At 71.0% G+C, this 57,671-nt stretch carries 47 protein-coding genes, 2 tRNA genes and 1 pseudogene (2 of these 50 cut by a window edge); 32 read left to right on the top strand and 18 right to left on the bottom strand.

Going from position 1 to position 57,671, the window contains the following annotated elements:
- A protein-coding gene (locus IPM43_04665; protein ID QQS25667.1) for an L-aspartate oxidase crosses the window boundary here: on the top strand, window positions 1–1,048 show its 3' portion. Its footprint begins 653 nt before the window's first position; only the last 1,048 of its 1,701 coding nucleotides appear in the window; the start codon falls outside the window, past its left edge; its stop codon occupies window positions 1,046–1,048.
- 1 nt (window position 1,049) lies between these two features.
- Window positions 1,050–1,961 carry a carboxylating nicotinate-nucleotide diphosphorylase gene (locus tag IPM43_04660; protein QQS25666.1) on the top strand — a complete coding sequence of 304 codons (912 nt, stop codon included), beginning with the start codon at window positions 1,050–1,052 and terminating at the stop codon, window positions 1,959–1,961.
- An 11-nt stretch (window positions 1,962–1,972) separates the two neighbouring features.
- Here the strand turns inward: IPM43_04660 and IPM43_04655 are convergent, their stop codons facing one another.
- The 3 genes from IPM43_04655 to IPM43_04645 are packed head-to-tail and all read right to left on the bottom strand — an operon-like array spanning window position 1,973 to window position 4,318.
- Window positions 1,973–2,902, bottom strand: coding sequence for an FKBP-type peptidyl-prolyl cis-trans isomerase (locus IPM43_04655; GenBank protein QQS25665.1), 930 nt, complete (start codon window positions 2,900–2,902; stop codon window positions 1,973–1,975).
- Between the two features lie 11 nt (window positions 2,903–2,913).
- The gene (locus IPM43_04650) at window positions 2,914–3,834 is read right to left on the bottom strand and encodes an alpha/beta fold hydrolase (protein QQS25664.1); all 921 of its coding nucleotides are present in this window, start codon (window positions 3,832–3,834) and stop codon (window positions 2,914–2,916) included.
- Window positions 3,835–3,838: 4 nt separating this feature from the next.
- Window positions 3,839–4,318, bottom strand: a complete 480-nt coding sequence (locus IPM43_04645; GenBank protein QQS25663.1) for a transcription elongation factor GreA — start codon at window positions 4,316–4,318, stop codon at window positions 3,839–3,841.
- Between the two features lie 96 nt (window positions 4,319–4,414).
- On the opposite strand from IPM43_04645, the gene IPM43_04640 reads away from it, so the two are divergent.
- On the top strand, window positions 4,415–5,407 hold the full coding sequence (locus IPM43_04640; protein ID QQS25662.1) for a 3-isopropylmalate dehydrogenase: 993 nt from the start codon (window positions 4,415–4,417) through the stop codon (window positions 5,405–5,407).
- Window positions 5,408–5,455: 48 nt separating this feature from the next.
- Window positions 5,456–6,373, top strand: coding sequence for a branched-chain amino acid transaminase (locus IPM43_04635; GenBank protein ID QQS25661.1), 918 nt, complete (start codon window positions 5,456–5,458; stop codon window positions 6,371–6,373).
- A gap of 32 nt (window positions 6,374–6,405) precedes the next feature.
- Here IPM43_04635 and speB read toward each other — a convergent pair whose 3' ends face one another.
- Window positions 6,406–7,458 carry an agmatinase gene (gene speB / locus IPM43_04630; protein QQS25660.1) on the bottom strand — a complete coding sequence of 351 codons (1,053 nt, stop codon included), beginning with the start codon at window positions 7,456–7,458 and terminating at the stop codon, window positions 6,406–6,408.
- A 1,256-nt stretch (window positions 7,459–8,714) separates the two neighbouring features.
- Here speB and IPM43_04625 point away from each other — a divergent pair.
- From IPM43_04625 to IPM43_04585, 9 genes are all read left to right on the top strand, one after another.
- A complete protein-coding gene (locus IPM43_04625; protein QQS25659.1) occupies window positions 8,715–10,361 on the top strand; it encodes a citramalate synthase in 1,647 nt (548 codons plus the stop codon).
- A gap of 12 nt (window positions 10,362–10,373) precedes the next feature.
- The gene (locus IPM43_04620; protein ID QQS25658.1) at window positions 10,374–10,898 is read left to right on the top strand and encodes a hypothetical protein; all 525 of its coding nucleotides are present in this window, start codon (window positions 10,374–10,376) and stop codon (window positions 10,896–10,898) included.
- Window positions 10,899–10,962: 64 nt separating this feature from the next.
- A complete protein-coding gene (locus tag IPM43_04615) occupies window positions 10,963–11,862 on the top strand; it encodes a DNA-3-methyladenine glycosylase 2 family protein (protein QQS25657.1) in 900 nt (299 codons plus the stop codon).
- A gap of 125 nt (window positions 11,863–11,987) precedes the next feature.
- Window positions 11,988–13,817 carry an acetate--CoA ligase gene (gene acsA / locus IPM43_04610; GenBank protein QQS25656.1) on the top strand — a complete coding sequence of 610 codons (1,830 nt, stop codon included), beginning with the start codon at window positions 11,988–11,990 and terminating at the stop codon, window positions 13,815–13,817.
- On the top strand, window positions 13,814–14,890 hold the full coding sequence (pdhA, locus tag IPM43_04605; protein ID QQS25655.1) for a pyruvate dehydrogenase (acetyl-transferring) E1 component subunit alpha: 1,077 nt from the start codon (window positions 13,814–13,816) through the stop codon (window positions 14,888–14,890). Before acsA ends, pdhA begins: the two co-directional genes overlap by 4 nt.
- Window positions 14,887–15,903 (top strand): alpha-ketoacid dehydrogenase subunit beta, encoded by a 1,017-nt coding sequence (locus tag IPM43_04600; protein QQS25654.1) that lies wholly within the window; start codon window positions 14,887–14,889, stop codon window positions 15,901–15,903. Before pdhA ends, IPM43_04600 begins: the two co-directional genes overlap by 4 nt.
- Window positions 15,896–17,245, top strand: a complete 1,350-nt coding sequence (locus tag IPM43_04595; GenBank protein ID QQS25653.1) for a 2-oxo acid dehydrogenase subunit E2 — start codon at window positions 15,896–15,898, stop codon at window positions 17,243–17,245. Before IPM43_04600 ends, IPM43_04595 begins: the two co-directional genes overlap by 8 nt.
- Window positions 17,242–17,502, top strand: coding sequence for an acyl carrier protein (locus tag IPM43_04590; GenBank protein QQS25652.1), 261 nt, complete (start codon window positions 17,242–17,244; stop codon window positions 17,500–17,502). Before IPM43_04595 ends, IPM43_04590 begins: the two co-directional genes overlap by 4 nt.
- 43 nt (window positions 17,503–17,545) lie before the next feature.
- Window positions 17,546–19,336: an acyl-CoA dehydrogenase gene (locus IPM43_04585; GenBank protein ID QQS25651.1), complete on the top strand. Its 1,791-nt coding sequence runs from the start codon at window positions 17,546–17,548 to the stop codon at window positions 19,334–19,336.
- A 30-nt stretch (window positions 19,337–19,366) separates the two neighbouring features.
- Here IPM43_04585 and IPM43_04580 read toward each other — a convergent pair whose 3' ends face one another.
- Window positions 19,367–20,053, bottom strand: coding sequence for a hypothetical protein (locus IPM43_04580; GenBank protein ID QQS25650.1), 687 nt, complete (start codon window positions 20,051–20,053; stop codon window positions 19,367–19,369).
- The gene (locus IPM43_04575) at window positions 20,050–20,850 is read right to left on the bottom strand and encodes a crotonase/enoyl-CoA hydratase family protein (protein QQS25649.1); all 801 of its coding nucleotides are present in this window, start codon (window positions 20,848–20,850) and stop codon (window positions 20,050–20,052) included. Before IPM43_04575 ends, IPM43_04580 begins: the two co-directional genes overlap by 4 nt.
- A 116-nt stretch (window positions 20,851–20,966) precedes the next feature.
- Here IPM43_04575 and IPM43_04570 point away from each other — a divergent pair, with 116 nt between their 5' ends.
- From IPM43_04570 to IPM43_04550, 5 genes are all read left to right on the top strand, one after another.
- On the top strand, window positions 20,967–25,745 hold the full coding sequence (locus IPM43_04570) for an NAD-glutamate dehydrogenase (GenBank protein QQS25648.1): 4,779 nt from the start codon (window positions 20,967–20,969) through the stop codon (window positions 25,743–25,745).
- A gap of 82 nt (window positions 25,746–25,827) precedes the next feature.
- Window positions 25,828–27,264 (top strand): glutamate--tRNA ligase, encoded by a 1,437-nt coding sequence (locus IPM43_04565; GenBank protein QQS25647.1) that lies wholly within the window; start codon window positions 25,828–25,830, stop codon window positions 27,262–27,264.
- A 19-nt stretch (window positions 27,265–27,283) separates the two neighbouring features.
- Window positions 27,284–28,105 (top strand): YdcF family protein, encoded by an 822-nt coding sequence (locus IPM43_04560; protein QQS25646.1) that lies wholly within the window; start codon window positions 27,284–27,286, stop codon window positions 28,103–28,105.
- A gap of 50 nt (window positions 28,106–28,155) precedes the next feature.
- A tRNA-Gln gene (locus IPM43_04555) sits at window positions 28,156–28,227 on the top strand.
- Window positions 28,228–28,259: 32 nt separating this feature from the next.
- A tRNA-Glu gene (locus tag IPM43_04550) sits at window positions 28,260–28,335 on the top strand.
- 98 nt (window positions 28,336–28,433) lie between these two features.
- On the opposite strand, the gene IPM43_04545 is transcribed toward IPM43_04550, so the two are convergent.
- Together IPM43_04545 and IPM43_04540 are read right to left on the bottom strand one after the other, a co-directional pair.
- Window positions 28,434–29,513, bottom strand: coding sequence for a hypothetical protein (locus tag IPM43_04545; GenBank protein QQS25645.1), 1,080 nt, complete (start codon window positions 29,511–29,513; stop codon window positions 28,434–28,436).
- A 122-nt stretch (window positions 29,514–29,635) separates the two neighbouring features.
- Window positions 29,636–30,220, bottom strand: a complete 585-nt coding sequence (locus tag IPM43_04540; GenBank protein QQS25644.1) for a helix-turn-helix transcriptional regulator — start codon at window positions 30,218–30,220, stop codon at window positions 29,636–29,638.
- A 126-nt stretch (window positions 30,221–30,346) separates the two neighbouring features.
- On the opposite strand from IPM43_04540, the gene IPM43_04535 reads away from it, so the two are divergent.
- Genes IPM43_04535 through IPM43_04525 form a run of 3 tightly spaced genes read left to right on the top strand, consistent with a single transcriptional unit; the run spans window position 30,347 to window position 35,141 of the window.
- Window positions 30,347–31,891, top strand: a complete 1,545-nt coding sequence (locus tag IPM43_04535) for a methylcrotonoyl-CoA carboxylase (protein QQS26331.1) — start codon at window positions 30,347–30,349, stop codon at window positions 31,889–31,891.
- 44 nt (window positions 31,892–31,935) lie between these two features.
- A complete protein-coding gene (locus IPM43_04530; GenBank protein QQS26330.1) occupies window positions 31,936–34,002 on the top strand; it encodes an acetyl/propionyl-CoA carboxylase subunit alpha in 2,067 nt (688 codons plus the stop codon).
- Window positions 33,999–35,141, top strand: a complete 1,143-nt coding sequence (locus IPM43_04525; protein QQS25643.1) for an acyl-CoA dehydrogenase family protein — start codon at window positions 33,999–34,001, stop codon at window positions 35,139–35,141. The genes IPM43_04530 and IPM43_04525 overlap by 4 nt, the downstream gene beginning before the upstream one ends.
- 113 nt (window positions 35,142–35,254) lie before the next feature.
- On the opposite strand, the gene IPM43_04520 is transcribed toward IPM43_04525, so the two are convergent.
- Window positions 35,255–36,589, bottom strand: coding sequence for a class I SAM-dependent methyltransferase (locus tag IPM43_04520; GenBank protein ID QQS25642.1), 1,335 nt, complete (start codon window positions 36,587–36,589; stop codon window positions 35,255–35,257).
- A 192-nt stretch (window positions 36,590–36,781) separates the two neighbouring features.
- Here IPM43_04520 and IPM43_04515 point away from each other — a divergent pair, with 192 nt between their 5' ends.
- From IPM43_04515 to IPM43_04500, 4 genes are read left to right on the top strand one after another with little or no spacing between them, the layout of a single operon-like run.
- Window positions 36,782–37,126: a TraR/DksA C4-type zinc finger protein gene (locus IPM43_04515; GenBank protein ID QQS25641.1), complete on the top strand. Its 345-nt coding sequence runs from the start codon at window positions 36,782–36,784 to the stop codon at window positions 37,124–37,126.
- A 19-nt stretch (window positions 37,127–37,145) separates the two neighbouring features.
- A complete protein-coding gene (locus IPM43_04510; protein ID QQS25640.1) occupies window positions 37,146–38,264 on the top strand; it encodes a hypothetical protein in 1,119 nt (372 codons plus the stop codon).
- 2 nt (window positions 38,265–38,266) lie between these two features.
- Window positions 38,267–39,850, top strand: a complete 1,584-nt coding sequence (locus tag IPM43_04505; GenBank protein QQS25639.1) for an acyl-CoA synthetase — start codon at window positions 38,267–38,269, stop codon at window positions 39,848–39,850.
- Between the two features lie 60 nt (window positions 39,851–39,910).
- A complete protein-coding gene (locus IPM43_04500) occupies window positions 39,911–41,236 on the top strand; it encodes a DUF222 domain-containing protein (GenBank protein ID QQS25638.1) in 1,326 nt (441 codons plus the stop codon).
- Here IPM43_04500 and IPM43_04495 read toward each other — a convergent pair.
- The 4 genes from IPM43_04495 to IPM43_04480 form a co-directional block, all read right to left on the bottom strand.
- Complete coding sequence (locus tag IPM43_04495; protein QQS25637.1) at window positions 41,233–41,898, bottom strand: DUF2889 domain-containing protein; 666 nt, start codon at window positions 41,896–41,898, stop codon at window positions 41,233–41,235. The two genes, IPM43_04500 and IPM43_04495, sit on opposite strands and share 4 nt — an antisense overlap.
- Before the next feature lie 4 nt (window positions 41,899–41,902).
- Window positions 41,903–42,958: an acyl-CoA/acyl-ACP dehydrogenase gene (locus tag IPM43_04490; GenBank protein QQS25636.1), complete on the bottom strand. Its 1,056-nt coding sequence runs from the start codon at window positions 42,956–42,958 to the stop codon at window positions 41,903–41,905.
- Entirely contained in the window at window positions 42,958–44,133 is a 1,176-nt protein-coding gene (locus tag IPM43_04485; protein ID QQS25635.1) for an acyl-CoA dehydrogenase family protein, read from the bottom strand. Before IPM43_04485 ends, IPM43_04490 begins: the two co-directional genes overlap by 1 nt.
- 93 nt (window positions 44,134–44,226) lie before the next feature.
- The gene (locus tag IPM43_04480) at window positions 44,227–44,682 is read right to left on the bottom strand and encodes a GNAT family N-acetyltransferase (protein QQS25634.1); all 456 of its coding nucleotides are present in this window, start codon (window positions 44,680–44,682) and stop codon (window positions 44,227–44,229) included.
- A gap of 98 nt (window positions 44,683–44,780) precedes the next feature.
- Between IPM43_04480 and IPM43_04475 the strand changes: the two genes are divergently transcribed.
- From IPM43_04475 to IPM43_04460, 4 genes are read left to right on the top strand one after another with little or no spacing between them, the layout of a single operon-like run.
- On the top strand, window positions 44,781–46,220 hold the full coding sequence (locus IPM43_04475; protein QQS25633.1) for an aspartate aminotransferase family protein: 1,440 nt from the start codon (window positions 44,781–44,783) through the stop codon (window positions 46,218–46,220).
- Window positions 46,217–46,987 (top strand): SDR family oxidoreductase, encoded by a 771-nt coding sequence (locus IPM43_04470; GenBank protein QQS25632.1) that lies wholly within the window; start codon window positions 46,217–46,219, stop codon window positions 46,985–46,987. Before IPM43_04475 ends, IPM43_04470 begins: the two co-directional genes overlap by 4 nt.
- Window positions 46,984–48,030, top strand: coding sequence for an LLM class F420-dependent oxidoreductase (locus IPM43_04465; GenBank protein ID QQS25631.1), 1,047 nt, complete (start codon window positions 46,984–46,986; stop codon window positions 48,028–48,030). The genes IPM43_04470 and IPM43_04465 overlap by 4 nt, the downstream gene beginning before the upstream one ends.
- A 32-nt stretch (window positions 48,031–48,062) precedes the next feature.
- Window positions 48,063–48,989 carry a cyclase family protein gene (locus IPM43_04460; protein QQS25630.1) on the top strand — a complete coding sequence of 309 codons (927 nt, stop codon included), beginning with the start codon at window positions 48,063–48,065 and terminating at the stop codon, window positions 48,987–48,989.
- Between the two features lie 6 nt (window positions 48,990–48,995).
- On the opposite strand, the gene IPM43_04455 is transcribed toward IPM43_04460, so the two are convergent.
- The 5 genes from IPM43_04455 to IPM43_04435 all read right to left on the bottom strand — a co-directional run bounded on the left by IPM43_04455 (window position 48,996) and on the right by IPM43_04435 (window position 54,745).
- Complete coding sequence (locus IPM43_04455) at window positions 48,996–49,379, bottom strand: hypothetical protein (protein QQS25629.1); 384 nt, start codon at window positions 49,377–49,379, stop codon at window positions 48,996–48,998.
- Window positions 49,369–50,097, bottom strand: coding sequence for an ABC transporter ATP-binding protein (locus tag IPM43_04450; protein ID QQS25628.1), 729 nt, complete (start codon window positions 50,095–50,097; stop codon window positions 49,369–49,371). The genes IPM43_04455 and IPM43_04450 overlap by 11 nt, the downstream gene beginning before the upstream one ends.
- On the bottom strand, window positions 50,094–50,801 hold the full coding sequence (locus IPM43_04445) for an ABC transporter ATP-binding protein (GenBank protein QQS25627.1): 708 nt from the start codon (window positions 50,799–50,801) through the stop codon (window positions 50,094–50,096). Before IPM43_04445 ends, IPM43_04450 begins: the two co-directional genes overlap by 4 nt.
- Window positions 50,801–53,071 carry an ABC transporter permease gene (locus tag IPM43_04440; protein ID QQS25626.1) on the bottom strand — a complete coding sequence of 757 codons (2,271 nt, stop codon included), beginning with the start codon at window positions 53,069–53,071 and terminating at the stop codon, window positions 50,801–50,803. The genes IPM43_04445 and IPM43_04440 overlap by 1 nt, the downstream gene beginning before the upstream one ends.
- A 93-nt stretch (window positions 53,072–53,164) precedes the next feature.
- Window positions 53,165–54,745: an ABC transporter substrate-binding protein gene (locus IPM43_04435; protein ID QQS25625.1), complete on the bottom strand. Its 1,581-nt coding sequence runs from the start codon at window positions 54,743–54,745 to the stop codon at window positions 53,165–53,167.
- Window positions 54,746–54,821: 76 nt separating this feature from the next.
- Between IPM43_04435 and IPM43_04430 the strand changes: the two are divergent.
- The 3 genes and pseudogenes from IPM43_04430 to IPM43_04420 form a co-directional block, all read left to right on the top strand.
- Window positions 54,822–55,789, top strand: a pseudogene (locus IPM43_04430) (OB-fold domain-containing protein).
- On the top strand, window positions 55,789–56,853 hold the full coding sequence (locus tag IPM43_04425) for a thiolase domain-containing protein (GenBank protein QQS26329.1): 1,065 nt from the start codon (window positions 55,789–55,791) through the stop codon (window positions 56,851–56,853). Before IPM43_04430 ends, IPM43_04425 begins: the two are co-directional and overlap by 1 nt.
- Window positions 56,846–57,671 carry the 5' portion of a thiolase domain-containing protein gene (locus tag IPM43_04420; protein ID QQS25624.1) on the top strand. It continues 332 nt past the right edge of the window, so the window shows 826 of its 1,158 coding nt (coding positions 1–826); it begins with the start codon at window positions 56,846–56,848; the stop codon falls past the right edge of the window. The genes IPM43_04425 and IPM43_04420 overlap by 8 nt, the downstream gene beginning before the upstream one ends.

Below are 57,671 nucleotides of genomic sequence, written 5' to 3'. Positions count from 1 at the left end.
CGGCCAGGTCTTCGCTTCCACCTCGAACCCGCCGGCGCTCACCGGCGACGGGCTGGCACTCGCCCTGCGCGCCGGGCTCGCGGCGCGCGACGTCGAGTTCGTGCAGTTCCATCCGACGGTGCTCTACAGCGGTCCCGACGCGGTCGGTCAACAGGCGCTGGTCAGCGAGGCGGTGCGGGGGGAGGGGGCGCTGCTCTACGACGCCGCCGGCCACAGGGTGATGGCCGGCATCCATCCGCAGGAAGACCTCGCTCCGCGCGACGTCGTGGCATCGGCGATCAGTCGCCGCATGGCCGAGGGTGCCGCCGGCGTCGACGACCACGTCTACCTCGACGCCACCCATCTCGGCGAGCGGTTCTACGAGCGCTTCCCGACGATCACCGCCGCTTGCCGGGCGGCCGGCATCGACCCCGCCCGAGAGCGCATCCCGGTCGCTCCCGCCGCGCACTACGCCTGCGGCGGTGTGCGGGCGAGCCTGGACGGCGTCACCGAGATGGCCGGGCTGTACGCCGTCGGCGAGGTCGCGTGCACCGGGCTCCACGGGGCCAACCGTCTCGCGTCCAACTCGCTCACCGAGGGCGTAGTCGCCGGCACGCGCGTGGGGCGTGAGCTCGCTTGGGAGCTGCCGCCGCGCGTAGATCCCGACGAAAGCGCCGGGGGGAGATCCACGGCAGAGGGTGCCGCCGCCGATGCAGCCGACGCCGGTCTCGCCGATCCGTCGAGCCGCTTCGCGGTGCGTGCCGGGATGTCGCGCCACGTCGGTGTGCTGCGCAACGACGTCGGTCTCGCGTCGGTGATCGCCTCGCTCGAACAGATCGCCGCGGCCGCCGGCCCCGACGTCGCGGCGTCGCGACGGTCTTGGGAAGCGACGAACCTGCTCACCGTCGCGGCGGCGGTCGCCCTCGCCGCGCGCGCCCGCACCGAGAGCCGCGGCTGCCACCGCCGGCTGGACCACGACGCGCCCCGCGACGAATGGCTGACCCATCTCGACGTGCGCCTCGACGCAGCCGGCTCACCCGTCGTCCAGGGCGTTCCAGGAGGAACCTGACGTGTTCACCTTCCAGCCGCTCTCCGAGCACACCCGCGCCCTGCTCGCGCTCGACGGCCTCGACCCCGACGCCGTCGCCGCGCTCGTCCGGATGGCGATCGCCGAAGACCTGGCCGGAGGCACCGACGTCACCTCCGAGGCGACGGTGCCCGCAGGGCAGCGCAGCAGGGCCACGTTCGGCGCCCGCCGCGCCGGCGTCGTCGCCGGCCTGCCCGTCGCGGCCGCGGTCGTCGAGGCGGTGTGCGGCGACGAGATGAGCGACGTCGAGTACCTGGTGCGCGACGGCGACCGCGTCGAAGCCGGCCAGGCCGTGGCGCGCGTAGAGGCTCCCACCCGCCTGCTGCTCACCGCCGAACGCTCGGCGCTCAACCTGCTCTGCCACATGTCGGGCGTGGCCACGCTCACCCGCAGCTGGGCCGACGCGCTGGAGGGCACGAACGCGCAGGTGCGCGACACCCGCAAGACCCTGCCCGGGCTCCGCGCGCTGCAGAAGTACGCCGTCCGCTGTGGGGGCGGGGTCAACCACCGCATGGCCTTGTCCGACGCCGCGCTCGTGAAGGACAACCACGTGCTCGCTGCCGGTGGTGTGGCGGCGGCGTTCGCGCTCGTGCGCTCGCTCGCCACCGAGCTACCGGTGGAGATCGAGGTCGACGGTCTCGACGGACTGCGCGAGGCGCTCGACGCCGGCGCCGACGTGGTGCTGCTCGACAACTTCACCGTCGATCAACTCGTCGCGGCCGTCGCCGTGAGGGACGCGCAGCGCCCCGGGACGCTGCTGGAGGCGAGCGGAGGGCTCACGCTGGAGCGCGCCCGCGCCGTCGGAGAGACCGGCGTCGACTACGTCGCCGTCGGCGAGCTGACCCACTCCGCCCGCGTGCTCGACATCGGCCTCGACGTCGAAGACGTCGTCTGAGGTGTCGCGGCCTACCAGGCCGCGAACAGGTCGATCACGAGCACCAGGTCGGTGGAGGCGGGCAGGCCGATGGCCTCGTTGCCGTCGGCTCCCCATGCCTGCTCGAAGGGGATGCGCATCATCCGTCGCCCGCCGGGCTGCATCCCGGCGATGCCTTCCACGAGCCCGCTCAGGGTCGAATCCCCTTGAAGCAGGATCGTGATCGGCTGACCACCCTCCCAGCTGTTGTCGAGCACCGCACCGTCGGCGCCGTTGTAGGCGACGAGGTGGATCGCCACCGTGTCACCCTCTGCGGCCGCGGTGCCTTCCCCCGTGACCAGGTCCTCGGTCTCCAGCGCATCGACCGGATCGGCTCCCTCGACGGTGACGTCGGGCGCTTCGGCGCCCGCGGGCACGAGAGCGCGCACGTCGACGACGAACGTCAACGAGTCGCCGGGGCGGATCAGCTCGCCCGAGCCTTCTTCGCCGTAGGCGAGATCGGCGGGGATGTCGAGCTGGTAGCGCCCACCGGCGCGCACCCCGACCAGGCCCTGGTCCCACCCCGGGATCACCTGGCCGGCGCCGATCTTCATCGCGAACGGGGTGCCGGGGTCGTACGAGTTGTCGAACTCGACCCCGTCGACGGCTCGGACGCCGACGTAGTCGACGACGATCGTGTCGCCCTCGACCGCCTCGGCGCCGGTGCCGGCCTCGAGCTCGGTCACCGTCAGCTCGGTCGGGTCCGCGCCGGGGAATTCGACCTCGGGCTTGTCGCTCGGCGCGGCGGTCGTGGTGGGTGACGTGTCGCCGGTCGTGGCGTCTGTCGTGTCGTTCGTCGTGTCGTCGGTGGTCGCGTCGGTCGTGTCGTCGGTCGAGGCGTCGTCGCCGCCACAAGCGGCGAGAGCGACCAGCGCGACGAGCGCGGGCGCGGCGAGGGAACGGCGCAGGCGGCGGGAAGGCATGACCGGCGACGCTACCGGGCGTCGGGCGTGACCGGACCGCGGGTGTCGAGCACCCGGTGGGTGGCCTCGACGATCGCCGTCACCGTGTGCTCGGCCCGGGCGATGATGGCGTCGTGTTCGCCGTCGATGCGGTGCACGCTCACCGCGGAGACCGACTCGGCGAGGCGGATCTGGCGCTCGACGGGGATCACCGCGTCGCGCATCGTGAGCACCACCGACGTCGGCACGTCGATCTCGGCGAGCCACGACGCCGCCGAGAACGAGCCGATCGCCCGGCCGGCTTCGAGGACCATCCTCCAGTCGTGGCGCATCGCCTCTTGGACTGCCCAAGGGTCCCACTGCTCGGCCTTGCGCTTCAGGTACACCTGGTGCGTCAGCCAGACGCGCGCCTGCGTCGGGGTGAGACGGGCGAGCGCGCCGAGCCCGGTGAGGCCGAGGAAGTTCACCCGTTCGGCCCGAGTGTGCGAGAACTGCCCCGCCGTGGCGCAGAGCACCAGGCCCCTCACCACCGCCGGGTGCCGGCGCCACACGAGCATCGCGATGGGCCCACCCATCGAGTAGCCGATCGGCACGAAGGGCCCCGTGCCCAGCTCGGCGGCGAGGGCCACCGCGTCGTCGGCGCAGTCGGCGAGCTTGAACGTCCGCCGGCTGCGGATGCCGCGGCCATGGCCGCGGTGGTCGAGGGCGACGACGCGAAAGTGCGCCCCGAGCGCTTCGTAGGCGGAGAAGAAGTTGAGGTCTGCCGTCGCCGTCCACCCGTGGAGCAGCATCACCACCGGCGCCCCCGGGTACGGCCCGGGCAGCTCACGCACGAAGGTGGTGCCGCGCCCGGGCAGGTGCAGCTCGCGCCCGGGGGGCAGCGGCGGGACGCGCATCGTCACCTCGTCGCCGTCGGGCTCTTCCCCCGCCTCGCGAGCCGCGGTGCCCGACATCGGCCTAGGGCAGCTCGACGCTGACGACCTCGACCTCGAGCGTTGCACCCGTCGGCGTGGTGTAGGTGACGGTGTCGCCGGCCCGCGAGCCGAGCAGTGCCTGGCCGAGCGGCGACTGCGGGCTCATCGACTCGTAGCCCTCGTGGCGCTCCTCGATCGAACCGATGAGGTAGCTCTCCGCGGCATCCTCGGCGTCGCCGGCGTAGAGGAAGGTGACCAGGCTGCCGGGCTTCACCGTGCCGTCGTCGACGACGTCGACGATCTCGCAGTGCCCGAGGATCGCCTCGAGGTGCCGGATGCGGCCCTCCATGTGGCCCTGCTCGTCCTTCGCCGCGTGGTAGTCGCCGTTCTCGGACAGGTCGCCGAGCTCCCGGGCACGTTCGATCTTCTGCGCGATCTCGATCCGCCCGCGCGTGGTGAGGTCCTCCAGCTCGGCCTGCAGCCGGGAATGGGCCGAGGGGGAGAGGTGGTGGATCTGGGACATGTCGGCGAAGGGTACCGACTCCGGACCTGGTGAGGTCGCGCGCGAGGAGGCCGCGATGGGCGCCGGGAAGGCGCGGGGGCGTAGATTGCTCCGCCGATGACTCACCGAATCGCGGTTATCGGCGGAGACGGCATCGGTCCGGAGGTGACCGCCGAGGCGCTGAAGGTGGTGCAGGCGTGCGGCGTCGGGATCGAGACGACCGAGTTCGACCTGGGCGGGGCCCGCTACCTGCGTGACGGCGAGATCCTCTCCGACGCCACGCTCGACGAGCTGCGCGGCTTCGACGCGATCCTCCTCGGGGCCGTGGGCGCGCCCGACGTGCCGCCAGGGGTGATCGAGCGCGGGGTGCTGCTGAAGATGCGCTTCGAGCTCGACCTCTACGTGAACGTGCGCCCCTTCGTCGGCACAGCTCCGGGCCACACCGAACCCCACGACTTCGTCGTCATCCGCGAGAACACCGAGGGGCCGTACGTGGGCGAGGGCGGCGTGCTGCGCCGGGGCACCCCGTACGAGGTGGCCACGCAGGGCAGCGTGAACACGCGCCACGGCGTCGAGCGCTGCATCAGATTCGCGTTCGAGCTCGCCGATGCGCGCGCTCGGCGGCACGTGACCCTCGTGCATAAGACGAACGTGCTCACCTTTGCCGGGAACCTGTGGGAGCGTGCCTTCAACGACGTCGCCGCCGACTTCCCAGGCATCGGCACCGCCTACAACCACGTCGACGCGGCCTGCATCTACTTCGTGCAGGATCCGCAGCGGTACGACGTCGTCGTCACCGACAACCTCTTCGGCGACATCCTCACCGACCTCGGCGGGGCGGTGTCGGGAGGCATCGGCCTCGCTTCGTCGGCCAACCTCAACCCCGCCCGTACCGGCCCGAGCCTGTTCGAGCCGGTGCACGGCTCGGCGCCCGACATCGTCGGCACCGGCAAGGCCAACCCGACCGCGGCGGTGCTGTCGGCGGCGATGATGCTCGACTTCCTCGGCGAGACCGCGGCGGCCGAGCGGGTGCGCGCCGCCTGCGCCGAACCTGTCAGCGGTACCACCACCCAGATCGGTGACGCGCTCGCCGCCCGAGTGGCAGGCTGAGACCGGCGACGGTCGAACCGAACGAACCTACGAGGGGGAGCACCTGCGATGCCCATCCAACCGACACCGAAGATCTGGATGAACGGCGAGCTCGTCGACTGGGACAAGGCCCAGATCCACGTGCTCACCCACACCCTGCACTACGGCACGGGTGTGTTCGAGGGCATCCGTGCGTACGAGACGGCGAGCGGGCCTGCCGTCTTCCGCCTCACCGACCACATCGTGCGCATGCACCACTCGGCGAAGATCGTCGGGATGGAGATCCCGTACTCCGTCGAGGAGCTCATCGACGCGACGAAGGCGACGGTCGCGTCGACCGGCCTGCCGTCGTGCTACGTGCGTCCGATCGCCTACTACGGCTACGGCGAGATGGGGCTGAACACCCTGCCCTGCTCGGTCGACGTCGCCATCGCCTGCTGGCCATGGGGCGCCTACCTCGGCGACGACGCGGTCGAAAAGGGGGTGCGGATGAAGATCTCGTCGTGGACCCGCCACGACCACAACATCATGCCGCCGGCCTCGAAGACGACGGGCAACTACGTGAACTCGTCGCTCGCGAAGGTCGAGGCCCTCCGTGCCGGCTACGACGAGGCGATCATGCTCGCCCCGAACGGGCTCGTCGCCGAGTGCACCGGCGAGAACATCTTCGCCGCCCGCAACGGGGTCTTCCTCACGCCGCCGCTGTCGGCCGGAGCGCTCGAGGGCATCACGCAGAACTCGGTGATGCGCATCGCCGCCGACCTCGGCATCGACGTGCGCGTCGACAACATCGCCCGCAGCGACCTGTACATCGCCGACGAGATCTTCGTCTGCGGCACGGCCGCCGAGGTCAGCTCGGTCAACTCCGTCGACGAGCGGACGATCCCGTGTCCTGGCCCGATGACGAAGGCCATCGCCGAGGTCTACGGGCGGGCGGTGCGTGGCCAGGAGGACCGCTACAAGGACTGGTGCGAGCTCGCCGTCTGACCGGGGCCGCCGCGGCGGGGGCGCTGCCTGCTTCAGCTCGGCGCGCCGGGAGCGGGTAGTCCGGGGGGTGCACCGGCGGCGTCGCGCTTTCGGGCAGCGAGCCCGGCGAGGGCCTCGAACGCGATCCGGTGGGCGAGGTTCACGGTGAGCTCGCTCACGTCGTAAGCGGGCGCCACCTCGACGATGTCGATGCCCACCACGTGGTGGGCGTGGGCCAGCCGGCGCACCATCCGCAAGATGTCGGCGGCCTGGATCCCGCCTGGCTCGGGGGTTCCGGTGCCGGGAGCCTGCGACGGGTCGATGCTGTCGACGTCGACGGAGATGTACAGCAGATCGGTGGTGGCGAGCGCCTCGGCGACGGCGTCGGCCATCACCGCGGCGAAGCCGCGCTCCCAGATCTCCTGCATCGTGTGCCACCGCATGCCCTGCGCCTTCATCCACTCGAAGGTGTCCTGCGGCGGCCAGTAGCCGCGCAGGCCCACCTGCACGAAGCGGTCGCCGGGCACGGCACCGGACTCGATCAGGCGTCGCATCGGCGTCCCGTGGCTGGCCAGGTTGCCGTCGATCACGTCGGCGGTGTCGGCGTGGGCGTCGAAGTGGACCATGCCGACGTTGCCGAACCCGTGGACGTCGGCCACTGCCGTCGCCGCCGGCCACGTGATCGAGTGGTCGCCGCCGAAGACGAGCGGGACGATCCCGCGCCGGGCGATCTCGTGCACGCGGGCGCGGATGTTCGCGTGGCTGCGCTCGGTCTGGCCGTGGGGGCAGTGGACATCGCCGAAGTCGACCACCTCCAGCCAGTCGAAGATCTCCAGGCCGAGGTCGAGGTGGTATGAGCCCGCCTCGTACACCTGCGAGCGGATCGCCCGTGGCCCGAACCGGGCTCCGGGACGGTTCGTCGTCCCGAGATCGAACGGCGCGCCGACGACGGCCACGTCGGGCTTCCAGGCGTCGAGCTGCTCGGGCTCGGTCAGCAAGGGCCGCTGGCCGAAGGTGGTGACGCTGCCGAAGTTGAAGCCCAGGGCGTACTGCTCGGCGAGCCCCGGCGCGAGCTCACGCCTCACCGCGTCGTCCGGCTCGTCCATCGCCCCCCCGACGCTACCCGCAGCTACCGCGCCAATCTGTCAACCAACCTGCTCCCAGCGCGGCTTCGTTGACAGATTGGCGCGAAAGCTGCGGTTCTTTGGGGGAAAACGGTGAGCGCCCCGGTGGCGCAGCGGGTCCGAAGACCTGCGCGCCGCCCGGGGCAGCCCGAGGTGGGACGATCCACCACTGATCGAACGTCTGTTGTTACCCTTCAGCTCGATCAGTTCACTCGCCCGTCGGAAGTTGCCCTCCGGCGGGCGAGCCGCGTTTTCCGGCCCTTGTCGGTACCGGTCGCCCGGTTCGACGATCACGCCGCCCCGGTTGCCCCGATCGACTCCTCCACGCCCCGGCTGGGCCGGGTCGTGACCTCCGTCGCGGTTGCCCGCAGCGGAGCGGTCCTTCGCCGATCGCTCGGCATCGGGACCGGGCAGGCCTCCCCGGTTGCCCGGTTCGGCCCAACGGCCGGAACCCCAAGGGACCCGGCTCCGCCTGGTCGCGCAGGCGGTCGTTGTCCCATGGGTCGGGCTGCACCGGTCGTGCTCGGGTCGCCCCGTTCACTACCGATACCTCCCACGCCGTCACCTGCCCGGCCCGGTTGCCCGGTCCGGCCAACTGCCGGCGCCGTCTGGGTCACCCGCCTCGCCGGTCGCCCGGTTCGGCATCGGACCCCGTCGGCCCCCGATGGCACCCCTTGCCGATCGATGGTCTCCCATCGGTCGGGTCGTTGGCCCCGAGGATCGACACCGGATACCTGTGGTGGTGGCACCACCGGCACCCGGCCCACTTCGCTTCTGGGCCAGGCCCAGCAGCTACGTGGAGACGGATCGTCCCCACCGAGCAGTCGTTTCGCGGTGGCTGGCCCGGGTTTGGCGAGAGGTGGTGGACCCCTGCTTCCCCCGGTGAGCCGGCCGCGTCGTGCCGTCCGGTGTGAGGACACTCTCGCGAACGCGTTTGGCCAGGTCAAGAGGTATTTTCGAACTCACAGGGTTATCCACTGAGATTCTTCGTATTCCCCAGAATCTCGCACTCTGTCCACTGTTCGTACACAGCTTCACCCACAGCCGCGACGGCCGGTGCGCGTTGACGCGGGCCGAACGAGGCGGTTGAATGCTCCCGTGACGCGGACGCCGGTCCCCTCCACCTGCCACCCGAGCAGCATCGTCATTCCCTAGCGCGCGTGGTTCGTCCCACGTGCGCCGCCACGCCGCCCAGCCGGGCGGCGTTTTTCGTTCCCCGACCCGACAGGAGCCCCTCGATGGCCACCGATCCGACGAGACCAGCCGACCACCAGGGCTCCCCGGCCGAGGTGGTCGAGGTGTTCGACACCACGTTGCGCGACGGCCTGCAGGTGGAAGGGGTCTCCGCGACGGTGGAGGACAAGCTGCGCATCGCCGAGCAACTTGACTACCTCGGGGTCCACTTCGTGGAAGGTGGTTGGCCGGGGGCGAACCCGAAAGACGTCGAGTTCTTCGCTCGCGCGCAGACGGAGCTGCGCCTCGATTGCTCGACGCTCGTCGCGTTCGGCTCCACTCGGCGCCCGTTGGGCAAGGTCGACGACGACGCCACCTTGCGCCACCTGGTCGAGGCCGGCACCGACACGGTGTGCATCGTCGCCAAGAGCTGGGACTACCACGTCCTCGAGGCGTTGAAGACCACGCTCGCCGAGGCCGAGGCGATGATCGCCGACTCCGTCGAGTTCCTCGCCGCAAACGGCCGGCGCGTGCTCGTCGACCTCGAGCACTTCTTCGACGGCTACCGGCGCAACCCCGAGTTCGCGATGCGGGCGGTCGAAGCGGCGTTGATGAAGGGTGCCTCGCACCTGGTCCTCTGCGACACGAACGGGGGCAGCCTGCCTGACGAGGTCGGCGCAATCGTCGCGGAGGTCGCTCGGCATGTCGGTGCAGATGCAACGATCGGCATCCACTGCCACGACGACACGGGCTGCGCAGTTGCGAACTCGATCGCCGCGGTGCGGGCGGGGGCCCGCCATGTGCAGGGCACGCTGAACGGTCTCGGCGAGCGCACCGGCAACACGAACCTCACCACCGTCATCCCCAACCTTCAGCTGAAGCTCGGCTACACCTGCCTGCCCGACGGTCGGCTGGAGCGCCTGACGAGCGTCAGCCATCACGTGGCCGAGGTGCTGAACCGACCCCTCAACCCGCAGGCGCCCTACGTCGGTGCATCGGCTTTCGCCCACAAGGCAGGGCTGCACGTGAGCGCCATCGCGCGGGCGAGAGACGCGTACGAGCACGTCGACCCCGAGCTGGTCGGCAACGGCACCCGCTTCGTCGTCAGCGAGATGGCCGGTCGGGCGACGATCCAGATCAAGGCCGAAGAGCTCGGCCTGACGATGGACGGGCCGGCGGTGAACCAGGTGATCGACGACCTGAAGCGGCTCGAGCACGAGGGCTACCACTTCGAGGCGGCCGACGCCTCGCTGGAGCTGCTGATGCGGCGCGCTGCCGGATGGCGCCAGCCGTACTTCCGGGTGGAGAGCATGCGGGTGATCACCGACGAGCTCCCGAGCGGTGCCTTCACCACCGAGGCGACGGTGAAGGCGTGGGTGCCCGACTCCACTGGCGCCGAGCAGCGCCATGTGCACACCGCCGAGGGCAACGGACCGGTGAACGCGATCGACACCGCGCTGCGCGCCGCGCTGTCGCATGCCTATCCCCACCTCGACCGGGTGCACCTCACCGACTTCAAGGTGCGCATCCTCGACGGGGCGACCGCCACAGGCGCGGTCACCCGTGTGCTGATCGACGCCACCGACGGCGACCGGACGTGGACCACGATCGGCGTCAGCGCCAACATCATCGAGGCTTCCTGGCGCGCGTTGGAGGAGAGCCTCGTCTACGGCTTGCTGCACGCCGCTTCCTCCCAGCCGGTGAACGGCTAGAACTGGGCTGGTATGGCCGCACCGAAGTTCGTCCCCCTGTCGCCCGTCGAGATCGTGCGGGGGTACGCGTCGCCCGATCACGTGCCCGACGGGTGGCACTCGGAGCGTCCCGGAGACCTGGAGGGCCGCCAACCCGAAGGTGAACGCCTCGGCTACCAGGGTCCCGACCAGGGTTATGCGCTCACTCTCGCCGAACGCATGCGCCACCGCCTGAACGTCGGTGTCGGGCTCCACGCGGACGACGCGATCCGCGGGTGCGCGGCGATCGCGCTGCGGCGGGCTTCGCTCTTCGGGCGGGCTCCCGTGATCCACGACCTGACGATCGCGTTCACGATCTGGGGGTTCTTGGATGCCTCACCGCCGGCCGATCTGGTCTCCCGGCGGCTGGAGCTGTTCGAGGGCGCCGGCAACGTCGCCCATCACTACGCCGAGGTGCGCCGGATCGCCGACCTGGTGCCGGCGGCCACGCTGCGGATGACGCCGCGCGGCGTCGCCGACGCGTGGCCCGCCCGTTGGCGTGAGCTGACCGGCGCCTGAACCGGCCGGCCGACCGGTGGGCTCCGATCGCTCGGGACCGGTGGGCGTCGAGCGCCACCGGGTCGTGAAGCTGGACGGCGCCGACCCACGCCTGGTGCTCGGAGCCTTCCACCCGTTCGGTTCCGACCCCACGTCCAGGTGGTGGCCCGACGCGTTCGCGCGGGCCGTCCACACGCCGCTCGGCCCGGCAACGGTGCGGTTCCGGTGGAACCCGGCGGGCGAGGCCGAGGCCACGGCGTGGGGTGGTGCCGACGCCGCCGACTGGCTGCTCGCGAGCGCCCCGCGCTGGTTGGGCGTCGGCGACGACCGCTCGGGCTGGGAACCGGCGCGCCACCCCGTGGTCGCCGAGCTCGACCGTCGGCACCCGGGCCTGCGTGTTGGCGCGAGCGCCATGGTGTGGACCGAGCTCGCGCCGATCGTGCTCGGCCAACGGGTGACCACCGAGGACGCCGCCCGCTCGTGGAGGCGCATGGTGGCCGCGTGGGGCGCTGCCGCTCCCGGCCCGGCCGAGCTCGAGCTGCGGCTCGGGCCCGCTCCCGACGACGTCGCCGGGCGTTCGTACGTGGAGTTGCACCGCTTCGACGTGGAGCGCCGGCGCGCCGACTCGCTGGTGCTGGCCGCGCGACGCGCCGGGCGCCTCGAGGAGGCGGCGACGATGACCCCGCAGGCAGCGCTCGCGCGGATCGGGGCGCTGGCCGGCCTCGGTCCCTGGACCGCGACGAGCACCGTCATCGCGTGCCACGGCGATCCCGACACGGTCCTGCTCGGCGACTTCTGGATGCCGACGCTCGTCTCCCACGCGTTCACCGGCGAGCGCACGCGGGTGGACGACGCGCGGATGCTCGATCTGCTCGCGCCGTTCGCCGGGCATCGCTGGCGTGTCTGCCGGCTGGTCCTCGCGGCGGGGATGAAGCTCGGCCGCCGGGCACCGCGCCCCGCGTTCCACCGGATCGCGTCCATCTAGGCCGTCCTAGGCCGTCGCGCGGGAGTCGTCTGCGCCGCGGCATCAGACCCTCCCGGTATGGACCTCGTGCCCTGTCCAGAACGCGCTGGCGAACGCACGATCGCGGTAGGACGAAAGGTGCGTGCATGCAAACCGACGCGTCCTGGCCGATCATCGACAAGCCGGACCGTAGCCACCCCCATCACCTCGACGACTACGACCGGGTGCGGGCGAGCTTCAGCTGGGACGAGGCCGCCTCCCTGCTGGCGGGCCTCCCCGCAGGTCGCGGGACCAACATCGCGCACGAGGCGGTCGACCGTCACGTGCTTGCCGGGCGCGGCGCCGACGTGGCGCTGCGCCTCGTGCCCCGCGACGGGCCGACGCGCCCGGTCACCTTCGCCGAGCTCGCCGAGCGCACGAGCCGGTTCGCGAACGTCCTCGCCCGCCTCGGCGTGCAGCCGGGGGAGACGGTGGTGGTGCTCGCCGGACGGGGTCTCGACGTGTTCACCGCGGTGCTCGGGTCGCTGAAGCACCGCTGCCTGACGTCGCCGCTCTTCTCCGCGTTCGGGCCGGAGCCGATCCGCCAGCGCCTGCACCTCGGCCGCGCCGTCGTGCTGGTGACGACCGCTGCGCTGTACCGGCGCAAGGTCGCCGGCATCCGCAGCGAGCTGCCCCTGCTGCGTCACGTGCTCGTCGCCGGCGGCGACGCACCGGAGGGCACGTCGGATCTCGAGGCGCTGCTCGCCGGAGCCGACCCCGCCTACGAGATCGCCCCTACGGATCCCGAGACCCCTTCGCTGCTGCACTTCACGAGCGGCACCACGGGCACTCCGAAGGGCGCCGTGCACGTCCATGCCGCGGTGCTGGCGCACCTCGTCACCGGTCGCTATGCGCTCGATCTCCACCCCGGCGACGTGTACTGGTGCACCGCCGATCCCGGCTGGGTCACCGGCACCTCGTACGGCATCGTCGCCCCGCTCGTGAACGGCGTGGTCTCCGTCGTGGACGAGGCCGAGTTCGACGCCGACCGCTGGTACCGGATCCTCGCGGAGGAACGGGTGTCGGTGTGGTACACCGCGCCGACCGCGATCCGGATGCTGATGAAGGTCGGTGCCGAGGCCGCAGCCGACCACGACCTGTCGGCGCTGCGCTTCGCGGCGAGCGTCGGCGAGCCGCTCGGCCCCGACGCGGTGGTGTGGGGTCGCGACGCGCTCGGGCAGCCGTTCCACGACAACTGGTGGCAGACCGAGACCGGAGGGATCATGGTCGCCAACTACGCCTCGATGCCGGTGAGGCCCGGCTCGATGGGTCGCCCTCTGCCGGGCATCGACACCGCGCTGCTGCGCTGCACCGACGAGGGCGAGCCGGTGATGCGCGAAGGCCGGGTCGAGCTGCTGACCGAGCCTGGAGCCGAAGGCATGCTCGCGCTGCGCCCCGGCTGGCCTTCGATGTTCCGCGCCTACCTCGACGACCCGGAGCGCTACGCACGGGCCTTCGCCGACGGGTGGTACCTGTCCGGCGACCTCGTGCGCGCCGACGCCGACGGCTACCTGTGGTTCGTGTCGCGCGCCGACGACGTGATCAAGACCGCCGGACACCTGATCGGCCCGTTCGAGGTGGAGACGGTGCTGCGCCAGCATCCGGCGATCGCCGACGCGGGCGTCTACGGCGTACCCGACCCGGTGGCCGGCAACGTCATCCACGCCGCCGTCGTCCTGCGCCCCGGCTACGTCGACGACGACGACCTGCACCGCGACCTGATGGCGCACGCGCGCAAGCATCTCGGGCCGGCGGTCGCCCCCCGCTCGTTCGTCGCGGTGGCCGAGCTGCCGAAGACGCGCAGCGGAAAGATCATGCGCCGCCTGCTGCGCGCTCGTGAGCTCGGCCTGCCCGAGGGCGACACCTCGACGCTCGAGGGCTCGCCGTCGGCCGACCCGGACCGAGCGTCGGCTCCGATCGGAGGAACTTCTCGATGAGCGACCATCTCGACCAGCTCGACCAGCTCGACCAGCTCGACCATGTCCCCGAGCAGGAGGTCGGCGAGGGTTCCGGCGTGCCGAGCGGGCTCGACCCCGAGCACCGCCGCGACCTGCTCGCGCAGATGCTCGTCATCCGCCGTTTCGAGGAGCGCTGCGCGGAGCTGTACCAGGCGGAGAAGATCCGCGGCTTTCTCCACCTGTACGTCGGCGAGGAGGCGGTGGCCACCGGCGCGATGGCTGCACTCGCGCCGGGCGACACCGTGGTCGCCACGTACCGCGAGCACGGCCACGCGCTGGCCCGCGGGGTCGACCCGGGAGCGGTGATGGCCGAGATGTACGGGTTCGTGGAGGGGTGCAGCCGTGGCCGCGGCGGCTCGATGCACCTGTTCGACACGTCCGTCGGCTTCTACGGCGGCAACGCGATCGTCGGCGGGGGTCTGCCGGTGGCTGTCGGGCTGGGGCTCGCGTCGCGGATGCAGGGCGACAGGTCGGTTTCGGCCTGCTTCTTCGGCGAAGGTGCTGTGGCCGAGGGCGAGTTCCACGAGAGCATGAACCTCGCCGCGCTGTGGAAGCTGCCCGTGCTCTTCATGTGCGAGAACAACCTCTATGCCATGGGCACCGCGCTGGAACGCAGCGAGAGCCAAACCGAGCTGGCCGTCAAGGCTGCGGGCTACGGGATGCCGGCGATGGTCGTCGACGGCATGGACCCCGAGGCGGTCGAGGTGGCCACCCGGGCGGCGGCGAGCCTCGCCCGCGAGGGCGGTGGCCCGACGTTTCTCGAGCTGCGCACCTACCGCTTCCGCGCGCACTCGATGTACGACCCCGAGCTGTACCGCGACAAGGCCGAGGTGGCGCAGTGGCGCCGGCACGACCCGATCGAGCTGTACGCCGGGCGCCTCGGCGCCGACGGCGTGCTCGACGACGAGCGGCTCGCCGCGATGGAGGCCGACGCCGTCGCAGTGGTCGATGCCGCGGTGGCCTTCGCCGAGGCAGGAACTCCCGAGCCGGTGGAGGAGCTGACGCGCTTCGTGCACGCCGAGCAGACGAGCGCGCCGGAGGGCTCACGATGAACCCCCCGGCGAAGTCGGCGACGATGACGTACCGCGACGCGATGCGCGAGGCGATGCGCGAAGCGATGCGCCTGGACGAGCGCGTGTTCCTGATGGGTGAGGACGTCGGTCGCTACGGCGGCTGCTTCGCGGTATCGAAGGGTCTGCTCGACGAGTTCGGCCCGGAGCGGGTGCGCGACACCCCACTGTCGGAGTCCGCCTTCGTCGGCGCCGGCATCGGTGCCGCGGCGGCGGGGATGCGCCCGATCGTCGAGGTGATGACCGTCAACTTCAGCCTGCTGGCGATCGACCAGATCCTGAACAACGCCGCGACTCTGCGCCACATGTCCGGCGGCCAGGTGGGAGTGCCGCTCGTCATCCGCATGACGACCGGGGCCGGCCGCCAGCTCGCCGCCCAGCACAGCCACAGCCTGGAAGGTTGGTACGCGCACATCCCCGGCATCACGGTCGCCACCCCGGCCACTGTGGCCGACGCCCGCTCGATGCTGGCCCCGGCACTGGCCGACTCGGACCCGGTGCTGATCTTCGAGCACAGCGCGCTGTACAACGCCGAGGGCGATGTCGGCGATCCGCCGGCGCCGGTCGACCTGCGCACAGCGGCGGTGCGCCGGGCGGGCAGCGACGTGAGCCTGGTCACCTATGGCGGCTCGTTGCCGAAGGCGCTCGAAGCCGCCGAGGTGCTCGCCGCGCAGGGGATCGGCGCCGAGGTGGTCGACCTGCGCGTGCTGCGCCCGCTCGACGTGACCACGATCCTCGCCACCGCCGTGCGCACGCACCGTGTGGTCGTGGTCGACGAGGGCTGGCGCACGGGCGGGATCGGCGCCGAAGTGGCGGCGCGGATCTCCGAGGACGCGTTCTGGGACCTGGATGCGCCCGTCGGGCGGGTGGCCACCGCCGAGGTGCCCATCCCGTACGCGAAGCACCTCGAGCACGCCGCACTTCCCCAGGTGGCGGGGATCGTCGCCGCGGTGCTGGCGACGCTCGGCGAAGGGCCCGGCGCTGGCGGTGGCTGAGCTGCGCATGCCGAGCCTCGGCGCGGACATGACCGAGGGGCGCATCGTCGAGTGGCACGTCCACCCGGGCGACACCGTGCGCCGCGGCGACGTCGTCGCCGTCGTCGAGACCGACAAGGCCGACCTCGACGTGGAGGTGTGGGAGGACGCGGTCGTGGCCGAGCTCGTCGCCGCGCCGGGCGAGACCCTCGCCGTCGGCGAGGTGATCGCCAGGCTCGCCGCGGTTGGTACGGCGGTGGAGACGGTGGTGGAGCCCGTCGTCGAGACGGTGGTGGAGCCCGCCGTCGAGCCGTCTACCGGGCCTGCTGTCACCGAGCGGCCGTCGGCCGGGCCGGCCGGCACCGGCCCCTTGATCCGGCACCTGGCCGACGAGCTGCACGTCGACCTCGCGCGGGTGCAGGCCGGCCACCCCGGCGAGCGCGTGCACCGCGACGAGGTCGCCGCCGCGGCGCGGAGCGCGCCCGGGGTGCCGCCGCCCGCTCCGGCTGCAGCCCCGCCCGCGCCGGCCGGGCCTCGTCGCCCGCGGGTATCGCCGCGTGCGCGGCGCGTGGCCGCGGGCCGGGGGATCGACGTGGCGGTGATCGCCGGCACAGGCCCGCTCGGCGCGGTGGTCGGCGCCGACGTCGAGCGCGCTCGGGCGCCCTCACCGCCGTCGGGTCGCCGGTCGAAGGCCGAGCGTCTCGCCGCCCGCCGGCGCGCGATCGGCGAGCTGATGTCGCGCAGCTGGCGGGAGATACCGCACTACCGCCTGGCGCGCCGGATCGACATGTCGACGCTGCTCGACTGGCTGGCCGCACGCAACGTCGACGCACCCGTCGAGCAGCGGGTGCTGCCGGCCGCGGCGTTGCTGCGCGCGACGGCGCTCGCCGCGGTTGCCGTGCCGGCGGTGAACGGCACCTTCGTCGACGGCGTCCACGTCACGTCCGAGCACGTCGACCTCGGCGTTGCCGTGGCCCTGCGTGAGGGCGGCCTTGTCACCCCGGCGATCGCCGCGGCCGAATCGAAGCCGCTCGACGAGCTGATGGGCGAGCTGCGCGACCTGGTCACCAGGGCCAGGGCGGGACGGCTGCGGGCCTCCGAGACCGCCGGCGCGACGATCACCGTGACCAACCTCGGCGACCTCGGTGTCGACGAGGTGGACGGGATCATCTTCCCGCCCCAGGTCGCCCTCGTCGGCTTCGGCGCCGTGCGCGACGAGGCCTGGGTGGTCGACGGCTCGCTCGTCGCCAGGCCGACGCTGCACGCCACCCTCGCCGCCGACCACCGGGTCAGTGACGGCCGGGTGGGCGGCCAGTTCCTGACCATCCTCGAACGACTGTTGAAGGAGCCCGAGAAGCTGTGAGCGAACGCAACGACGACAAAGACAGCGGTGACCTCATCCGCACCGTGCTCGACGCCATCTGCGCGGTGGCGCCCGAGCTGGAACCGGGCGAGATCGGCCACGACGACGACCTGCAGGACGACCTCGGCCTCGATTCGATGGATTCGCTCAACCTCGTCGTCGCCATCCGCGAGCGCACCGGTGTCGAGATCCCCGAACGCGACGTGCCCGGCCTGCGTTCGGTGGCCGCGATCGCGGCCTATCTCGCCGAGCGATGACCCCCCTTGGCCGGCACCGCACACCCCTGCCTAGCCTGATCCCGTGACCACCTACGCCCCACCCCTCGGCGACATCGACTTCGTCCTCAACCGTCTGTGCGACCTCGAGGGGCTGACCGCGCTCGACGCGTTCGACGCCGCCGACCCCGACGTGGTCCGCGATCTGCTGGCCGAGGCGGGTCGCTTCTTCGCCGAGCGCATCGCCCCGCTGAACCAGCCCGGCGACGTGCAGGGCAGCGTGCGCAACGAAGACGGCACGGTGACCACACCGGCAGGCTTCGCCGCCGCCTACGCCGAGTACGTGGCCGGCGGTTGGGGAGCGGTGCCCTTCGAGCCCGGCTACGGCGGTGGCGGCTTCCCCTGGCTCGTCGGCATCGCCCTCCAGGAGATGTTGACCTCGGCGAACATGTCGTTCTCGATGGCGCCGCTGCTCACCCAGGGTGCGATCGACGCACTCGACCATCACGGCAGCGAGGCGTTGAAGATGACGTACCTGCCGAAGATGATCACCGGCGAGTGGACGGGCACGATGAACCTGAGCGAGCCCGACGCGGGCAGTGACGTCGGCGCCCTGCGCACCAAGGCGCAGCGCCAAGACGACGGCACCTATCTGGTCTCGGGCACCAAGATCTTCATCACCTTCGGCGAGCACGACATGGCCGACAACATCGTCCACCTGGTGCTCGCCCGCACCCCCGAAGCCCCTCCCGGCACGAAGGGGATCTCCCTCTTCGTCGTGCCCAAGTACCTCGTGAACGACGACGGCACGCTCGGCGAGGCGAACGACGTCACCTGCGTGTCGATCGAGCACAAGATGGGCATCAAGGCCAGCCCGACGTGCGTGCTGTCCTACGGCGACCGCGGCGGCGCCGTCGGCTACCTGGTCGGCGAGGAGAACCGTGGCATGGCGTACATGTTCACGATGATGAACCAGGCGCGCTTGTCGGTCGGTGTCGAGGGCCTCGCACTCGCCGAGCGCGCGTACCAGCATGCGCTGCAGTACGCGCAGGAGCGCCGCCAGGGGCGCGCTCCCGGCGCGCCCGCCGGTGAGGCGTCGCCGATCGTCGACCACCCCGACGTGCGCCGGATGCTGGCCACGATGAAGTCCACGATCGAGGCCATGCGCCGGCTGATGTACTGGAACGCGGCCTGCATCGACCGCGCTAAGCACCACCCCGACGCCGCGGAGCGCCAGCAGGCCGACGAGGTGGCGGCACTGCTCACCCCGCTGTCGAAGGCGTGGGGCACCGACATGGGCGTCGAGCTGACCGGGCTCGCGGTGCAGGTCTTCGGAGGGATGGGCTTCATCGAGGAGACCGGCGTCGCCCAGCACTACCGCGACGCCCGCATCACCACCATCTACGAGGGCACCAACGGCATCCAGGCGCTCGACCTCGTCGGGCGCAAGCTGCCGATGCGCGCCGGGGCGGTGGTGGGTGAGCACCTCGACCGCATCGCCGCCCTCGACACCGAGCTCGCCGCGCATCCCGAGCTGGCGCGGACCCGTGCCGCGCTTGCCGCCAGCGTCGCCGCCACCAGGGCGGCCACGACGTGGGCGATCGAGAACGCCGCCGACCCGGTGGCCGTGATGGCCGGCGCCACCCCGTACCTGCGGATGATGGCGACGACGACGGCCGGCTACATGATGGCTCGCTCGGCGCTTGCCGCCCTCGCCGGCGGCGGAGATCTCAACCCCGAGTTCGCGGCGGCAAAGGTGGCGACGGCGCGGTTCTTCTGCGAGCAGTTGATGCCGATGGCCGACGGCCTGCTTGCCGCAGTCACCGCCGGAGCCGAGCCGCTGACCATCCTCGATCCCGTCGCCCTCGCCCGCTGAGCGCTGCGCCCTCGGTGGGCCGGCCCGCTGTCAGGTGCAGGTGACCGTGACCTGCCCGACGGTGGTGTCGCCGTCGTCGATCAGGATCCCGGTCGGGTCGACGAACTCTGCACTCACCCGCAAGCGCCCCGGTGAGGCGTCGATCGTCGGGCGATCCTGCTGCACGGCGCCGGCTGTGGGTGCCGTGGAGTCCGTGGCCGCGGTGTCGTGGAAGTGGCTCAGCGTGCCGCTCGCGCCGAGCTCGACGCTCACGTAGACGACCAGCTGCCACGACTCCCCGTCCCCGTCCCCGTCCCCGTCCTCGTCGTCGTCGGTGCCCTCGGCGAACGACGGGCGGTACAGGTACGAGGTGGAGAAGCCGATCGCCGTTTCGTCGACCGTGGCCGTGCCGCTCACCTCCCATGCCGATTCGAGGTCGAAGTCGCAGTCCGAGGCGAACACCTCGAGCTCGTAACGCTCTCCACTCACGCGCACGTCGGCCTCGGCGTTGCGTTCGGCCACCTGCTCCGGGGGATCGACATCGGCGATCGTGCCGTCCACCTCGGCGGTGTCGTCGACGGTGTCGTCGGGCACGTCGACGTGCAGCGTCGTCGACGTCGACGGCCCGGTCGGATCGGTGTCGCTCGAGGTTGGGGCCTGGTCGGCGCAGGCCGCCAGGCCGGCGAGGGCGAGCGCGACGACGGCCGGCGAGGCACCGCGTCGGGCGCCGCGGCTCATCGGCCGGCTTCCGGGGCACCGTGGCGGCCGGCACCCTTTGCGAAGCGCTGTGCCCCGGCGATCGTCTCGCCGCTACGCACCACCTGGAGGCCGAGCTCGGTCTCCCTCTCGAGGGCGGCGGGCAGCGCCATGCCCCATTGCTCGTACGCGCTGGCGCGATCGCTGCGCATGCACAGCTGGGGGAGCGCGGCGAGCTGCCGGGCGAGCTCCATCGCCGCCGCCAGCGCGTGGCCGGGGGCGACGATGCGGTTCGCGAGACCCATCGCTCGCGCCTCGTCGCCGGAGACGCCGCGCCCGGTGAGGATCAGGTCCATGGCATGGCTGTGGCCGATCAGGCGCGGCAGACGGATGGTGCCGCCGTCGACCAAGGGCACTCCCCAACGCCGGCAGTAGACGCCGAACACCGCGTCGGTCGCGGCTACCCGCATGTCGCACCACAGCGCCAGTTCCAAGCCGCCGGCCACGGCGTAGCCCTCGACCGCGGCGATCACCGGTTTCGACAAGAGCAGCCGGGTCGGCCCGAGCGGCCCGTCGCGGCTGACGTCTGCCTCGATCCGATTGCCCCGCCCGCTGGCGATCGCGCCGAGGTCGGCCCCGGCGCAGAACGTGCCGCCGTCGCCGGTGAGCACGCCGACGGACAGCTCTTCGTCGGCATCGAGCTCACGGAACGCGTCCGCGAGCGCGGTGGCGGTATCGCCGTCGATCGCGTTGCGCACTTCCGGCCGGCAGATGGTGACGACGAGCACGGGGCCGTCACGCTCGACGCGCACCTTCTCCGTCTTGTCCGTCGCGGGCATGCGACGAAGTCTCGCGCGCCCCCCGTGGGCCGGCATCGCGTGGGCGGACTCCGCCGGGCCCCCGTCGCGCACGTACGATCTCTCCTAACAGCGCTGCCTGCGGGGCGGAGGGAACCATGGAGCCGACCGGCGAAGCCGCCGTCATGTTGGAGCTGCTCGCGAAGCTGGCACGCGCAGCCCGTCCCGGCGAGGAGGGCGAGCTGCTCGCCTCGTTCCTCGTCGCCTACTTCGCCGAGGTGCCAGCGGACGACCTGCTGGTGCGCACACCGCAAGACCTGCTCGGCGCCGCGCTCGCCCACTGGGACCTCGGGCGTCGCCGTGCTCCGGGTGCAGTCGCCGTGCGCATCGTGTCCCCCGGCGAGCACGGTGAGGGGTGGCGCTCGCCCCACTCGGTGCTGTTGATCGTCTGTGACGACGCACCCTTCCTCGTAGACACCGCACGGCTCGCGCTGGAGCGCAACGAACTAGAGGTGCACCTGCTCGTGCACCCGATGCTGCGCGTCAAGCGCGACGGCGACGAGTACGTCGGCGTGGTGCCGCGCGGAGGTGTGCTGGAAGCCTGGACCCAGGTCGAGATCGACCTGCGCACGCCGCAGCAGGCGGCCGCGTTGGAGGCCGAGGTGCGCGCCGCGCTGGAGGACGTGCAGCTTGCCGTGCACGACTTCGAGCCGATGCGCCAGCGCGCGTTGGAGCTCGCCCACGGGCTCGACGCTCCCCCCGCCGGCGTGCCCGGCCACATCACCGAAGCGGTGGCGAGCCTGCTGACGTGGCTGGTGCGCAAGCACTTCGTGTTCCTCGGGGCGGCCACCTACGACTACACCCCGGCCGGCGGGCTGGCCGTGGTCGACGGCAGCCGACTCGGTCTGCTGCGCCGCCCCGGCGAGCCGGGCCCGATGTCCGCGCCGACCGAGCGGCTGCTCGCCATCTCCCGCAGCGACCGCGCGTCGAGCGTGCACCGCGACGCCAGGTTGACCTGCATCGAGCTGCGTCACTTCGACGCCGACGGCCACGTCACCGGGCTCGACTGGTTCGTCGGGATGTTCTCGGCCGCCGCCTACCGGGCGAGCGCGCTGTCGGTGCCAGTCGTGCGTGAGCGCGCCGAAGCGGTGCTCACCCGCTCGGGGTTCAAGCCCGACACCCACACCGGGCGGGCGATGCGCCACGTCCTCGAATCGCTGCCCCGCGACGCGCTGTTCGAGCTGAGCCGCATCGATCTCTCCGCGTTGGTCGACCAGATCGTCGCGCTGCAGGACCGCCCGCTGGTGCGGGTGATCCCGGTGCCCGAGCCGGTCGGGCCCTGGCTGACGGCGCTGGTCTACCTGCCCCGCGCCCGGTTCGGCCCGCACGTGCCCGAGACGGTGACGGCGGAGATCGCCGAGGCCTACGGCGCCACGCGCGCGACGTCGACCAGCACGGTGGGGGGCAGCACGCTCGCGCGCATCGACGTGATGCTGCGCCGCGGCGAGGGCGTGCCCGATCCCGACCTCGACGAGCTGTGCGGACGCATCGACGCGCTCACCGAGCCGTGGGACGAGATGATGCGTGACGCGCTCGTCGCGCGACTCGGCGATGTGAGCGCGCGTGGGCTCTCCGACGAGCTCGCTGCCTGCGTGCCGGACGCGTTCAGGGCCGAGATCGACGCGGTGACCGCGGTGGACGACCTGCTGATGGCGCGTGAGCTGGCGCTCGACCCCGAGACACTGGCGACGAGGCTCGTGCCGTCGCCGAGCGGGACGACCGACGAGTGGCGGTTCCGGATCTACCGCGACGGCACGCCGACCACGCTCAGCGCCACGTTGCCGCTGCTCGAACACCTCGGCCTGCACGTGGTCGACGAGCGCCCGTACGAGCTGGATCTGCCCGCCGACACGGTGTGGATGTACGACGTCGGGGTGCGCCTGCCGGCGGGCGTGGAGCTGACCGAGCAGAGCTCGGCCGAGCTGCAGGCGACGTTCAAGGCGCTCGACCGCAACGAGGTCGAGAGCGACAGCTTCAACCGGTTGGTGCTGACCGCGGGGCTCAGCGGGCGCCAGGTGGCGGTGCTGCGCGCCTACGCGAAGTACCTGCGCCAGATCGGCCTCGCGTTCACCGAGCCGACGATCGCCGCCGCGCTGGTCGCCCACCCGCGCGTGGCCAGGGGTCTGGTGGCGCTGTTCGAGGCGAGGTTCGCGCTCCAACCCTCCGGCGGAGACCGAGACGCGAGCGTCGGAGCGGCCCGCGCCGAGCTCGTCGCCGCGCTCGACGACGTGCCGAGCCTCGACGACGATCGCGTCGGGCGGGTGCTGATGGCGGTGATCGACGCCACCACGCGGACCAATGCGTTCCAGAAGGCCGCCGACGGCGCCGGGCACCGCCCGGTGCTCGCGTTCAAGCTCGACCCGCGCGAAGTCCCCGACCTGCCGCTGCCGCGCCCCCGCTACGAGATCTGGGTCGCGTCGCCGCGCGTCGAGGGCGTCCACCTGCGTGGCGGGCCCGTCGCCCGAGGCGGCCTGCGCTGGAGCGACCGTCGTGACGACTTCCGCACCGAAGTGCTCGGCCTGATGAAGGCCCAGATGGTGAAGAACGCGGTCATCGTGCCCGTCGGCGCGAAGGGTGGGTTCGTCGTCAAGCAGCCCCCCGCCGACCCCGCGGCACGCCGCGCAGAGGTCGCGACCTGCTACCGGATGTTCGTGGAAGGCCTGCTCGACGTCACCGACAACCTCGTCGCCGGCGCCGTCGTGGCCCCTCCTGACACCGTTCGCTACGACGGCGACGACCCGTATCTGGTGGTCGCCGCCGACAAGGGCACGGCGACGTTCAGCGACCTCGCCAACTCGATCGCGATCGAGCGCGGGTTCTGGCTCGGCGACGCGTTCGCCTCCGGCGGCAGCGTCGGCTACGACCACAAGGAGATGGGCATCACCGCCCGCGGTGCGTGGGAGAGCGTGCGTCGCCACGCGCGCTACCTCGGCAAGGACGCCGACCGCGACCCGCTGACCGTGGCCGGCATCGGCGACATGTCGGGAGACGTGTTCGGCAACGGGATGCTGTGCTCGGACAAGCTCTTGCTCGTCGCCGCCTTCGACCACCGTCACGTGTTCTTGGATCCTTCCCCTGATCCGGCGGCGTCTTTCGCCGAGCGCCGGCGGCTGTTCGCCCTGGCCGGGAGCAGTTGGGCCGACTACGACCCGACGCTCATCTCGACCGGAGGTGGAGTGCATCCACGGACGGCGAAGTCGATCCCGGTCTCGGCCGAGGCCCGGTCGCGCCTCGGCATCGAGGCCGAGCAGCTGACCCCGAACGAGCTGATCTCCGCCATCTTGCGAGCGCCGGTCGACCTGCTGTGGAACGGGGGGATCGGCACCTACGTGAAGGCGGCCGCCGAGCGCCACGCCGACGCCGGCGACCGCAGCAACGACGCGGTGCGGGTCGACGCCGAGGAGCTGCGCTGCAAGATGGTCGGCGAGGGCGGCAACCTCGGCTTCACCCAGCGCGGCCGCATCGCGTACGCCCTGGCCGGCGGGGCGATCAACACCGACGCCATCGACAACTCGGCCGGTGTGGACTGCAGCGACCACGAGGTGAACATCAAGATCCTGCTCGACAGCGCGGTTGGTTCCGGTGCCGTCGGCAGCGACGAGCGCAACACCCTGCTCGCCTCGATGACCGACGAGGTGGCCGAACTGGTGCTCGCCAACAACAAGGCGCAGACCCTGGCGCTGCAGATCGCCAGGCGCCAGTCGGGCGCGATGGCCCACGTGCACGCCCGGTATCTGAACCTGCTCGAGGCCGAGGGCTGGGTCGACCGCGCCCTCGAGGCCCTGCCCACCGACAAGGTGATGGCCGAGCGCCAGGCAGCAGGGATCGGCCTGACCACGCCGGAGTTCGCGGTGCTGCTCGCGCATACGAAGATCGCGAACGTCGTCGAGGTGCTCCAGAGCGACCTCGTCGACGACCCATACCTGGTGCGCACGCTCGCCGAGTACTTCCCGACGCCGATGCGCGACCGCTTCGCCGGGCTGCTCGGCTCCCACCCGCTGCGCCGCGAGATCGTCGCCATGAAGGTCGTCAACGAGCTGGTCAACATGGCCGGCACCTCGTTCGACCATCGACTGACCGAAGACACCGGCGCCGGCGTCGCCGACATCTGCCGGGCCTGGATCGCGGCACGCGACTTGATCGGCGCTCGGCAGATCTGGGCCGAGATCGACGCCCTCACCGCGCTCGACGACGTGACCCCGGTGAAGCTCGACGTGCAGCTCGAGCTGTTCCTCGAGTGCCGCCGGATGGTCGAGCGCACGACGGTGTGGCTGCTGCGCAGGCGGCGCCCGCCGCTCGACATCGCCGCCGTCGTCGCCGAGCTCGCGCCGGGGCTGCGCGAGGTGGAGGTGACGCTGCAGAACGCGCTGCGTGGGCCGCTCGCCGACGCAGCGCACTCGCTCGAGGCGTCGCGCCTCGTGGCCGGGGTTCCCGAGTCGCTCGCGCAGCGGTCGTCGGTGTGGGGGCTCGCGCACACCGGCCTCGACATCGTCGAGGTGGCGGCCGAGGCCGGCCATCCGGCGAGCGAGGTGGCCGCGGTCTACTGGCAGCTCTTCGGCGAGCTCGGCATCACCTGGTTGTGGGAAGGCATCGGCGCGCTGCCGCGCCTCGATCGTTGGCAGACCCAGGCTCGCGCCGCCCTGCGCGACGACTTGTTGTCCGCGCACGCCGACCTGACCCTCGACGTCATCGCCGCCGGTTCGGTCGAGCACTGGCTCGCGGTGCACGCGCGCAGCGTCAGCCGGGCCCGCTCGATCGGGGCCGAGCTGGTGCGCTCGGGGCGGGCCGACCTGACGACGCTCTCGGTCGGGTTGCGTCAGCTGCGCAACCTGGTGCTCACCTCTCGGCGCACCCCCGACGCGGCCCCGAGCGGCTGACCTGGCCCCGGGCCTCTGACCTGGCCCGGGCCTTCGACCTGGCCGGGGCCGGCCACACCCCACCGGTAGCCTCGATGGGGTCATGCCGGGTCCCCGCTTTCGCTTCGCTCCCTCGCCCACCGGTTTCTTCCACGTCGGTGGGGCACGCACCGCGCTGTACAACTGGGCGCTCGCGAAGCGCCTCGGCGGCACCTTCGTGCTGCGCATCGAAGACACCGACGAGGCGCGCAACCGCCCGGAGTGGACCGAGGGGATCATCGACGCGCTGGCGTGGATCGGGATCCACGCCGACGACCCGACGTTCGAGGGGCCGTACTTCCAGAGCCACTACGCGGACCAACACGTCGCCGCCGCGCAACGCCTGTTCGAGACCGGCTGGGCCTACTACTGCGACCTGACGTCCGAGCAGATCGCCGAGCGCGCCGCGGTGAACGCCCGGCCGGGGTACGACGGCTACTCGCGTGAGCGGGGGCTCGGCCCGGCGCCCGGGCGGGTGCTGCGCTTCCGGGTGCCCGACGGCACGACCGTCGTCCACGACGACGTGCGCGGCGTGGTCGAGTTCGACAACGCCCACATCGAAGACTTCGTCCTGCTGCGCGGCAACGGAACGCCGATGTTCCTGCTCGCGAACGTCGTCGACGACGTCGCGATGGGGGTCACCAACGTCATCCGCGCCGAGGAGCACCTGCCGAACACGCCGAAGCAGCAGATGCTCTGGGAGGCGCTCGGCCACGACACCCCGCAGTGGGCCCACGTGCCGGTGCTCGTCAACGAGCAGCGCAAGAAGCTTTCCAAGCGGCGTGACAAGGTGGCGCTCGAGCTGTACCGCGACGAGGGCTACCTCGCCGACGCGATGGTCAACTACCTGATGACGCTCGGATGGGCTCCAAAGGGCGACACCGAGATCGTGCCCTGGTCGAGCATCGTCGACGAATTCCGTCTCGAGGACGTGAACCATGCCCCCGCGTTCTTCGACCTGAAGAAGCTGAACGCGTTCAACGGCGAGTACCTGAGGGCGTGTGCGCTCGACGACTTCGTCGCCGCTTGCGAGCCGTGGATCACCGCCCCCGTAGCGCCGTGGCCGCCGGAGCGCTTCGACCGCGCTCGCTTCCACGCCATGGCCGAGCTGGTGCAGACGCGCGTCGTGCGCCTCGCCGAGGTGCCCGCGCTCGTCGACTTCGTGTTCCTCGCCGAGCCACCAGACGACGCCGCCTCGTGGGCCAAGGCGTTCGGCCAGCCGGCCGCGCTCGACGTGCTGCGCGACTGCATCGGCGCGTTCGAGGCGCTGGGGGAGTGGCGGGCCGAGCCGCTGAAGGCCGCGCTCGAGGCCGTCGGCGAGCGCCACGGGCTGAAGTTGGCCAAGGCGCAGGCGCCCGTGCGGGTCGCCGTCACCGGGCGCACCGTCGGCCCGCCGCTCTTCGAGTCGCTCGAGGTGCTCGGGCGCGACGAGGCGTTGCGCCGGATGCGCAACGCCGCCGAGCGCGCCCAGTCCGAGCCTGCGGCTGCACCACCGACGTGACGAGCGTGGCGGGACGACGGTGAGCGACGAGCGCGACCCGCTGTGGGACGTCACCCGCCCGTCGTGGGGCGGAGCCTTGGGCGGCACCGTCGAGGGCGGCACCGCGGAGGAGCCTGCCGTCGACGACTTCCCCTGGCCTGGCGCCGAGGACCCGATCACCTCTCAGGTGGCCGTCATCGACCGCACCCCGCCGGGGGGCACGGTGTTGGCCGCCGGGCGGCGTCCGTCTTCGCGGTCGCGCCGGCTGGTGCTCGGTGCCGCGGCACTCGTGGCCGCGCTGGCCGCCTACTACCTCGTCTGCTTGTACCAGGTGTGGGCCACCGGGCGCTCCGACCAGGCCCGGCCCGTCGACGCGATCGTCGTCATGGGCGCCGCGCAGTACGACGGGCGACCCTCCCGGCAGCTCGCCGCGCGCCTCGACCAGGTGCTGGCGCTATTCGCGCAAGGTGTCGCCCCGGTGGTGGTGGTGACCGGCGGCAACCGCCCCGGTGACCGGTTCACCGAGGCCGAGACCTCGGCCGCGTACCTGGTGGCGGGCGGTGTGCCGGCGGAGGCGATCGTCAGCGAGGACCAGGGGGCAACTTCGTGGGAGTCGCTGCACGCCGTCGCCGACATGCTGGTGCCGCTCGGGCTGAAGCGCGTGGTGCTCGTCAGCGACCCGTTCCACAGCCTGCGGATCGCCATGATGGCCGGCGAGCTCGGCCTGACTCCTTACGTGTCACCGACGCGCACCAGCCCCGTCGACGGTTGGTCCGCGTTCTTCCATCACTTGCAAGAGGCCGGCGGGGTGGCGATCGGGCGGATCATCGGCTTCGAGCGCCTCGAGTCGCTCACCGGCTGACCGGCGTGTGCGTCGCTCGGGGCTGGCCGTTACACTCCCAGTCCGCTCCGTGGGGAGTGGTGTAACTGGCAACACAGCAGATTCTGGTTCTGTTATTCAGGGTTCGATTCCTTGCTCCCCAGCTAGAGGCGGTTAGCATTGCCATCCGCCGCTTGGCCCGTTCGTCTAGTGGCCTAGGACACCACCCTCTCAAGGTGGCGGCACGGGTTCGAATCCCGTACGGGCTGCCAAGTTCCCCAAGTTCTCGGTCGGATCAGTCGCGCTATGTGTCACAGATCCGACCGAGAACGCGGACTCTGCCGCTGTCGCTGGGAAGTGCGCTGGTCGATCAGGGCCGGGGGTGGGAGAGCAGGAACGCGACGAGTTCGCTGGTTGCGTCGTAGGCGGCGTACGGCTCACCTGCTCTCGACGGAGCTTGGGGCGTTGAGCCGGGCCAGGCGTGGTTTGCGCCCTCGATGGTCACGAACTCGGCGGCCGAACCGGACGCGCAGCCTTCGCTCAGCGCCGTGATGACATCGCCTTGCTCGGTCACCTCGGGAGCCGGGCAGCCGATGGCGGCAGCGAACGTTTCGAAGCCCTCGGTCGGTACCGGGAAATCGACCCCGGCGATCGACTTGGGGCCGACGCCGCCGGTGATCGGCAGGTTCTCGTCGGCGGTGCCGTGCACATGGATGATCGACACCGGCTGCGACGGTGCGCACCCCTCGACGCCGAGCGTGCCGGCGACGACACCGACGCCGACGATGCGATCAGCGAGCTCACACGCCAGCCGGTAGCTCATGATCGCTCCGTTCGAGTGGCCGAAGGCGAAGATCCGATGAGGGTCGATCTCGTGTTCCCGCTCCAGCTGATCGATCAACTCGTTCACGAACCCGACATCGTCGACGCCGTCGCGCGCCGGGGCTCCACAGCACACGCCGCCGTTCCACGCGCCTCCGGGACCGCTCCCGATCTTCACACCATCGGGGTGGACGACGATGAAGGCGTTGCTCTCGGCGAGCCGTTCGACCTGGTTGACGGCGGCGAACTGGTCCGCCCAGCCGGTGCCGCCGTGGAGACCGAGGAACAGCGGAACAGGCCCCTCGATCACGCTCGGCACGTACAACCGGTAAGCACGCTCGACGCCACCGACGACGATCGTGCCGTGGGTGACGACTCCTGTCGGCTCGACCGGCGCCGACAGGGCAACCGTGCTCGAGGGCAGAGCGGTCGTCGCCGGCGCCGGAGCGGTCGCCGGCTCCGGAGCGGACGCCGGCGCAAGTGCGGTCGTCGGCGTCAGCGTCGTCATCGTCGTGGGTTCCGGCGTCGCCTCATCCGGCTCCGAGGAGCACGCCACCGCAAGCGCCACGATCGCGATCGACACCGAGCTCTCGATGACGAAGCGCGACGACCGAGCGCGAAGCCGCATGGGTCAGTCGTAGCACGACGATGTGAGGACGGGCTGCCAAGTTCCCTCAGTTCTCGGTCGGATCAGTCGCGCTATGTGTCACAGATCCGACCGAGAACGCGGGGTGCGGCGCGCCGGACCCGTCATCGCGGCGCGGGGTGGAGGCTGGCGAGGGCGCCGGCAGCCATCGAGGCGAGCAGATCGACCATCTGCGCCCTCGGCAGCGGCTGGCTCGCGCTGAACGGGGTGGAGTTGATCAGCCCGAACGCGGCATGGGCCGCGGCGCGGGCGCGACGGGGATCGATGGCGGGGTGCTCGGCGACGATCGCGTCCACCCACACGTCGGTGTAGCGCGCCTGCAGCCTGCGGATGCGTCGGCGGTCGGCGTCGGCGGTGTGCACCAGGTCGCGCATGTGCACGGTGATCAACGAGCGGTCGTCGACGGCGAACTCGCAGTGGAAGCGGACCAGCCGGGTGAGCAGTTCACCGCCGCCCGCCGCCGCGATCTGCGCGCATCCTTCGAGCAGTCGCTCGCTGATGCCGACCAGCATCTCGCCGAGCAACGCCTCCTTGCCGGCGAAGTGGTGGTACAGCGCTGGGCCGGACACCCCGGCCGCGTCTCCCAGGTCGTCGACGGTGACGTTGGCGAAGCCCCGCTCGGCGAACAGATCGGCCGCCAGCGCGAGCAGCTCGGCCCGCCGAGTCATCGGCGCCGCGCGAACGTTCATAGCGCGCTTGAACTTAGTGCGCGTTAAGGTTGCAGGGTGCCATCCGACGGTACGGAACACCGCTGGCCGGTGCTGACCAGCTCGGCGCAGCCGGGCTCGGACCAGTTCCGACGCAACGCGGACGCGATGCAGTTGCTGGTCGACGACCTGCGCCGGCTCACTGCCGAGGCCGCGCTCGGCGGTTCGCAGCAGTCGCGTGAACGCCACGTCGCCCGCGGCAAGCTGCTGCCCCGCGACCGGGTCGAGTCGCTGCTCGACCGCGGTTCGCCGTTCCTCGAGCTCTCGCCGCTCGCCGCCCATGGGATGTACGGCGGCGACGCCCCTGCCGCGGGCATCATCACCGGCGTCGGGCGGGTGGCCGGGCGCAACTGCGTCGTCGTGGCGAACGACGCGACGGTGAAGGGCGGAACGTACTTCCCGATCACGGTCAAGAAGCACCTGCGCGCTCAAGAGGTGGCACTGCAGAACCGCCTGCCGTGCGTCTACCTCGTCGACTCCGGCGGGGCGTTCCTGCCCGCGCAGGACGAGGTGTTCCCCGACCGCGACCACTTCGGACGGATCTTCTACAACCAGGCGCAGATGTCCTCACGCGGCATCCCCCAGGTCGCCGCCGTCCTCGGCTCGTGCACCGCAGGCGGCGCGTACGTCCCGGCGATGAGCGACGAGGCGGTGATCGTGCGCGACCAGGGCACGATCTTCCTCGGCGGGCCACCGCTAGTAAAGGCAGCTACCGGCGAGGTCGTCACTGCCGAGGAGCTGGGTGGCGGGCACGTGCACGCCCACGTCTCCGGTGTCGTCGATCACCTTGCCGACGACGACGCGCACGCGCTCGCGATCGTGCGCGACATCATCGCCACGGTGCCCCCGGCCGCGCCCCCGCCGTGGCGGGTGCACCAGCCGGTGGAGCCGACCGTCGACCCGGCCGACCTCGGCGGCGTGGTGCCGAGCGACCACCGCTCCACGTACGACGTGCGTGAGGTGATCGCCCGCATCGTCGACGCCAGCCGCTTCGCCGAGTTCAAGCACGATTTCGGCTCCACGCTCGTCACCGGCTTCGCCCGCATCTGGGGTCACCCGGTTGGCATCGTCGCCAACAACGGGGTGCTGTTCTCCGAGTCCGCTCTGAAGGGCGCGCACTTCGTCGAGCTGTGCGACCAGCGGGCGATCCCCCTGCTGTTCCTGCAGAACATCACCGGATTCATGGTCGGGCGCGACTACGAGGCGGGGGGGATCGCGAAGCACGGGGCGAAGATGGTCACCGCCGTCGCCTGCGCGCGCGTGCCGAAGTTGACCGTCGTCATCGGCGGCTCGTTCGGCGCCGGCAACTACTCGATGTGCGGCCGCGCCTACTCACCCCGCTTCTTGTGGATGTGGCCGAACGCGCGCATCTCGGTGATGGGCGGCGAGCAGGCGGCGAGCGTGCTCGCCACCGTGCGCCGCGAGCAGATCGAGCAGGCCTCGGGCGAGTGGACGGCCGACGAAGAGGAGCGGTTCAAGGACCCGATCCGCAACCAGTACGAGGAGCAGGGCCACCCGTACTACGCGACGGCGAGGCTCTGGGACGACGGGATCGTCGAGCCGGGTGACACCCGCACGGTGGTCGGCCTCGCCCTCGGCGCCGCCGCCGGCGCGCCACTCGACCCGGTCTCCTACGGCGTGTTCCGGATGTGAGCCCGATGGCCCCCTCGCTTGGCACCGGCACAGGCCACCCCACGATGTTCTCCCGGGTACTCGTCGCGAACCGCGGCGAGATCGCGGTGCGCGTTATCCGCACCCTGCGCCGGCTCGGGGTTTCGTCGGTGGCGGTCTACAGCGACGCCGACGCCGATGCCCGTCACGTTCACGAGGCCGACGTCGCGGTGCGCCTCGGGCCCGCTGCCGCGGCGCAGAGCTACCTCGACGTCGACCGCGTGATCGGCGCCGCGCTCGCAACTCGGGCGGACGCCATCCACCCCGGCTACGGCTTCCTCGCCGAGAACCCGCTGCTCGCCGCGGCGTGCGCGAAGGCGGGCATCGTCTTCGTCGGGCCACCGGCCGCGGCGATCGAGACGATGGGCGACAAGATCCGGGCCAAGCTCGCCGTCGCCGCGGCCGGTGTGCGCGTCGTGCCGGGCAGCGGCGCGGCCGGGCAGAGCGACGACGATCTCGTGCTTGCCGCGGCCGAGATCGGGCTGCCGGTGCTGATCAAGCCCTCCGCCGGCGGTGGTGGCAAAGGGATGCGCCTCGTCGCCGCCGACGCCGACGAGGCCGAGCTGCGCAGGCAGATCGCCGCGGCCCGCCGCGAGGCCGACAAGGCGTTCGGCGACGACACCCTGCTGGTCGAGCGCTTCGTGGCCAACCCGCGCCACATCGAGGTGCAGGTCCTGGCCGACGGGCACGGCAACGTCGTGCACCTCGGCGAGCGTGAGTGCAGCCTGCAGCGGCGTCACCAGAAGATCGTCGAGGAGGCGCCGTCGCCGCTCGTCACTGCCGAGCTGCGCCAGCAGATGGGGCACCAGGCGATCGAGGCCGCTCGCGCCTGCGGCTACACCAACGCCGGCACGGTCGAGATGATCGTCGCCGGTGAACAACCCGACGACTTCTACTTCATGGAGATGAACACGCGTCTCCAGGTAGAGCACCCCGTGACCGAGATGGTCTACGGCATCGACCTCGTCGAATGGCAGCTGCGCATCGCCGCCGGCGAGCGGCTGGCGTTCACGCAGGAAGAGCTGGTGCCGAGAGGCCACGCCGTCGAGGCGCGCATCTACGCCGAGGACCCGCGCCGGGGGTTCGTACCCACCGGTGGCACGCTGCTGCGGGTCGACGAGCCGAGCGGGTCGGGTGTCCGCGTCGACTCCGGCGTGGCCACCGGTTCGGTCGTCGGCGGCGACTACGACCCGATGCTCGCGAAGGTGATCGCCCACGGAGCTGACCGCGCCGAGGCGCTGCGCCGCCTCGATGCCGCGCTCGGCGCGACCACGCTGCTCGGGGTGACCACCAACGTCGGCTTCCTCCGCCGGCTCCTCTCCGACACCGCGGTGCAGCGGGGCGATCTCGACACCGGACTCGTCGAGCGCCGTTATGAAGAGCTGGTCGACGACGCGGTACCCGAGCAGGTGCTGGTCGCCGCGGCGGCCGCGCCGCTCGCCGCAGGGGTGACGTCGCCCGACCCCTGGCTGTCTTCGATCGGCTGGCGCCACGGCGGATCCTCCTTCGTGCGTCGGCGCCTCGACGTGCCGGGCGCCGGTACGGCCGACTTGCTCGTGCGCCACCTCGGCGACCGGCGCTTCGAAGCGCGCCTCGACCCGCCCGACGAGTCGACCGCGCCGCCCGCGACTGCGACGGTGGGAGCCGAGTCGGTCGAGGTGGTCTGCGCAGGCAAGAGCAGCACGGTCGTCTACGAGATCGACGGTGACACCACCTGGGTGGGCATCGCCGGGTCTGCGTGGGCCGTCCTCGAGCACGACCCACGTGGCGACCTGCGCCGCCCCGGCGTCGTCGCCGCCGGGTTCGGGCCGCTGCGCAGCCCGATGCCGGGCACCGTGCTGACGCTCGGCGTCGCCGTCGGCGACGCGGTGCAGCCCGGCCAGGTCGTGGCGGTGGTGGAGGCGATGAAGATGGAGCACGAGCTGCGCGCACCGGTGGCCGGCGTGGTCAGCGACGTGCACGTCGGTGCCGGCTCGGCGGTGGCCCTCGACGGCGCGGTGGTGACGATCTCGCCCGGTGCCGGCGCAGCACCCGACGCCGCCGCAGCCGACGGCGCCGCGACGAACCGAGACGAGACGGAGGAGGACCCGTGACCGCGTGGGAGCTGTCCGAGGAGCACGAGGCGTTTCGCCGCGTAGTGCGTGACTTCGCCGAGGCCGAGATCGCGCCGCACGCTGCCGAATGGGACCGCCGGCACCACTTCCCGCTCGAGGCGGTGGGCGCGATGGCCGAGCTGGGCCTGTTCGGGCTGGTCTTCCCCGAGCGCTGGGGCGGCAGCGGCGGCGACTTCGCCTCCCTCTGCGTCGCGATCGAAGAGCTGGGCCGCGTCGACCAATCGGTCGGCATCACCTTGTCCGCCGCGGTCGGCCTCGGTGCCAACCCGATCCACCAGTTCGGTGACGAGACCCAGCAGGAGCGCTGGTTGCCCGACCTCGTCGCGGGCCGGGCACTCGGAGCCTTTGGGCTGACCGAGCCCGACGGTGGCAGCGACGCCGGCGCGACGCGGACGCGCGCGAAGCGCGACGGTGACGAGTGGGTGATCGACGGCAGCAAAGCGTTCATCACGAACTGCGGCACGCCGATCACGTCGGTCGTCACCGTGACCGCGCGCACCGACGACGGCATCTCCGCGTTCGTCGTGCCGGCCGGCACGCCGGGGCTGATCGTCGAGCCCGCCTACGACAAGCTCGGCTGGCACGCGAGCGACACCCACGGGCTCACCCTCGACGGTTGCCGGGTACCCGCGGAGAACCTGCTCGGTGAGCCAGGACAGGGCTTCGCCAACTTCCTCACCGTCTTGGACGACGGCCGGATCGCGATCTCCGCCCTCGCCCTCGGTTGCGCCAGGGCGTGCTTGGAGCATGCCGTCGCCTACGCGCAGGAGCGCCACGCGTTCGGTTCCCCGATCGGGCGGTTCCAGGGGTTGTCGTTCCCGCTCGCCGACCTCGCCGTGGCCGTCGAGAACGCTCGCAACCTCACCTACAAGGCTGCGTGGCTGAAGGATCACGGACGCCCGATCCGCCAGGCCGCGGCGATGGCCAAGCTCTACTCGACGGAGGCCGCCGTGTCGGCGGCACGCGTCGCCACGCAGGTGTTCGGCGGCGCGGGCTTCATCGAGGAGACCCCGATCGTGCGCTTCTACCGCGACGCGAAGATCCTCGAGATCGGCGAGGGCACGAGCGAGATCCAGCGCCACGTCATCGCCCGCGGACTCGGCCTTCCGGTCATCTGAGCCGCGCGAGCCGCCTGAGCGGCCCGAGCCGCCCGAGCCGCCCGCCCCCCACCCGTTCTCGGTCGGATGAGTCGCGCTATGTGTCACAAATCCGACCGAGAACGCGGGCTGCGCTAGGTGTCGGCGACGACGCGCCAGTCGTCGCGGGTGGCGGGCATGCCGCTCGACCCGGAGGGGCTCGGCACGACGCCGAGCACCTGGTGCACGTTGATCCCGCCGTCTTCGAAGCCGACGGCCGAGCCGGCCATGTACAGGCGCCACACACGCGCCCGGGCCGCGCCGACGAGCTCGACGGCGCGGTCCCAATCGGACTCGAGGTTGCCCACCCAGGCTCGCAGCGTCGACGCGTAGTGCTCACGCAGCGATTGCACGTCGCGCACCTCGAACCCGGCGCCCTCCATCGCCAGCACCACGTCGCCGACGTCGGCCAGCTCGCCGTCGGGGAACACGAAGCGGTACATGAACGACCGTTTGGGCAGGCGGGAGCCGTCGACGCTCGAGATGGCGTGGTTCAACAAGCGCCCCTCGGAGCCGAGCAGCGAGCGCAGCGTCGAGAAGTACTGCTCGGTCTTGGCCCGTCCGACGTGCTCGAACATCCCGACCGAGGAGATCGCGTCGAACTGCTCGCCCTGGAGCTCGCGGTAGTCCTGCAGGCGGATCTCCACCCGCCCGCCGAGGCCGGCCCGGATCACCCGACGCAGGGCGTGCTCGGCCTGCTCCTTGCTGATGGTGATGGCGACGACCTGGGCGTCGTGATGCTTGGCCGCGTGCATCGCCATCGACCCCCAGCCGCAACCGACGTCGAGCAGGCGCAGTCCTCGGCGTTCGTGCAGCCCGAGCTTGCGGCAGATCAGCTCGTGCTTCGCGGCCTGGGCGTCGGCCAGGCCGGTGTCGGGCGAGGCGAAGTACGCGCACGAATACGTCATCGCCGGCCCGAGGACGAGCCCGTAGAACTCGTTGCCGACGTCGTAGTGGTGGCTGACCACCTCCGCGTCGCGGCGCAGCGAGTGGCGCCAGCCGCGGGGGCGGATCTCCTCCTGCGGCGGTGGCGGCGGCGAGCCGACCACGCCCAGCCGGCGAGCAGCCACGATGGCCGGCCACACCGCGCGTGCACTGAGGCCGGCGCGAGGGACGGCGTCGCGCAGGGCGGCCACCAAATCGATCATGTTCCCGTCGAGGTCGATGTCGCCGCTCACGTAGGCGCGACCGAGCCCGAGCTCGCCCGGCGCCCAGAGGATGCGTCGCACGGCATCGGCGGAGCGGATGTGCACCGTGCCGGCGGCTGCCCGCCCGGGGGGTTCGATGACGCTCCCGTCCCAGAACGAAAGGCGCACCGCCGGCCGAGAGCGCAACAGAGAGTCGAGGAGCGGAGCGACCACCTGGGCAACCGTTTCGCCTCCCTCCGTCGCTGCGGTGGTGGAGCTGGCTGGGTCGGTCGAGGTCGTCATCTGCACTACCTCCCGTGGTGGACCTGTGGACCGTTCTCGCCAACGCTAGTCGGCTGTTCGAGACACCTCGACAGCCCCAGAACGCGCGTACAGGGTCCGAGGTCACAGCCCGTCCGGGCTGAGGGTCCTTCCCGCGATGGGCGGCTCCGTTGCATCCTTGGAGCGCGAAGTGCACCGGCTGGAGGTGTTGCCATGTCCGCCGAGGGCGATGTCCAGATTCGCGCCGTGCTGCAAGAAGAGCTCGATCGGCTCAACCGTGAGTTGAGCGTCGTGCGCGGTGAGCTGTCGGTGTTCGCCGGAGGCAACGGGCCAGAAGGCGAGACCGAGCGTGCCGACGAGATCGCGACCGAGCACGTCGAACGCGCGAACGACCTCGTCATGCTCGGAGACCTGGAGAGCCAGCAGCGCGACGTGCAGGCGGCGCTCGACCGTCTCGACGCCGGCCGGTACGGCGAGTGCGCGGCGTGCGGCGTGGCCATCCCCGCCGAGCGTCTCGACGCCATCCCGTGGGCGCGGGCCTGCGTCCTGCACGCGTAGGCGGCGCTACGGTCGGAGCGTGTCCAGCCTCTCGGGTCTCGACGACTACCCGATCCACCAGCTCGCCGAGCCGATGCGCCACGTGGGCACCGGCGACCGCAACTTCTACGACCGGTACTACTTCAACGGCTTCAGCCTGGACGGCAGTGCGATGTTCGTCGTCGGCCTCGGGGTGTATCCGAACCTCGGCGTGATGGACGCGTTCTTGCTGGTCTGGCACGACGGCCAGCACCGGGTGGTGCGCGCCTCACGTGAGCTCGACGGAGCCGACCGGCTTCATCCCCGGGTGGGTCCGCTCCACATCGAGGTGATCGAGCCCCTGCACAAGCTGCGCGTCGTGTGCGAGGAGAACGAGTGGGCGATGGCCCTCGACGCGACCTGGACCGGAGCCTCTCCGGCGATCGAGGAGCCACGGCACTACATCCGTGAACACGGCCGGACGATCTTCGACACCATGCGCCTCGCCCAGACGGGGGGCTGGGACGGCACCCTCACCGCCGCCGGCCATCGCTGGCACCTCGATGCCGAGCGGTGGTGGGGCACCCGCGACCGGTCGTGGGGCATCCGCCCCGTCGGCGAGGCCGAGCCGCAGGGCATCAGGGCGAAGGAGCCGTTCAGCTGGTTCTGGGTGTACACGCCGATCCGCTTCGACGACCACACCGTGCTCGTCATGATCCAGGAGCGCCGCGACGGCAGCCGAGTGCTCGAAGAGGCTGTGCGGGTGTGGAACGACGGGCGCACCGAGCACCTCGGCAGCCCCGGGCACGCGCTCACGTGGCAGCCCGGCACGCGCACGGCGACGGGCGGCTCGCTGCACCTGCACGAACCCGACGGCACGCCGATCGAGATCCAGGTCGAGTCGCTGGTGCGGGTGCACATCGGCATCGGTACCGGCTACGGCTACGACGCCGACTGGCGCCACGGGATGTGGCAAGGCCCGCTGAAGGTGGAAGGCGTCCACATCGACACCACCACGGCGGAGGGCGCGGCGCGCATGTTCGGCATCGTCGATGCCGGTGCACGCTTCCGGTACGAAGGTCACGTCGGGTACGGCTTGTTCGAGACGATGGTCGTCGGACCCCATGACCGGTACGGCTTCGCCGACCTGCTCGACGGCTACACCGACAAGGAGATCTAGCGATGGTCGCACGGGCGCTGCAGCTGGCCGACACGTTCGAGGTGGTTGCCGACGCGATCCCCGACAAGCCGGCGCTGATCACGAACGAGGTCGAGTACACGTGGGGCCAGCTCGACGAGCGCATCACCCGGCTCGCCAACCACCTGCGCTCGGCGGGCATCGAGCGCGGCGACCACGTCGGCATCCACGCCACGAACTGCGCCGAGTGGGTGGAGAGCTTCTACGCATGCATGAAGCTCGGCGCGGTCCCGATCAACGTGAACCACCGCTACGTCGCGGCTGAGCTGCGGTATCTGTACGACAACGCCGAGTGCGTCGCGATCGTCACCCAGCCCCAGTTCGTCGACGCGATCGACGCCGTCAGCGACGTGCTGCCGCGGCTGCGCCACCGCCTGGTCATCGGCGACGAGTACGAAGACGCGCTCAGCGCGGCGTCTCCGCAGCGTGACTTTCCCGGCCGTACGGCCGACGACCTCTACCTCGTCTACACCGGCGGTACCACAGGCATGCCGAAAGGAGTCATCTGGCGCCACGAGGACATCCTCCTCGCCGCCTTCAACTCGGGACGCGCGAACAGGCCGATCGAGCGGGCCGAACAGCTCGGCGAGGAGGCCGCGGCGGCGCTCGGCCAGGCGCGGCTGATGGGGCTCGGGCCGATGATGCACGGCGGGGCCCAGTGGATGATGGGCAACGCGTTCACGTCCGGGGGCGTCTTCGTGTTGTATTCGCTGCCCCATTTCGACCCGCTCGAGGTCTGGTCGCTCGCCGCCCGTTCGGGGGCGAACAGCATCGGCACCATCGGCGACGCGATGGCCCGGCCCCTCGCCGAGGCGCTGCTCCGTCCCGACCGTCCCGACTTCGACCTCTCCGCCATGTTCGCGATCGGCAACGGAGGTGCGCCGCTCTCCGCGAGCGTGCGTGAGCAGCTTCGCCACGCGCTTCCGAACGTGGCCATCCTCGACAGCTACGGCGCGTCCGAGACAGGGGCGGCCGGCGCGCGCCCCGACGCCGGCGAGGGCCACGCCGCCCCCCGGTTCTTCACCGGAGCAGACACGACCGTGCTCGGCGACGACGGGCACCAGTGCGCGGTGGGCGAGGTCGGCAAGCTCGCCCGCAGCGGCAACATCCCCCTCGGTTACTTCAAGGACCCGGAGAAGACCGCAGCCACGTTCCCCACCTTCGACGGCAAGCGGTGGGTGATCCCCGGCGACTTCGCGCGCATCGAGGACGACGGCTCGATCAGCGTGCTCGGCCGGGGGTCGGTCAGCATCAACTCCGGTGGAGAGAAGATCTACCCGGAAGAGGTCGAGGCGGCCCTGAAGCATCACCCCGACGTCTTCGACGCGGTGGTCGTCGGCACGCCCAACGAGCGCTGGGGCCAGCAGGTGACCGCGCTCGTCCAGCTGCGCGCGGACTCCACGGTCAGCGTCGACGACCTGGTCGCGCATTGCCGCACGCTCGTCGCCGACTACAAGTCGCCGAAGGCGATCGAGTTCGTACCGACCGTGCAGCGCACCGCCGTCGGCAAGGCCGACTACCAGTGGGCCCGCCAAGAGGCCGAACGCCGACTCGGCATCGCGCAGTGAAGTAGGCAGATTTCTTCGATTGTTGGTTGTAAGACGAACATACGTTCGTATACTGGTCTGATGGAACCCGCAGTTGGGGTTGTAGGGGTCGAGGATGAGGCGCTGGCGGCTTTGAACGCCGGTGTCGATGCCCTCTCTCGGCTCGATCTCGTCGGTCTGTCTGACGACAGATTGCACGCGTTGACGATCGCGGTGCAGCGCTGCACCGCCCGGTTGGGTGTGGCTCGCGCCGCTGTGATCCGCCGCTGGGACGTGCGGGGGGTGTGGGCCGGCGACGGGTCGCGCAGCCCCGCCCACCGCCTGGCCCGAGAGACGAACACCTCGACGCATTCGGCCAGGGTGGAGATCGCCCGGGCGCGTGACCTAGCGGTGATGACGAAGACCGCAGCGGCGATCGACGCTGGTCGGCTGTCGTTGGATCACGTGTACCTGTTCGCCAAGGCGCGCAAGGAACCCTGCCAAGCCGCGTTCGCCGACAGCGAGCAATGGCTCGTCGACCAATGCTCCAGGTTGCCGTTCCCCGACGCCGAACAGCTCGTCAAGTACTGGCGCCAACGCGCCGACGCCGCCGCAGCCGAGGAAGAAGCCGAACGCAACGAAAGCGCCAACACGTTGCACGCGTCCGCGACCTTGGACGGCACCGTGGTGATCAACGGCCAACTCGACGCGATATCGGGGGCGGTGTTCACCAACGAACTACAGCGTCTGGAACGCCAACTGCTGCTCGCCGACAAGGCTTCGTTGACCGTGCGCACCGCCTCGCAGCGGCGGGCGGCGGCGTTGGTGGAGATGGCCAAACGATCAGCCGCGTCCAAGACCGGCCGCCAACGACCACTGATCACCGTGCTCGTCGGCGACGAAACACTGCGCCACATGTGTGAGCTGTCCAACGGCACCGTGATCACCCCCGGCCAAGCAGCCGGACTGGTCAACGACGCACTAGTGGAATCGGTGATCTTCGACAACAAGACCACCGTCATCGCCGTCACCCACAAACGACGCTTCACCGGCGCCCTACGCCGCGCGATCGAAGTCCGTGACCGCCGCTGCCAACACAGCTCAGGCTGCTACCAGCCGGTCGAGCGTTGCGACGTCGACCACATCACCGCCTGGCGTGATGGCGGGCAGACCAGCCAGTTCAACGGGCGACTGCTGTGCGCCTTCCACAACCGCCACCCCGACGTCAGCGACCACCACCAGGTCAAACCCCAACCCGTGAGACCGATCGACGACCTCGACCGCCTCCGCGCCCTCATCCGCTGGCGCAACCAACAAGCACAAGCCGCCGAAGACGCGGCGGCCGCCGAAGAAGAAGCGAATGACGACGACGGAGACGACGACCCGAACGACGACGACCCGAACGACAAAGACGCAGACGGCAATTAGCCGTCGCGGCCGGCGAAGAACTCCCGGGGGTCGCGACCGAGCTCGATCAGGCGCCGGGTCACCTGCATCGGCGGCTCGGGCACCTCGCCGTTGCGCAGCGCAGCGACTCGCTCGCCGTGCTCGTCCCAAACGTGGCAGGTGTTCAGGTTGGAGTCGAAGGCTGCCTTGCGCTGCTGCGCGTTCATCGCCGGCCGCCCCGGCTCACCATCGGCGCGGGCGTGGGCGACGCGCATGCTCCACGTGCACTGGACGGCCACCGGCGCCATGGCCTGCAACAGCGCGGTGGTGTGGGTGCACCCGCGCGGGCCGCCGAACAGCTCACGCACCTTGTGGGTGAACCCGCGGGCGATGGACAAGCCGACGAGCTTGCCGTAGTGCTCGGTGATGGTCGGGCAATAGGTGTGCGGGTGGGTCTCGAACAGCACGTGCGCGGCTGTGATCTCGAGTGCGGGGAAGCTGACCGTGAGCTCGACGACCATGTGGTGGATGGTGATCGGGTCTGGGTCGCCCTCCACGTAGAGCCCCGGTGGCTTCTGGTCACGCACCCCGCCACGCAGCAGCATCGAGCTGTCGTCGATCTTCCACGCCCGCACCACGTAGTCGCGCTGGTGGATCTCCTGCAGGTCGGGATCGGGCGGCAGGATGTCGGTGCTCTCCCTCATGGCGCTAGACCGGCGTGTCGGCGAGCAGCTTGCCGAGACGGGAGAGGCTCGGTTGGGCCGAGCCGAGCTGCAGTTCGAGCTGTTTCAGCATCAGGAAGTACCTGTGCAGCGGGTAGTCGCGGTCGACGCCGACTCCGCCGTGCACGTGGTGCGCAGCCTGGGCGACGCGCCACCCGCCCTCGGCGGCCCAGAACTTGGCCGAGAGCAGGTGCTCCTCTACGGGCATGCCGTTGGCGAGTCGCCACGCCGCCTGCCACGCGGTGAGCCGTACCGCCTCGGTGTCGATGTACGCGTCGCCGGCGCGCTGGCTGACGGCCTGGAACGAGGCGATCGGCTTGTCGAACTGGCGCCGAGACACGGTGTACTCCGCAGTGAGCGCGAGGGCCGCCGCACACGCGCCGGCACTCATCACGCACGCGGCGGCGGTGCCGCGGTGCAACAGCGCAGTGACCTCGTCGGGGCCGCCGAGGCGCTCGGCCGGGGTGCGGTCGAGAACGAGCATCGCGTCGGGCACGCCGGTGGTGGTGTCCTGGCGCGTGATCTCGAGCCCGCTCGCGTCACGCTCGACCACGTAGAGGCCGTCGGTCGCGGATACGACGAACCGGCTGGCGACGAGCCCATGGGGAACGCACACCTTGGTGCCGGTGAGGGTTCCGTCGTCGGCCGCGGTGGCCGGCGCCGAGGGGTCGCCGACGGGTTCGTGCAGCGCGGCGGTGACGACCACCTCGCCGCTCGCCACTCCGTCGAGCAGATCGGGCCGCCCGCCGAGCGCGGGTCCGGCAAGTGCCGTCACGGCGAACGCGGGCACCGGGGCAGCCGCCCGCGCGACCTCCTCGAGCACGATCGCTGTCTCCAAGAAGCCGTATCCACCTCCGCCGGCTGCCTCTGGCAGAGCGATGCCCACGATCCCCGCCGCACCGAGCGCGGACCAGAGCTGGAGGTCGGTGCCGGACTCGGTCTGAGCGACGTCGCGCAGGTGGTCGGGCGTGCAGGTGTCGTCGAGGATGCGCCGGGTCAGAGCGCGCAGCTCGTCCTGGTCGGGCGTGAACGAGAAGTCCATCAGCGCGCCGCCCGGGGGAAGCCGAGGGAGAACATGGTGATCAGGTCGCGCTGCATCTCGTTCGTGCCGCCTCCGAAGGTCAAGATCAACATCCCCCTGGAGAGCGATTCCAGCCGGGATTGCACTACTGCTCCGGGTGTACCCGCCTTCAGGTAGCCCGGCGGGCCGAACACCTCGAACAGCAGCCGGAACGCCTCGAGGTTCAGCTCGGTGCCGTACACCTTGATCGCCGAGCAGTGCCCGATGTCGAGCTTGCCCTGCGTGGCCTCCCACGCGACCTGCCAGTTCATCAGCCGCAGCACGTCGAGCTTGGCGTGGACCCGCGCCAGGTTGAGCTGCACCCACTCCTGGTCGATCACGCGCCGGCCGTCGGGTAGCAGCGTCTGCTGCGCCCAGGCCCGAGTGTCGGTGAGCGCGCGTTCGACGACACCGGTGGAGCAGAGCGTCACGCGCTCGTGGTTGAGCTGGTTCGTGATCAGCGTCCACCCCTGGTTCTCGCCGCCGACACAGCTCGATACCGGGACGCGCACGTCGTCGAAGTAGACGGCATTGATGTCGTGCTCGCTCATCAGGCGCAGCGGCTGCAGCGAGATGCCGGGAGTATCCATCGGCACGGCGAGGATGCTGATTCCCTTGTGCTTCTTCACGTCGGGATCGGTGCGCACGGCGAGCCAGCAGTAGTCCGCACCGCTGGACAGCGAGGTCCACATCTTCTGCCCGTTGATCACGTACTCGTCGCCGTCACGCACCGCTCGGGTGGTCAGCGAGGCGAGGTCGGTGCCCGCGCCGGGCTCCGAGTACCCGATGCAGAAGTGCAGGTCGCCGGAGAGGATCCGGGGGAGGAAGAACTCCTTCTGCTCTTCGGAGCCGAAGGCCATGATCGTCGGCCCGACGGAGTTGATCGTCAGCATCGGCACCGGCGCGCCCGAGCGCATCGACTCGTCGAAGAAGATGAACTGCTCGATCGCCGACCGGCCCTGGCCGCCGTACTCCTTCGGCCAGCCGATGCCCGCCCAGCCGTCCGCGCACATCTGCTTCCACACCCGGCGGTTGGCGTCGCCGACGCCGTGACCGTCGGCCATCTCGGCCACGGTGTCGGGGTCGAGCAGGCGCTCGTAGTACGCCCGCAGCTCGGAGCGCATCGCCTCCTGCTCGGGCGTGTACGCGATCTCCATCCAGCTTCTCCCCCCGTGTGGGCCAGGCGCGTCAAGGCTTCTGAGGTTCTATCAGTTCCCGGTGCCGCATCTCCGAGGCGAGCCGGGCGAGGCTCAAAGCACCAGCCGGGCGACGACCTCGCCGTCGTCGATCTCGCCGTTCGGGACGAAACCGAGGCCGAGGTAGAAGCCCACCGGCCCCGCGTCTCCCGGGACCCATGACGTGTACAGCTCCTCGGCCCCTCGGCTGCGCAGCTCTTCGACGGCGAGGCCGAGTGCTGCCCTCCCGTAGCCGTGGCCCTGGTGCGCGGCACCGATCATCAGCCGCCACAGCCAGAAGGGGCGCCCGTCCTCGTCGTCGGGGTCGATCTCGAGCATGAGGAACCCGACGACGGTTCCGTCGGCGACGATTGCCCGCGGCCAGGCGATGTCGTGCTCGGCGAGTGCCTGGGCGAGCGACCAAGCGTTCGCGGCGACGAACCCCTCCTGGTGAGGGGCGACGCTCAGATGGAACACGGCGCCGACGTTGTCCTCGTCGATGGGGTGGAGCTCGACCGGCATGTACGCCATCTTGGCCTCCACCGCGCGCTTCAGCAGCTGGGTTTGCCTCGCCGCCCGGCGACGACCTCGCCGTCGTCGATCTGTTGCCGCCGGGCTACTGTCGCCGGGTGCACACCTGGGACGAGCGTGCCGAACTGCTCGCTCACTCGGTGCTCGGCTACGCCGTCGAGCGGCTGCGCCTGCCGAAGGACCCGCAGTGGGGGGCCCGCCCCGCGGCCGAGCTCAACCGCGTGCTCGACCAGATGGTGTCAGCCGAGGGCGTCGGCGGCCACGAGGCCCTGCGCGTCTTCCGTGACGTGCTGCTGCCGGCGTGCCGGCCGATGGACGACCCGCGCAACCTGGCGTACGTCCCGACGGCGCCGTCGATCGCCGCGAACCTGTTCGACCTCGTGGTCAGCGCTTCGTCGATCTTCGGTGGCTACTGGGAGGGCGGAGCGGGGGCGATCGCGGCCGAGAACCAGGCGTTGCGCTGGCTCGCCGACCTCGCCGGCTTCCCGGCGGGCGCGGGCGGCTGCTTCGTGTCGGGCGGGTCGGCGGCGAACCTGTCGGCGCTCGTCACGGCGCGCCACCGGGCGCGTGGGGGAATGGACCGCCAGGACGAGCCGCGGTGGCGCATCGCGGCGACGGCCGAGACCCACTCATCGGTCCACGCCGCCGCGAGGGTGATGGACGTCGACGTGCTCGGGGTGCGCCAGGACGATCGGGGGCGCCTCACCGGAGACGCCCTGGCGAGCGCCCTCGACGCCGATGCCGACCACGGCTCGGGCGTGTTCGCGGTGGTGGCCAACGCGGGCACGACGAACGCGGGTGCGGTCGACGACCTGGCCGGCATCGCCGCCGTGTGTGCCGAGCGGAACCTGTGGCTGCACGTCGACGCCGCATACGGCGGAGCAGGCCTCTGTGCGCCGACGGCTCGCGCCGAGTTCGCCGGCATCGAGCGCGCCGACAGCTTCGGTCTCGACCCCCACAAGTGGCTGTTCGCTCCGTACGACTGTGCCGCGCTCGTCTACCGCGAGCCGTCGTTGGCCGCCGACACGCACGCGCAGCACGCCACCTACCTGGAGCAGATCGACCGCGACGAGTGGAACCCGGCCGACTACGCGTTCCACCTCTCCCGGCGCGCTCGCGGCTTGCCGCTGTGGTTCTCGCTCGTCGCGCACGGCACCGACGCTTACACCGAGGCGGTCGAGACGACGCTCGCCGCCGCGCGCTGGCTGGCGGCCGAGGTCGACTCGCGGCCCGGGTTCGAGTTGTTGCTCGAGCCCCAGCTGAGCGTGGTGCTCTTCCGGCGCGTCGGTTGGGACGCGCCGCACTATGCGGCGTGGACGGTCTCGCGGGCGAAGGCCGGCTCGGTGTTCGTGGTGCCCACGCGCTGGCGGGGCGAGACGTGCTACCGGGTGTGCGTGGTCAACCCCCGCACGACGATCGAGCACCTGCGTGAGCTGCTCGACGACATGGAGAGCGACGACGCCCTGCTCGCCGACATCGCGCTCGACCAGGTGGTGTTCGACGACGTGGTGTTCGCCGGACTGGGTGGTCCGGAGTGAGCTTCGACCATCGCGACCAGGTGGTCTTCGTCACCGGTGCCGGTGGCGGCATCGGCCGCGCGGTGTGCACCCGGCTCGCCGGCGAAGGGGCGGCGGTGGTGGCCACCGACGTCGCGCTCGACGCCGCCGCGGAGACGGTCGAGCTCGTCGAGGCCGCCGGAGGGCGAGCCGTCGCGCAGCGGGTGGACGTGAGGCGCCGCGACGAGATCGCCGCCGCCCGTGACGCCGGTGTGGAGCGCTTCGGACGGATCACCCAGCTCGTCAACTCGGCCGGCCTGGTCACGATGGAGACCCTCGACGAGCTCGGCGAGGACCACTGGGACCTCGTCGTCGACGTGAACCTGAAGGGGACCTGGCTCGTCACGCAGGAGGTCGCGAAGGCCATCGCCGCTGCCGGCGGTGGCGCGATCGTGAACCTGTCGACGGTCGAGGCCGAGGTGGTGGTGTCGAGCCGCGGCACTGCGCAGGTGCACTACAACGCGTCGAAGGGCGGGGTGAAGATGCTCACCAAGGCGCTTGCGGTAGAGCTCGCCGGCCGCTCGATCCGCGTGAACGCCGTCGCGCCCGGCCCGATCGCCACGGAGTTCGTGTCGCTCGCCGGCGTGACGAGCGCCGAGGCGTGGGAGTTCATGTCGCCGCGGCTGCTCGTCCAGCGGATCGGCCAACCCGACGACGTCGCCGCGGCGGTGTCGTTCCTGCTGTCCGGTGACGCGAGCTGGATCACCGGTGCCCACTTACCCGTCGACGGAGGATGGCTGACGCGATGACGACTGGCAACGACCTGAAGCTCGGCTGGCACATCGGCTATTGGGGCCGAGACATGCCCCCGGCCGTCCCCGAGACGCTGCAGATGATCGAGGCGCTCGGCTTCGACTCGGTGTGGACCGCCGAGTCGTGGGGCAGCGATGCGATCTCGCCTCTCGCCTGGTGGGGGTCGGGGACGACCCGGCTGCGGCTGGGCACGAACCTGGTGCAGATCTCGGCGCGCACCCCGGCGGCCACCGCGATGGCGGCGGTCACGATGGACCATCTGAGCGGAGGGCGGTTCTGCCTCGGCCTCGGCGTCAGCGGGCCGCAAGTGGTCGAGGGCTGGTACGGCCAGCGCTTCACGCGCCCGCTCGCTCGTACTCGGGAGTACGTCGAGATCGTCCGCAAGGTGCTCGCCCGTACCGAGCGGCTGACCAACGACGGCCCGGAATACCCGATCCCTGCTCGCGACGGGGTGGGTCTCGGCAAGGCGCTCAACGTGATGACCCATCCGCTGCGCGCCGACCTGCCGATCTTCCTCGGCGCGGAGGGCCCGAAGAACGTCGCGCTCGCGGCGGAGATCGCCGACGGCTGGTTCCCGCTCTTCTACGCGCCCCGTCACGAGGAGCTGTACGCCCCGCATCTCGAAGAGGGCTTCGCCCGTCCCGGCGCCCGCCGCCGGCCCGACGAGTTCGAGGTGCTGGCCACGGTCACCGTCGCGATCGACGACGACGAGCCCGCCGCCTACGACCGGCTGCGCCCTTACATCGCCCTCTACGTCGGCGGGATGGGCGCGCAGGAGATGAACTTCCACGCCGACGTCTTCCGCCGGCTCGGCTACGAGGCCGAGGTCGACCGCATCCAGCAGCTGTTCCTCTCCGGCCACCAAGACGACGCCATCGCGGCGGTGCCCGACCGCATGGTCGAGGAGATCTGCCTCGTCGGGTCACGGGCCCGCGTGCGCGACCTGCTCGCCGCTTGGCGGGAGAGCCGGGTGACGACGATGCTCGTCGGCGGCCCGCCGGAGACGCTGCGGACCGTAGCCGAGCTCGTGCTCGGCTGACCGTCTGTCATCGACCGAAGGAGGAAGACGCGGTGCCGCTGACCGCCGATCTGCAACAGCTCGCCGCTCGTGTGTCCAACTGGGGACGCTGGGGCGACGACGACCGACGCGGCACGCTGAACCTGGTCGACGAGGCCGCCGTCGCCCGCGGGCTCGCCGCCGCACGGCAGGGCCGGACGTTCTCGCTGGCGATGCCTTTCGACGCCGATGGGCCCCAGCTCGGCTTCATCGAGGGCCGGGTGAACCCCGAGCTCACGATGGTCGCCGTGAACCACTCGCTCACCGGAGACCCTGGCGACTTCACCACCAGCGACGACGCGGTGACGATGGGCCTGCAGTGCGCCACGCACTGGGACTCCCTCGCGCACGTCGGCTACGACGGCCTGCTCTACAACGGCGTCCCGATGTCGGACACCGACGCCACCGGTTCGGCGCAGCTCGGCATCGAGCGCTTCGGTCCGGTCGTCACCCGCGGTGTACTGCTCGACGTCGCGAGGCTGCACGGCGTCGACCACTTCGACGACGGGTACCCGATCAGCGGCGACGACCTCGAGCGGGCCAGCGCCGCGGCGGGAGTCGTCGTGCTTCCCGGCGACGTCGTCTGTGTGCGTACCGGGCATCAGCACTGGTTGCGCTCCGGCGACAAGCTCCACTATTCGATGCCGAGCCCGGGGCTGTCGACGAAGAGCATCGAGTGGGTGCGTGACCACGACGTCGCCGCGGTGGCCACCGACACGCTCGTGTTCGAGTGCTACCCGCCCGAGGACCCCGCGGTGATGTTGCCGGTGCACATGATCCACATCCGCGACATCGGGCTGGTGCAGGGCCAGAACTGGGTGCTCGACACCTTGGGCGCCGACTGCGCGGCCGACGGCCAGTACGACTTCTTGCTCGTCGCCACCCCGCTGCCGTTCACGAAGGCGGTCGGCGGGCCTGTGGCCCCGACGGCGGTGAAGTGACCGGGTTCAGGTGCCGTCGCGGGTGGGGCCGAGACGCGACTCGATGCGTTCCAACACGTCGACCATCCGGTCGGTCTCGCCGCGCTGCTCGTGCACCAGGCGCACCAGCCAGAAGCGCATGAACCGGCCGAACGAGTAGCGCACGAACAGCGCCGCGCTGGCCGCGGTGATCGTCAGCCCGAGCAGCGAGCCAGTGGCGAGGAACGCCCACTGGTCGGCGGGGTCGGCCGTGCCGCTCGCCTGCATGCCGCCGTAGACGGCAAGCCCGACGCCGATGATCAGCCCGACACAGCCGAACACGAACATCCAGCGCTCGCGGTCTGCTCCGGCACCGCGCAGCTTCAGCTCGTCGATCTCGGTGTAGAACTGCTCGACGCGTTCATCGTTCATGACGATCCCCCAGGTAGGCGTTGGCGAGTGCATCCTCGCTGATCTCGGAGGTGGGTCCGGCGCGCCGCACCACACCATGGGCCAAGAGCACCGCCTGGTCCGCCACCCCGAGGACGGTGCGGGCGAACTGCTCGACGACGAGCACGCTCACGCCCTCGGCGGCGATCCCGGCGACTTGCTCGTAGAGCTGGCCGACGATCTTCGGCGCCAGCCCCATGGACATCTCGTCGAGCAGCAGCATGACCGGCTCGGTGGCCAGGGCCCGAGCCAGCGTCAGCATCTGCTGCTCACCACCTGACATCGTGCCCGCAAGCTGAGTGCGGCGCTCGGCGAGGCGGGGGAAGCGCTGGTATGTGCGCTCCTCGATATCGGCCAGCTTGGTGCCACCGAACGTGGCCATCAGCAGGTTCTCGCGCACCGTCAGGTTGGGGAAGACCCCCCGGCCCTCGGGGATCGTGCACACCCCGGCGCGAGCGAGCGAGCCCGCCGACACACCGGTGACGTCACGTCCACCGATTCGTACCTGGCCGCTCTCCGGGCGCAACACCCCGGCGGCCACCTTCAACGTGGTGGTCTTGCCGGCGCCGTTCGGGCCGAGCAGGGCCACCACCGACCCGCGGGGCACCACGACGTCGACGCCGTGGAGCACGGAGATCGATCCGTAGCCGGCGCGGATGTCGCGCAGTTCGAGGATCGGCGTTTCGTGCGGCGTGGTCATCCGACCCCCAGGTAGGCCTCGATGACCGCGGGATGGTCCTGCACCTCTGCGGGCGTACCGCGCGCGATCACGCGGCCGAGGTCGAGCACGTACACCACGTCGCACACGTCCATCACCAGGCTCATGTCGTGCTCGACGAGCACCACCGCGAGCCCGCTGGCGGCCAGCTCGCGCAGCAACCCGCCGAGCTCCACCGTCTCCTGCTCGTCGAGACCGGAGGCCGGCTCGTCGAGCAGCAGCACCTTGGGGCCGATGGCGAGCGCTCGCGCCACCTCCACCAGGCGCGCCGACCCGGTGGGCAGATCGCCCGCCTCGGTGTCCGCCAGGGCCGTGATGCCGATCCGCTCCAGCAAGTCGGTGGCCATGCGTCCGGCGTGCGGTTGCCCCGCGATCTCCGCCGCGACGAGCACGTTGTCGTAGACCGTCAGTGAGCTGAACAGCTCCAGGCGCTGGAAGGTGCGCGCCATGCCGAGCTTCGCGCGGCGGTGCGGCCCCGACCGGGCGAGGTCCACGCCGTCGAGGATCACCGCACCGGCCGTCGGGTCCTGGATGCCGGAAACGACGTTGAACAGCGTCGTCTTGCCGGCACCGTTCGGGCCGATGAGTCCGGTCACCCGGCCCGCCTCGGCGTCGAGGTCGACGCCGGCCACGGCCATCACGCCGCCGAAGCGCACCATCACCCCGCGGATCTCGAGCAGCGCCATCAGAGCACCACCCCGACGTTGCGCTCGGCGCGTTCGATCTCGACGGCGGTGAACCGGCGTTGCAGCCCGACGACATCGGGGGACTCCTGTGCGGCACGTGGGGTGCGGTCGGCAAGACGCTGGGCGATCGGGCCGACCAGAGCGACGAGGCCGATCAGCACGAGCACCCGCCAGCCGCTGGATTCGAGCGCAGTGCCCCAGTCGACGAACGTCGCGACCCCCCAGCCGAGCGCCAGCCAGACCGAGGCGATCAGCGTGTTGCGATCGAAGGCGGCGGCGAGGTTGGGGAGGTTCGGCACGACGCCGAGCACCCAGACGACGATCGAGAAGACGAACGACCAGTGCGAGATGACATCGAGCGCGCTCAGCGCCCAGATGCCGATCCCGCCGGCCACGGACACCGCGATCAGGCCCCAGCGCCCCAACATCGGGCCGTACGACTCGCCGATCTGGGCGCTCGCTCCGGCCGGGTTGCGTCCGAGGGTGATGCCGATCGTGCCCGGCAGGACCTTCGCGACGTTCTCCATCGTCGGCAGGATCGCGGCCAGCGCGACGTTGCCGCCGAGCAGCATGCCGCCGAGCATCGCGCCCCCCACCGAGCCGACACCGCCGACGACGGTCAGCAGCACCACCGGCAGGCTCGGCAGCAGGTCGTACTGCTGTGGGCTGACCTTGTCGCCGGCGAGGGCGCCGGCACAGGCCGCGATGCCAGCCGACACCGCGAACGCGATCACCTTGGTGACCGTCAGGTTCATCCCGAGCGTGGCACCGGCCGCGGGCGAGTCCTTCAGCGCCACCAGCCGGCGCCCGAGCGGGCTTCGCCGCAACGCGACGACGAGCAGGGCGAGCGCCGAGAACGCCACCGACAGCAGGATCAGCCGATCACGTGGCGACTCCAACGAGACGAACGGCACGTCGAGGATCGGGACGTCGATGTTGCCCGTCTGGAACGTCTGGCGCTGGTTGAACACCAGCTTGGAGACGAGCACCGCGAACGCGGCGGTGGCGAGCGCGAGGTAGACGCCCGACAGGCGCAGGGCAGGAAGGGCGACGACCGCACCGATGACGGCGACGATCGCCACTGCCCCGAGCAGGCTGAAGAAGTTGCCGTCACCGGGCAGCTTGGCCATCGCGATCGCCCCCAGGCCGGCAAAGGTCAGCGGGGCGAGCGAGACCTGCCCGGCGTAGCCGGTGAGCGGCACGAGCGAGAGCGCGGCGATGGCGAAGATGAAGCCGTTGACCAGCAACAAGGTGTTGGCCCGGGTGAGCATCCCCGAGATCGCCACCGTGAACGCGATCAGCAACGCGACGCCGAGCAGCGCCGTGCTCCATCGCGGCGCCTTGTTGCGCTCGCGGTAGCGAACGACCCCGGCCCGCAGCCGGGTGTGGGGCACCATCACCAGCGCGATGAACAGCACGATCGTGGGAATCGACGCGCGGAGCCCGGCGAGGCTGAAGCCGAACAGCTCGGCGGGCAACCACTCGCCGAAGTAGGCGAGGTAGTAGGCGTCGAGCAGGCCGAGCAGGATCGCGCCGAGGAACGTCATCGGGAGGTTGTGGAGCCTGCCGATGATGGCCGCCGCGTAGGCGTTGATCACGAGCAGGACGAGCGGCTCGATGTTGAGCTGCTGCTCCCCGGCGAGGAGGATCCCCGCGAGCGCGGCGAGGCTTGCGCCGAGGGCCCACGCGAGCATCGCCACCCTGTCGGGCCGCCCGCCGTTCAGCTCGGCCAGGGTGCGGTCGTCGACGACGGCGCGCATCGCGACGCCCGAGCGCGTGCGGTACATCAGCAGGCGCAGCAGCACCGCCACCAAGATGGCGCAGGCCATCGTGATGACCTTGTGCCAGCTCACGTTGACGCCGCCGATCGAGATCCCTTCACCTTCGAAGAAGCGGCGGAACCCCTCGCGGCTGGAGCTGGACGGCCACAGCCAGTTGGCGAGCCCGAGCATCGCCGCGAAGAGCGCGACGGTGACGGAGAGCCGCACGACTTCGGTCGTGCCCTGGAGCCCGCGCATCACGAAACGTTCGACGAAGGCACCGAACAGCGGCGCGAGCACCAGCAACACCATGGCGAGGGCGATCGGCGCCGGCCAGTCCCAGTCGAAGCGGAACTGCCAGTAGGCGAACGCGGCGAGCATGCCCGTCGCGCCGTGGGCGAGGTTGAAGATCCCCGACGTGGTGTAGGTGACCACGAGCCCGCTCGCGACGACGGCGTAGATGGCACCGGTGGACAAGCCGATGATCGTGAACGCGAGGAACTTGTCCACTCAGAGTCCTATCGGGAGCACGCCTCGCCGGCGGGCGGGTCTGGCGACCCGCCGCGCCGACAAGGCGTAGAGGTTCTCCTCGGGCATCTACGGTTAGTTCGCCCGGTTGGGGTCGATGCCGGCGGTGAAATCGCCGAAGTCACCGGTGATCTCGGCGTAGCCGGGGTCGTCGCAGTGCCAGCCCTCGCCGTTGTCGTCCTCGCTGCCGAGCTCGGGGAACAGCCGCTGCCACTTCCCGTCGCGGACCTCCATGATGATCCCGCACTCGGGCGGCAGGTTCGATCCGGGGTTGGTCTCGGTGTGCAGGCCGCCGCCGGTCCACGAGTCGATCGCCATTCCGGCGGCGAGCACGCACTCACGCTCGAGCACGTTGTCGTTCGAGTCGAGGCAGGTGTTCGCAGCGGTAACGAACATCAGCAGCGCCGAGGTGGCCTGCAGGCCGAGCCCGGCCTTCTTCCCGTCGGGCTTGTACGTGTCCATCATGTCGAGGTAGCTCTGCATGCCCGGGAAGTTCTCCGGCTCCTCGAACGGGGCGTAGGCGGTGCGCACCAAGAACCCCTCGGTGGCATCGGCGTCGCCCTCGGCGACCATTGCCGAGGTGTAGAAGTTCGCTTCCTGCAGCACGAGGTTGGGCACGTAGCCGATCTCGCGCATCGCCTTCGCGAGCAGGATGAGGTTGGAGTCGGAGCCGACCATCGTCACCGCGGTGACGTTGCCGTCCTTCAGCCGCTGCGCGAAGGGCGCCCAGTTGGCCTCGCCACCGGGGTTGTAGGGGATGCGGTCGACGATCGTGTAACCGCCGACTGCGTCCATCGTGGCCTCGAGCTGTTCGGCGACGACCTTGGTGGTGAGGAAGTCGCCGTAGATGATCGCGGTGCGCTGGATGTCCTCGGCGTGCGCCTCGGCGGCCCAGATCAACCAGCTCGCCGGCTTCTCCAACGCCGGGTTGGGGATCGGCTGGATCTTGCCGTTGGCCATCGCCGCCGTCGGCGTGACGGTGTAACCGGCGAACGAGATCATCCCGCACTCGTGGAAGCGGGGGAACATCTGGTCGTCGAACACGAAGCCGCCGCCGACCATCGCGAACACCTCGGAGCACGCCTGCTCCATCGCCGGCGGAGCGTTGAACAGCTTGTCGTCGAGGTCGACGATCTCGATCGGCAGGCCGCGGATGCCGCCCTGCTCGTTGCACCACGAGGCGAAGGCCTGCGCGGCGTCGAGCATCTCGATCGTCAATCCCGGCGAGGCCTCGTAGCCGTGGCTGTTGGCGGTGCCGAGCTTCAGCGGGTCACCGCCGTTCTGTCCCTCGGCGACGGTGGGCACGCCTGCTTCACCGGCGGGGCCACAGGGGCTCTCCATCGTCCCGAACATCACGGCGTCGGGCGGCGGCTCGGTGGTCGGGGCTTCGGTGGTCGGAGCCTCGGTGTCGGGAGCGCCCGTATCCGGCGCGGCGGTGTCGGGCGCGTCGGTGTCCGGCGCGGCGGTGTCGGGCGCGGCGGTCGTCGGAGCCGACGTGTCGGCGGTGTCGTCGCCCCGGTTGCCGCAGGCGGCGACGAGGAGCAGGCTGGAAACGACCAGCGCGAGTCGTGAGTGACGCAAAGTTCCCCCCAAGGTTGCGTTCGGATCGCGGTCGAATGCCGCTTCCTCGAATCTAGTCACATCGCGCCGGGGCATCTGACACAGCATCAGAAAGGCTGGCCGGATGCCGTGCTAAGAACGTGTCGTGCCCGGGGGGACGAGCGATTACACGATCACGGCCGACGGTTGCTTCACGGCGCCGCTCGAGCTGACCTATCCGTTCAAGCGCACGGTCGGCACGACGTTGTCGCGCTTCTTCGTCGCGTTGCGCGAGGGTCGGATCGAGGGAACGCGCGGCAGCGACGGCCGGGTCTACGTACCGCCCGCCGAGTTCGATCCGCTCACTGGCGAGCCCTGCACCGAATGGGTGACCGTCGCCGAAGAGGGCACGGTCACCGCATGGGCGTGGCAAGGCGAACCAGCCGAGGGCCAGCCCCTCGACAGGCCGTTCGCGTGGGCGCTCGTGCGCCTCGACGGAGCCGACGTGGAGATGCTCCACGCCGTCGACGCCGGCTCGATCGAGGAGATCACCACCGGCGCGCGCGTCCGGGTGCGCTGGGCTCCCGAGCGCGAGGGAGCGATCACCGACATCGCGTGCTTCGAGCTGATCGGCTCGACCGACGACGGGGGGATGGCGTGAGCGAGGCGACCGCCGAAGCGGACGGCGTGGTGAGGCTGCGCCAACCGGTGACGATCGTGTACGAGTGGTCGGCGGGGCCGGCTGCCACGGGCCACCTGCAGGGGCTGCTCGAGGGCAGACTCGTCGGCAAGCGCTGCCCGAAGTGCGAGCTCGTGTACTGCCCGCCGCGCAACGGCGTGTGCCCGCGTTGTGCGGTACCCCTCGGCGAGCCGATCGAGGTCGGCCCGCGGGGCACGATCACCACCTTCTGCATCGTCAACGTGCCGTTCCTCGGCCAGAAGGTGAAGATCCCCTACGTCGCGGCGCAGATCCTGCTCGACGGTGCCGACATCTCCGTGCAGCACCTGATCCAGGAGTGCGAGGCCTCCGACGTGCACATCGGGATGCGGGTCGAGGCGGTGTGGAAGCCCCGCGACGAATGGGGCCCGACACTCGAGAGCATCGCCCACTTCCGCCCGTGCGACGAGCCGGACGTGACCACGATCGCCGCGACTTCGTGATGCGTGACGTCGCGATAGTCGCCACCGCTCAGCGCCCGAGCCAGGTCCACACCGAGCTGACCTCGGTCGAGCTGCTGTTCCCGGTGATCGGCGAGGTCATCGAACGAGCGGGCATCGAGCGCACCGACATCGGCTTTTGGTGCCACGGCAGCTGCGACTACATGAGCGGGCAGCCGTTCAGCTTCGTGTCCGCCGTCGACGCCATCGGCGCGTGGCCGCCGATCGTCGAGAGCCACGTCGAAGCCGACGGTGCGTTCGCGCTGTACGAGGCCTGGGTGAAGCTGCAGACCGGCGAGTGCGACACCGCGCTCGTGTTCTCGAACGGCAAGACCACGGCCGGGCCGATCGACCGCATCCTGTCGCTGCAGATGGATCCCTACACGGTGGCGCCGTTGTGGCCCGGGCTCCATGCGGTGTCGGCTCTCCAGGCGAGGGCGTGCCTGGATACGGGCGTGGTCACCGAGGCGCAGATGGCCGCGGTGGCGGTGCGCAGCAGGCGTGACGGCGCGTCGAACCCGGTGGCGCTGGCGGCCGGCGAGGCGACCGTCGAAGAGCTGCTCGCGCGGCCCTACGTCACGGCGCCGCTGCGTGAGCACGACTGCGCCGTGGTCGCCGACGGCGCGAACGCGGTGATCATCGCGGCCGGCGACGTGGCCCGCTCGCTGTGCGAGCGCCCGGCGTGGATTCGCGGCTTCGACCACCGCATCGACGCCCAGCGTCTCGGCGCCCGGTCGCTCACCGCGTCGCCGTCGGCTCGTTTGGCGGCCCAGCACGCCCGTGTCGGTGACGACAAGATCGACATCGCCGAACTGCACGCTCCCTACACGCATCAAGAGCTGCTGCTCGTCGAGGCGATGGGCATCGACACCGAGCGCACCCGCGTGAACCCGAGCGGGGGAGCGTTGCTCGCCAACCCGCAGATGGCGGCCGGGCTGGCCCGCTTCGCGGAGGCGGCCGACCGGGTGCTCGACGGCAGCGCCGATCGGGTGCTCGCCCACTGCACCAGCGGGCCGTGCCTGCAGCAGAACCTCGTCTGCGTGATGGAAGGGGACCGCCGTGGCTGAGCGCTGCGCAGTCGTCGGGGTCGGCCAGACGAACCACACGTCGTGCCGCGCCGACGTGTCGATCGCCGGGCTGGTGCGTGAGGCGGTCGATCGCTCGCTCGCCGACGCGGGCATCACGATGGCCGACGTCGACGCGATCGTCATCGGCAAGGCGCCCGACATGCTGGAGGGCATCGTGATGCCCGAGCTGTGGTTGGCCGATGCGCTCGGCGCGCAGGGCAAGCCGGTGTTCCGGGTGCACACCGCCGGCTCCGTCGGCGGGTCGACGGCGATCGTCGCCGCCCAGCACGTGATGGCGGGCGTGCACGGCACCGTGCTCGCCATCGGCTTCGAGAAGCAGAGCGACGGGAACGCGATGTGGGCGCTGAGCGTGCCGATCCCGTTCGGGATGCCTGTGCACGCCGGTGCCGGCGGCTACTTCTCGCCGATCATCCGCACGTACATCCGCCGCAGCGGCGCACCCGCCCACATCGGGGCGATGGTCGCGGTGAAGGACCGGACGAACGCGTGCAAGAACCCCTACGCGCACCTGCACGAGCCGGACTGGACGCTGGAGAAGGCGTTGGAGAGCCCGATGCTGTGGGACCCGGTGCGCTTCGTCGAGACCTGCCCGTCGAGCGACGGCGCGATGGCGCTGGTGCTGATGAACGAGTCGCGCGCCGACGCCCACGGCGGGCCGCTGGCCTGGGTCCACGCCACGGCGATGCGCAGCGAGCCGACGATGTTCGCCGGCCGCGAGCAGGTGAGCCCCCGGGCGGGCGAGCTGGCCGCGGAGGATCTCTGGCGCAAGGCCGGAATCACCGATCCCGCGGCCGAGA

The sequence above is a fragment of the Actinomycetota bacterium genome, from assembly GCA_016700055.1.
GTDB lineage: Bacteria > Actinomycetota > Acidimicrobiia > Acidimicrobiales > Ilumatobacteraceae > Kalu-18.
Note: the sequence above shows the minus strand (reverse complement) of the source record. Positions and strands in the feature narration are given on the sequence as shown.

Excerpts from the sequence above, each read along its gene's own strand:
- IPM43_04565 (QQS25647.1), top strand. The coding sequence starts at position 25,828 with ATGCCGGGTCCCCGCTTTCGCTTCGCTCCCTCGCCCACCGGTTTCTTC.
- IPM43_04505 (QQS25639.1), top strand. The coding sequence starts at position 38,267 with ATGGTCGCACGGGCGCTGCAGCTGGCCGACACGTTCGAGGTGGTTGCC.
- acsA (QQS25656.1), top strand. The coding sequence starts at position 11,988 with ATGCAAACCGACGCGTCCTGGCCGATCATCGACAAGCCGGACCGTAGC.
- IPM43_04485 (QQS25635.1), bottom strand. The coding sequence starts at position 44,133 with ATGGAGATCGCGTACACGCCCGAGCAGGAGGCGATGCGCTCCGAGCTG.
- IPM43_04480 (QQS25634.1), bottom strand. The coding sequence starts at position 44,682 with ATGGCGTACATGCCGGTCGAGCTCCACCCCATCGACGAGGACAACGTC.
- IPM43_04575 (QQS25649.1), bottom strand. The coding sequence starts at position 20,850 with ATGCCCGCGACGGACAAGACGGAGAAGGTGCGCGTCGAGCGTGACGGC.
- pdhA (QQS25655.1), top strand. The coding sequence starts at position 13,814 with ATGAGCGACCATCTCGACCAGCTCGACCAGCTCGACCAGCTCGACCAT.
- IPM43_04530 (QQS26330.1), top strand. The coding sequence starts at position 31,936 with ATGTTCTCCCGGGTACTCGTCGCGAACCGCGGCGAGATCGCGGTGCGC.
- IPM43_04445 (QQS25627.1), bottom strand. The coding sequence starts at position 50,801 with ATGGCGCTGCTCGAGATCCGCGGGGTGATGGTGCGCTTCGGCGGCGTG.
- IPM43_04580 (QQS25650.1), bottom strand. The coding sequence starts at position 20,053 with ATGAGCCGCGGCGCCCGACGCGGTGCCTCGCCGGCCGTCGTCGCGCTC.
- IPM43_04435 (QQS25625.1), bottom strand. The coding sequence starts at position 54,745 with ATGCCCCGGCGCGATGTGACTAGATTCGAGGAAGCGGCATTCGACCGC.
- IPM43_04500 (QQS25638.1), top strand. The coding sequence starts at position 39,911 with ATGGAACCCGCAGTTGGGGTTGTAGGGGTCGAGGATGAGGCGCTGGCG.
- IPM43_04645 (QQS25663.1), bottom strand. The coding sequence starts at position 4,318 with ATGTCCCAGATCCACCACCTCTCCCCCTCGGCCCATTCCCGGCTGCAG.
- IPM43_04540 (QQS25644.1), bottom strand. The coding sequence starts at position 30,220 with ATGAACGTTCGCGCGGCGCCGATGACTCGGCGGGCCGAGCTGCTCGCG.
- IPM43_04495 (QQS25637.1), bottom strand. The coding sequence starts at position 41,898 with ATGAGGGAGAGCACCGACATCCTGCCGCCCGATCCCGACCTGCAGGAG.
- IPM43_04640 (QQS25662.1), top strand. The coding sequence starts at position 4,415 with ATGACTCACCGAATCGCGGTTATCGGCGGAGACGGCATCGGTCCGGAG.
- IPM43_04450 (QQS25628.1), bottom strand. The coding sequence starts at position 50,097 with ATGACCACGCCGCACGAAACGCCGATCCTCGAACTGCGCGACATCCGC.
- IPM43_04570 (QQS25648.1), top strand. The coding sequence starts at position 20,967 with ATGGAGCCGACCGGCGAAGCCGCCGTCATGTTGGAGCTGCTCGCGAAG.
- speB (QQS25660.1), bottom strand. The coding sequence starts at position 7,458 with ATGGACGAGCCGGACGACGCGGTGAGGCGTGAGCTCGCGCCGGGGCTC.
- IPM43_04425 (QQS26329.1), top strand. The coding sequence starts at position 55,789 with ATGCGTGACGTCGCGATAGTCGCCACCGCTCAGCGCCCGAGCCAGGTC.
- IPM43_04545 (QQS25645.1), bottom strand. The coding sequence starts at position 29,513 with ATGCGGCTTCGCGCTCGGTCGTCGCGCTTCGTCATCGAGAGCTCGGTG.
- IPM43_04490 (QQS25636.1), bottom strand. The coding sequence starts at position 42,958 with ATGGACTTCTCGTTCACGCCCGACCAGGACGAGCTGCGCGCTCTGACC.
- IPM43_04635 (QQS25661.1), top strand. The coding sequence starts at position 5,456 with ATGCCCATCCAACCGACACCGAAGATCTGGATGAACGGCGAGCTCGTC.
- IPM43_04515 (QQS25641.1), top strand. The coding sequence starts at position 36,782 with ATGTCCGCCGAGGGCGATGTCCAGATTCGCGCCGTGCTGCAAGAAGAG.
- IPM43_04600 (QQS25654.1), top strand. The coding sequence starts at position 14,887 with ATGAACCCCCCGGCGAAGTCGGCGACGATGACGTACCGCGACGCGATG.
- IPM43_04520 (QQS25642.1), bottom strand. The coding sequence starts at position 36,589 with ATGACGACCTCGACCGACCCAGCCAGCTCCACCACCGCAGCGACGGAG.
- IPM43_04455 (QQS25629.1), bottom strand. The coding sequence starts at position 49,379 with ATGAACGATGAACGCGTCGAGCAGTTCTACACCGAGATCGACGAGCTG.
- IPM43_04650 (QQS25664.1), bottom strand. The coding sequence starts at position 3,834 with ATGTCGGGCACCGCGGCTCGCGAGGCGGGGGAAGAGCCCGACGGCGAC.
- IPM43_04625 (QQS25659.1), top strand. The coding sequence starts at position 8,715 with ATGGCCACCGATCCGACGAGACCAGCCGACCACCAGGGCTCCCCGGCC.
- IPM43_04655 (QQS25665.1), bottom strand. The coding sequence starts at position 2,902 with ATGCCTTCCCGCCGCCTGCGCCGTTCCCTCGCCGCGCCCGCGCTCGTC.
- IPM43_04620 (QQS25658.1), top strand. The coding sequence starts at position 10,374 with ATGGCCGCACCGAAGTTCGTCCCCCTGTCGCCCGTCGAGATCGTGCGG.
- IPM43_04465 (QQS25631.1), top strand. The coding sequence starts at position 46,984 with ATGACGACTGGCAACGACCTGAAGCTCGGCTGGCACATCGGCTATTGG.
- IPM43_04535 (QQS26331.1), top strand. The coding sequence starts at position 30,347 with ATGCAGTTGCTGGTCGACGACCTGCGCCGGCTCACTGCCGAGGCCGCG.